The sequence below is a fragment of the Rhizobium sp. NPDC092011 genome (assembly GCF_044756305.1).
Classification (GTDB): domain Bacteria; phylum Pseudomonadota; class Alphaproteobacteria; order Rhizobiales; family Rhizobiaceae; genus Rhizobium.
In genome coordinates this window covers 1-57,671 of sequence record NZ_JBIVSO010000022.1, presented here as the reverse complement: position 1 = coordinate 57,671, position 57,671 = coordinate 1, and the positions used below count along the sequence as shown (strand labels likewise).

The following is a 57,671-nucleotide window of genomic DNA, read 5'->3' as shown; positions in this document are numbered from 1 at the left end:
CGCCTACCGCGCGCTGACAGCCACGCTTGAGAAGGCCGAGGCGGCTTACGACACAGCCATGAAGGAGACGGGCGCAACGAAGGCGCGTCAGGACGAGGTAGCGCGCATTCTTCGTGCGTATCCTTTGGCTTCCGACTATCGTAAAGCAGAACAGGAGCTGACTGCATTCCGCGATCTGCCGTCGCCGCCCAGTGCCTGGGAGGCTGCGCTTCCAAATTTGATTGTCGAGGACACAAGGCTTCAGACGGAGCTAGCCGGCATTCAACAGCGTGAACACAAGGCCCGCGGAGAGCGCGAAGGGCTTGCGGTCGACGATCGGCTGGCCGAGATTGGCGATAGCTTAGAGCAGCTCTCGGATTCGGCGGCACGTTATGCTACCGCGCTGGAGGACCTGCCAAAAAGAAAGAATGCCCTGGTCGAAGCCGGACGCAAGGTCAACCTGATCCTGGCCACCCTGGGAAAGTCGGACGTCCAGGACCCCAAGTCCCTGGTCATTCCAGCGTCCACCCTTGGAGCGCTACGCGATCTGATAAGCGACAGGTCTGGTATCGAGGTGGCACGACAATCGGCCGGAAAGGAATATGACGCTGCCCGGCAAGCGCTTGAGAGTGAGCAGCGTGCCAACCAGGCCCTCCAAAGCAGTGGGGTCCCGATTGATGGGATCGTGGTCGCCCGGATTCAATCGGCGTTGAGCCGCCTGCGTGATGGCAACCTCGTTGCAGAACTGCGTCTTGCTGAGCGAGGGTTTCCAGTCAGGCGCCAAACCTTCGATGATGCAATTGGCCAACTTCATCCTTGGACCGGTGACGGCGATGCGCTCCGACGCGCACTACTACCGGCCGCAGATCGTGTTGAAACTTGGAAATCTTCGTTCAGCGTCCTCGATAAGCGTCGATCCATGATCATAGATCGAAAAAGGGAGCTCGAGACGCGGCAGGCGGAGGGCGCAGTAAGGCTTGCTGCGCTTCGAGGGGCGGCAAGCGTTCTTGACGACGAGGAAGCCCGAACTGCATTGCTGGAACGAGACGAGGCTTGGCAGCAGCATCTGACGACCCTGGATCGAGAAACAGCAGAGCGCTTTGAGGACCAGATGCGTAAAACTGATGCTGTCGCTTCTGCGCGCCTCGATGGAGCAAAACAACTCGAGGAACTGCGCTCGTTGACGTCTGAGATCGCCATAAATCACGTCAATATCGGCCGACAGCAGGAATTGCTTTACGAGACCGACCTAGAGCTAGCGAACCTTCGCAGTGAAATCAGAGCGGAAATCTCGCCGGAAAAAATCCAGCTGCGAAACGACGTGCCCACTATTGCTTGGCTGACAACAATCAGCCAGTGGACTGAGAACCGGAGTGCAGCCTTGGCGGCGTGGGACGATCTGCGTCGTGCTACGAGGGAAGTCGAGGAAGCGAAGCTCGCGCTTGCTGTGCAGCTGGAATCACTTGCGGAGGCTCTTCAAAGCATCGGTGTCGAAATCGAAGGGTTGGGGATAGATGCCCTGCAGCAAGCGGCTGACAATGCGCTCGGCGATCATGCTGCGCATCAGGTCAAACGAGCGGAAGCGGACAAACGGATTCGTGACCTTGAAGCACGAGCAGATCAGAGGAAGGCGGCGCTCAATGACGCCGTTGCCAAGTTCGAGGAGTGGCATCGCGAGTGGACATCCACTCTGAGGAGCACTTGGTTTGCCGATCAGCATGGTAGCGTTGGAGCCCTCCGGGAGTTACTGGGCGCAATCGCCGGCCTTCCCGAAGCTTTGCGCGAGCAGGACGATCTTCAACATCGTATCAATTCGATGGAGGCCGATCGGAAGTTCTTCGTCGATATGGTCGCGCGACTTTTCAACGCTCTTGGAGAAAACTTCGAGGGAAGCAATCCCCTCGCGGCGGCGAAGGATCTCAAGCGGCGACACGAGTCGGCGCAGCAGATCCTAACCAAGCGTAAAGCGCTGGACGAGGCGCTTTCTGAGCTCGTTATAGAGGGCGAGAAGCTGGCTAACGAGATCGCGATCCATTCGGCGCGAAAAAGGGAAATGACAGAGTTCTTCCGCGCCGAAACCCTGGAAGACGTCAGGAAAGCACTCGATCATTGTCGGAAGCGGGACGATCTGGCTGAGCGACAAAGTGTAATCGAGAGACAGATCATCCGTGACATGCAATCCCAATCTCTTCAGGACGCTCTTAGCAGCCTCGCACACATTGATATCTTAGAACTTCAGCGAGAACAGGCTGAGCTCGTGTCACGGCTTGAGCGCCTCGATGGACACACGAAGGATCTGTTCGCGAACAGGGCGCGTGCACAGGATAGTCTGACAGCCATCGGCGGTGACGACTCCGTTGCCCGTTTGGAGGCAAAGCGACGCACGTTGCTCCTTGAAACCGAGGATTTGGCCCGTCGCTATCTTCGTCTTAGGAGTGGCAGCCTCGTTGCTGAGCATGGTATCCGCGCTTATAGAGACAAGCACCGTAGCTCAATGATGAACCGGGCATCTGAAGCCTTCCGCCTGATAACGCGTGGGGAATATCGCGGTCTCGCCACGAGGCCGGACAAGGACCGCGAAGCTCTGATTGGCCTGCCGAGGCAGGGCGGCTCGAAGCTTGCGATCGAAATGTCCAAGGGAACACAATTTCAGCTGTACTTGGCCCTACGCTTGGCCGGTTACGAGGAGTTCGCGATGGCGCGGCCCTCCGTGCCCTTCGTCGCCGATGATATCATGGAGACATTCGATGAGCCGAGATCAGAGGAAGTGTTTCGTTTATTTGGCCAGATGGCGGAAGTGGGTCAGGTTATTTATCTAACGCACCACAAGCATCTTTGCGAAATTGCTTCAGAGGCAGTCCCGGCCGTGAAGATCCACAAAATCCCATGAGCGACGAGACACGCCAAAATGTGGCGCTCGTCCAGAGTACGAGCCCCACAAATCTTCGATGCGACACGTTGAAGTTGTCCATCGACTCGGTCATCCTCAACGAACTTTTGGGGGAGAAGAATGCGATCAAAACTGCTTAAAATCACCGTCAAGAACGTGGGTTGCATTGGGCCTGAATCAGTCAGCGTTAAACTTGATGATGTGCTCTGTTTGGTTGGCCCGAACAACTCCGGGAAAACGACTATTCTTCGTGCCTACGAGTTGGCTGTAAGTCCGGGGCAATTTAATCCAGCGAACGATAGATGCAGTTGGGCACCGGCTGACGATCCGTCAGAAATCCAACTCGAGGTTCATATTCCCCAAGGCATGGGGAACGTCGATGAAAAGTGGAAAATCGTTGACGGCGAGAAACGAATTGTCCGCAGCCGATGGATGTGGCCGATCGGGGGGAAAGCTGTCCGTCAGACTTGGGACCCACAAATTGACGACTGGGCAGATGAGGGTAAGGCCGGCGGGGCTGATAATGTTTTCACTTCACGCCTTCCTAAACCGATGCGTATCAAATCGTTAGACGACGCGCTTTCGACAGAAGATATTCTGCTTACGCTTGCCCTGAATCCATTGGTCAAAGAGCTCAAGGCACTAGAGACAGACGCGGAGTCGCAGATCTCGAAAGACAAAGCGGCGCTTGCAGCTACTGTGAATGGCTTGGCCGAGCCGCACAAAGAGCGGTTGAGCGCGATCTCTGAGCAGATCAAGACCGGCTTCCAAGGAGTTTTCCCTGGGTTAAGCGTCAGTCTTCACGTTGAGATGACGAGCCCAGAGCTAAAGATCGACGCCCTATTGAAACAGGGGTCAGGCATCCGCGTCGATGAACCTTCAGGCCAATCGCGTGTCTCTCAACAGGGCACGGGCGCGCGCCGTGCTCTCTTCTGGTCAATGCTTCAAGTTCACAATGAGATCAGCCGACAGACCGAGCGGCGTGAAGCCCTGCTGAAGACTCTTAACACGAGTCTCATAAAAGAAAAAAAGAAGGATCCCGACAGCGAAGCGACCAAACTGGTCATTCAACAAATTGCAGCCCTCAATGAGGGTGGGGCCATTCCTGAGGATGCCGAGGATCCTGCCTTGCCGGGATACATCCTTCTAATGGATGAACCTGAAAACGCCCTGCATCCTATGGCCGCAAGGGCGGCGCAGGCTCACCTCTACGCTCTCGGCCAGCATCCAGACTGGCAGGTCTTGATCACCACCCACTCGCCCTATTTTATCAATCCGCTTGTCGACCACACGACGATCGCTAGACTACAGCGCTCAAGCGATGGCAAATCTCTTTCGCCCCGGCTTTACGTGGCAGATGATGTCGAATTTTCCGACGTGGAAAGGGACAACCTTCAAGCCCTCCAGCTCACCGACGTGGGCTTCTCTGAGATCTTTTTCGGGAGTTATCCCATATTAGTCGAGGGCGATACCGAACACGCCGCTTTCATTTCCGCAATCGTCAAGGCTCAGCACGAACTCGCAGGGAAGGTTAGCATTATCCGCGCACGTGGAAAGGCAATACTGGTGCCACTCATCAAAATGCTGCGGCATTTCAAGGCTAATTTTGGAATTGTGCATGATGTAGATTGGCCACGTCGATCGGATGGGGCGAGCAACGCGATGTGGGCGATAAATACGTCCATCCGCAACGAGATCACTTTGTGCCGACAGCAAGGGCACGTCGTATATCATCGGTGGAGCGTGCCCGATTTCGAACGCTACCTGGGTGGCGAGGAGCTTGGGAAAGATAAGCCCTATGCGGCGTTCCGTCGTGTCAATGGTGATGACGATCTGAAGGATAAGGTCAGATTGCTTATAGGGAGCCTGTATGAGGGTGAAGCATATGACCCGGCTGACCATGATGCCGGTGGGGACTTCCTAACGCAAGTCGAGGCTCAACTTGTTGCTTGGGCCAAGCTAAATGATCAAGAAGGAAATCCGAGACTTAATCCGGCAGCTGCAGCCTGAACGCGTTCAGCCCGGAGCTAATGCGTCGTTAGGCCTCCGCATTCTGCGCAAACGCACCACGCTGATGATAGTCTTTGCCCTAGATGAGACCCCATGCCCGAAACCTCCCCCTGCCCGTCATCTCCCGCAAGCCCAGTTCCAAAACAATCCGCCGCGCCGCCTGCGGCGTCACCTCGAGCGCCTTCGCCACCATGCCGGCCGACACCAATGGTTTTGCCATGACGAGCTCGACCAGCTCCGGCAGTTTCGAAGACGTTCGCCGCCCTTCCAGTTTTCGGTCCATCATCGTTTTCGCCAGCGCCAGCCGGTCGTGTTCTTTCAGCCCGAGCTCGGCGGCCGCCAAAAATCCGTGGGCAATGGCGAGCATCCGGATCTCCCGATCACGATGCCGGCGTCGATCGACGGGAATGGTTTTGAGGCCGAGGTTAATCGCCGCGAGATGCGCGCCAGACGTGACACCGGCTTGGCGCAGGATCGCGGCGGCCAGTAGTCGGCCGAGCCAAGGCGCATGCTGCAGCACGGAGAGCTCGTTCCAGGCGTCGAGGGCAACGATCGCCTGCAGCGCAGCCGGTAAAGTCTCGAGCTGGCGCAGCACCGCGCGCCACTCTTCAAGCCGCACGTCTTCGTCCCAGTCGAGATCATAGACGAGAGGGTCTCGTTCGCCGGTATCAGTGCGCCTGGGTCGGTAAGCCTGTTGGATCGCCGCCTCCGACCGGGCGAGCACCGCATCGATAGCGGCGTAGTCGACGCCCGGAAGATTGTCGGCTGCGTCGTCATCGTCCCCCTCCCCTTCTGGATCGTTTGTGACCATACGCCTGGTGGCACCGGCTGCCTGCGGATCATCCGTTCCGGCCGCCATGATCTCCGCGGTCTTTCGTAGCGCCCGAACGCCATCGGGCGACAGTGCCCAATCCGGCGACTGCGCAGCGACGCGCCGACGGGTTCGCAGCACGTCGCGGGCGATTGTCAGCTCATGGGTGGGCGTGCGAATATCGCGGGTGGCGTCATGGAGGACGAGGTCTTCCAGGTGGACGAGTTCGCCGTCGATCCACAGCGAGGCGCAGGCATCGGTGAAATGGGATCGTTCGAGGAAGCCCGCGCCGACGGTTGAGCGGGCAATGCGCTCGTCAAGACGGGCGAGCGCGATGCCGGCGTCGAAAGCCGGTCGCATCAGGGGTGTCATGCTGATTTTCGCGAGATCGTAAGCCATTGAATTTATGGTAAATGATTTGTTATAGGAACTCTATCTGAAAGTTAGTATTCGTCACATGGTATGATTGCTGGTAGAGGTTATAACCATCGATAATCATCGTTTATCGATGGTTGTTGATTTCAACCCGCAAATCAGAAATGTCAGTCGTTGAGGATCGGCGGAAAAGCCGCAAATGCAGGCTTTTTCCCGCCTTTTCGTTTTGGATCGGTGGAATTTTCCGCTTCATTGAGTGGAAAAGGCGCGCCGAACCGTTCGGCCGAGCGCCCCTCCCCCAAGCACATCTCGCCAAAGTCTGCCCACTACGACAGCGCAGCGCTCGACCCCTCGCAAAACAGCCAGTTTTGGGGCACTTCGGCCGTGGAGGGTCGCTGACGGGCGTGCCGTGGCCTAGATGGGTCGTTGCCTATCTCGGATCGGAAAACGCGTTGTGTGGCCTCCTATTTTGGTCATAAAACACGCTTGCAAACCCTCATTTTCTCATACATTCATTATCTGTACAAACGCCGCCAGAAACGAGCCATATCTGATGCCACAGGTTGCAACCGTCAGCTCCCCCTCCCCGCAGCAACGGTTGATCGGATACGCGCGGGTTTCGACCGACGATCAGCTCAACGACGCCCAGGTCGACGAGCTACGCGCCGCCGGCTGCCATCGCATTCATCAGGAGCACGGATCCGGCCTATCCCGCGCAAGACCGGTGCTCACCAAGTTGCTGAAGGATCTCACTACTGGCGACGTGCTGGTCGTCGTTCGTCTCGATCGCTTGGCACGATCGGTCAGCCATCTGCTGCAAGTAATCGAAGACCTCGAGAAACGGGGCGTGCATTTCCGCTCGCTGCGCGATCCGATCGACACGTCGACACCGCAGGGCATGTTTTCCCTGCAGGTGCTCGGCGCCGTCGCCCAGCTTGAGCGCGCGCTGATCGCCGAGCGGACCAAGGCTGGCATCAAGGCTGCGAAAGCCAGGGGCAAGCTTCCCGGAAATCCCGGTCTGCGCGAGCGCCGACCGGAAGCGATCAAGGCGGTGTCGCAAGCACGCGAGAAACTTTATCTCGACGAACTGATTTCGTCGGCACAGACGTGGCTCCCGACGGTGCGGCAGCTCCGGCCGCAGCACAGTTGGGACAATGTCGTGCGGGTTCTCAACCGCCGCGGCCATGACTGGACGGTGGAACGGCTCCGGCGCGCCGTTCATCGAATGGTCCGCGAAAAGCTTGCCGAAAAGGAACTCCTTGCGCGATCCCCTCGCCGCCCTCCCGAAGATCACTTGATGAAGCTCGTCGCCGCGATCGCCATCGCCGATCCCGATCTGACACTGCGGGAGATTGCCGCGCAACTGGATCAAATGGGAGAGCGTCCGGCCCGTGGTGGCCGGAAATGGCAGCCGTCGTCCGTCAGGGCGTTATTGGACGAGGCCCATCGCTTCGGGCTCGTCCGCAATTGACCCCTCGCCGGGAGCAGAATAAGACCTGTTAGAAAGATGCGCCACTAATCTCGATCTTTCGTTCCAATGAGGGTGGCAACACGACGGATTGGCTCCGGGGCTTACTAGTCTATGCTTCAATTCCGAAACGGTGCTCGTCCTTGGCGGCGTTAAACACCTCCCGTGCAGCGTCAGCGTTCATTATGGCAATGCCAATCCCAACGATCAGATCCGGCAAGGCTGACGACCACAGGGAGGCGGTTATCAGCCCTGCCAAGATGATCGCGATGTTGGCGATCGCATCGTTTCGAGCCGACAAAAAGGCTGCCTTGGTGAGACTGCCGCCATGGCTGCGGTACGGTGCCAGCAGGAACGCGCAGAGAAGGTTGATTATCAGCGCGCCGGCGCCCGTCAAAGTCAGGGATAGGGGATCGGGCGGCACCAGAGAATGAAACTTGCTCCAGGCGGTCCACAGTGTGGCAAGCCCCGGCACCATCAAAAGGGCGGCCAGTAGCATACCGAGCCTGGCGCGATTTCGAATGCCCCACCCCAGTCCGATCACAATCAGCGTGTTGACCGATGCGTCCTCAAGGAAATCCAAACTGTCAGCGAACAGGGAGACTGACCCTATGGAGAGACCGACGACGAATTCGATCCCGAAGTAGCCGATGTTGAGCGCTGCGACCCATCTGACGATCCTTGCAAGATCAGCGTTGGTGGGTTGGGCCGTCGCGCCATCCTGGGACGCTGATTGTTTCCTCACCGGTTCTCATCCTGGGCGTCGTAAACTTGGCGCGCATAGCCATCCAAGAGCGCTTCACATTCGGCGAGCCGCCGCTCGGCCTCCTCGGCCAAATCCGCACCGTAGAAATCGAGCTTTCTGATTTTTTCCAGCCAAGTCTGGAGTTTCTTCAGATCGGCGTCATTCTCCTCAAGCTCGGCATAGGTAAAATGGCCGTCGGCTGTTTCCTTGGCTATTTCCGCATCGAAGTCGGAGCATTTGCCGAGGAACTCCCGGTATTCTTCGTCACGGTCGGCTTTAAAGCGACCGATAACCTTATCTTGCTGCGACTTGTCCAGCGCGACAGTTTCCAGAATGACAGCTTCACCCTGAATCTCTGCCAGCTCGTTTTCCAAGAGCTTGATGTGGCGTACATGCTCGTCCGTCTTCGGCAGAAGGCAAACGCCGTTCTGAAGATAGACCGCGCCCATACCTTTAAGCCGGCGCCAAAAACTTACCCTGTAACGCGACGGTTCGGAAGGAACCTTATAGGTGAGAAGAAGCCAAGTGAGAGATGTCATCGGAGCCTGCTGTAACGTCTGTTACATCTAGTTGTATCAGCAATTTCACAACCAATGCAACGCTTCATCGAACTGTTATGTCAACAGGATAGGGAAACGCCGCGTCGATCCCGGCGCATGGCCACCATAAGGGACCAACTTTATGCATCGTTTCTTCCGCCCCCTCACTTTATCTCTTTGCTTTGGAACCGCGCTTGCCACGCAACCCATGCCGCTCCTCGCGGCGACGCCGCTCCCCTCCCAGCATGTGCTCATCATCAGCATCGATGGTCTTCATGCGGTTGATCTGGCGCGCTATGTTAAAGAAAATCCAATATCTGCGATGGCCAAGCTCTCGTCGATGGGCACGACCTATACCAACGCATCGACCGCCGTCCCCTCGGATTCGCTAACATCCGTCGTCAGCATGATGACCGGCGGCACACCGCGCACGACCGGCATCTACTATCCTGAATTCTATGCCCGCAATCTTGCACCCGCCGGCTCGGACTGCTCGGCGCTGGGCGCACATGTCATTCTCGACGAGTCCGTCGACGCCGATCCGAACGCTGTCGATGGCGGCGCGTCGAAGAATGGCGGCTCCCCAATCGATGTCGCAAAGCTTCCGCGTGATCCCGCCAAGAAGTGCGCACCTGTTTATCCGCACGACGAGGTGCGTGTGAATACCGTATTCGAAGTGGTAAAGAGCCATGGAATGCGAACGGCGTGGATGGACAAGCACCCGGCCTACGAAGTCATCAATGGACCGTCGGGCACCGGAGTCGACGATCTTTACCTGCCGGAAATCCATGGTATCGAGGTGACGCTTCCCGCCATTATGGCGTATGACGACACAAAGACCGAAGCCCTGAAGAACGAAATTCGTGGCTTCGACCACACCGGCAAAAACAAGGTCGGCGTTCCCGCCTTGTTCGGTCTCAATATCCAGGCCCTTAACATCGCACAGAAACTGCCGGAGGGCGGATATCTCGACAGCAACGCAACGCCGGGTCCGCTCATTGCCGAGGCCCTCAAGCACACCGATGCATCCCTGCAGACTGTTCTCGACACGTTGAAGAGCGAGAACCTCACGGATACGACGACTATTATTCTCACTGCAAAGCACGGGCAGATGCCGATCGCTCGCTCGGAATTGAAGACGGTCAGTACGTCGCTGCTCAAGGGACTGATTGGCGACAAGATGGGCGCCAACATTCAGGACGACGTGATGTTGGTCTGGCTGAAGGATCAGAGCGAGACGGAGTCCGTTGCGAAGTTGATGCGGGCCCATCCGGAACTGGGCGTCGGGCAAATCCTTTACGGTGACGCATTGGCCTCGGTGGTCGGCGACGCGCGCACCGATCCCACTGCTCCCGACATCATCGGCTTGGTGAACCACGGAACCGTCTATGCCGGAAAGAGCATGACGACCCGCGGCGCGGATCACGGCGGCTTTTCCGTCGAGGATACGAACGTGGCGCTGCTCGTGGCTCAGCCGCATGCCCAGGCTCGCACGATATCATCGCCGGCAAGCTTGGTGCAGTTGGCTCCATCCGCATTGAAATTGCTCGGAATAGACCCGAACGAACTTCAGGCGGTGAAGGCGGAATCAACACAGATCCTGCCAAGTTTGTAACGAATATTGAAACGAGGGGGAGGCCAACTCCCCCTCGTGATCGCTTGAATGCGTCGGTTAATCCCTTCCGAAATCTGCAGACGGGCTGAAAGCCTTGTTGCTTCGGCCTAGTTCGCCTTTGAGTGCCCGGTTCATAAGACGACCAATCTTTCTGTCCCGTGGACGTTCGGTCATGTTGGGAACCGTCTTCCACTCGTCGCTTGCCATGATCTGCTTGGCCAAACGGTGGTATTCGACGTCCGGCCGGAGCCTGAGTTTTGGAACGATGCCTGTCCTTTTCCCGGACTGAGGCGCTTCGACGGATCGCAGTGGCCAACCCCGTTGAAAGGTGGCAAGCTCCTGCTCAAGGAACGGCGGCGGCGGTCCGAACCAACGCCTAGCCTGTGCCAGATCAAGCAGCTGCGCTGCGGCTACGAATGTGGCGATGCGCCATGGTAGCGACAGGCTGGCGAGCGGGTTGCGGCGTGCCGTGAAAGCAGGAAGGCGTCCAAAAGGAAGCTTCAGGTCAAGCCAGGCGATGAACGGTTTGCCATTCGCCTGCGATGGCGACCACAAGATTTCGATTGCAGCTTTTATCTCACCCAGTGCGCGCCCCTCCCTTCCCTCGACAGCCGCGCCTAACGCGGCCGTCAGCATGAGAAGGAAATCCAGCGTGGCCGCCCCTTCAACTTTCTTTTGTCCGCCCGATACCGCAATCAAGCAGTGACCGCAGATGAGCCTTGCCCCTTCCTCGCTACATTCGAAGCGGAATCGGCCCCGCGCGAAACAGCAGCCACACCAATCTTGCAGCATCCGACGATGCTTGCGGCAAGCCGCGGCTTCGATGTGGGACCATTCTCGACGAAAATAATGGTCCCGGCCCGCCGACACATCCTCATCAAGGCAATCGGGGCAGATCCCGCGCTCCCGGCGGTCGGCAACATACCAGTCGATCGACCTCACCGATCGGCTCAGCATCATTGCTTCGACTTCTGCGATCTTTAATCTGGTTGTACGCACCCACGATTTGAGAACCACTAGATCCGGGCGAAAATCCTCCAATTCGAAACTGCCGGATAACGGCGGCCGATCCTCATATCCTAGCCAGCGCTCGATTTCGGCCGGCGTGCATCCGTAGCGACAAGCCACTCTACCCTGCCAGGATGAGATCAACTCGTCCGCATAAGGCCGGGGTGCGATCGCCAGGAGCGGGATTTGCCTCACCGCGACGATCGCCGCTGCAGAGTATGCTCCGACCGTCGAACCATGGCGATGAGCGGCAACACAAGGCCTTCGCGGTTGAAGCTGTCGGCGGTGATGCATTCACTGCCGTTGTGAATGGCATCGGCCGCAACGGTCTCCATCAGCCGGAATATGCGCACCGTCACACCATCGGTGAGCTCAAGAACACGCCGACGGACCGCCGGCGACGTCACTGCCGATGGCCGCCGTAGCGGAAAGATGGACGCCAAGCTCGAAAGAAGCTGGGTCAGACACTGATCGTTCGACCAGCGCTCCAGGTGAAATGCTTCAAACCGCTCGGCAAGCTGCGGGTCCGTTAGAAGCGCCTGTCGGGCAAGATCGGTGCCCGCGCAGATCAAAGGCGCCTTGAGGTCATTGGCAAGGAACCGGATCACATTGAGAAAAATCCGCTGTTGGCGAAACGTGCCTGTCAACATTGCGTGGATCTCGTCGATCACAAGCATTCTGACGCCCATCCTGCGCATCAGGCTGCGGCAGATCGTTTTGAGACGGAATGCCGCGTCGCTGCTCGGCCCGGGCGCACCGAGCGCATTCAAGAGCTCGCCATAGACATCCCGCTCCAATGGTTCCGCGGGCATCTGCATCGCCACGACCGGCATGAAGGTTTCGCCGGTTCCCCTGTCGAACGTCACGGGGTGATCACGTAGAAACTTGCGGATGATTTTTGTTTTACCCATGCCGGTGTCACCGTACAGGAGCAGGCAGGGCATGCGGTCTCGCGGGGGATAGGAAAGCAGATCCTCGAGCCGCATCAATGCCGAATTTGCCTGCGCTGTCTCGAGCCAACGATCCGCCCGGATCCACGCTATACGCTCAATATCGCTCAAGTCGGCATAGCTCCGGTAAGCCGGGAGAAGATGGGGATAGTCGCTCATGACCATTCCTCCACCGCCAATGGCGACACATCAATGCAGACATCGTCTTCATCATCCGGTTTCGGAAGATCGGTAGTCCGATCTCGAGCTGCCAACGCGCGCTCTTTCCGCTCGGCGTGGCGGCGCATGGCCCGGGTCTGCTGAACGGCACTCTCCATAAGTCGCCGTTGCTCGGCGATGGTTTCAAAAATCAGATGCTCGTCGACAGCGCGGACTCCCCGCGCCCGCAACGCGGCACGCGCCAGGCGATGTTCCCCAAGCGTAATCGGCGGGCGGTCCAAAGCCGCAAAACGCACTGGCCAGATCGAACCGTCTGCCTGCTCGACATAAACCAGAGAGAGATCGCGCGGATCGTACTTCACCCGAACCTGGCGTGATGATCGGCCGGCCAAAGGGCTGAGAACGTCATCCCAATAGCGAATTCCAAAGAGATGCAGGCCATCCCTGCGGATGCAACGTTCCTCGTAGGGGAGAAAATCGCGCAGAAACCGTTCTGGATCATGCGGCAGGCGCAACGGCCGGGAACGGGCCGCAACCGCGTCGTCCCAGGCTGTCCGCGGTGGAAGCAGCAATGCGCGATGAACTTCGGCATGGTAGCGGCCGACGATCTGCAGGGCCATCCATCTCTCCAATTCGTCCAGTGTCATCGCCGCATGCCTCTGCGGATCGTACGAGCCTCGCTTGGCAATGTTGCTCGAAGTGGACCCCGGTAGCAGGTGCACCGCACCCATCATGGTCCCGATCAACCGTTCGATATGCCCGCCGTAATGTGGGCGTGCAACAGGCCGGTACATCAGGTCGATCCCATGCTCAGGGGCTCCCCTGACAAGGGCCTTGCCATGGAATTCTGCTCCATTGTCGAGGTGAATGACGTCGGGCAATCCAAAAACCGGCCACTCGGCATCAATGCCCTTCGCCTGCAGCCAAGGTTCTTTCGGCATCACCAGATTCTGGATCGCCAAGGCTACGGATGTCGATGAGGGTCTTTCCAGACTGAGATAGAAGCCGGCCACCATGCGGCTGGCAATATCGATCGCCAGCGTAAGCCAGGGGCGCTGCAGCGGCTTGCGGCTGACCGCATCGACGATGAACAAATCCACCAGCGTGTGATCGATCTGAACAATCTGAAGGGCGTAGTCGGCGCTATATTCTTGCACGACAACGCCGAACTTTTCGGTTGCGGCCTTCGCTCCTTCCCTCCATCGCATAAGAATCTTGGGATCGATGCGGTCGACCCGAGCCCGGACGGCCGTCCACGATGGGGCGAGAACTCCGCGTTCATGGCAAACTTGCCGTACCCGATCGTGAAGAGCGGTGATCGTCGGCCGCTCACGTTTGCGGTAGGTGTCGCGAATTGCCGCTTGAATGATCTCCTCGACTTCCGGCGGCAACAACACTCTGCCCTTGGCGGGACCCGGTAGAGCGTCCAGCAATGAGCTCGTGACCGGCGATGCACGATATTGGTTCAGCAGCTTATAGAATCGGGTTTGGCCCAACTCCAGCTCGCGGCAGGTCCTACCGACATGCGCCGCCGAAAGGCGGGGCAACAGAGCCAAGGGGCGAATAATCTTCTCGCGTGACACCGCCCTCAGCCAAACCGCCTCGTCGACGGCCAACTTGTCTGGTTTCCGGCCCATCGGTGCTCACCCTTACATCGAGCTGCAAATCAGGCTAAAATTTCACCGAACCTACCCAAGTTCACTCAATTAGAATGAGCGATTATTGTTACGCGACAAAGACATGCAGTCCGCCTAATTAAAAAGATGGACAAGAAAAAACAGGGTCAGTGGACGGCTGCATCGCCGCACAGCAACCTGTTCGGAGCCCCCTTTGTCGTCGTCCACATCGAAATCCGCCGTCGAACGCCGATCAGAAGAACTCGACACGATCGCCGCGGTTCTGCCGCTGGAGCGGCGCGACGAGCTAGCAGAGCTGCTGACTGACAAAGACGTCGAGACGCTGCGGCATCTCGTCAATCAGGGCATGGGCGACAATACGCTGCGGGCTCTCACCTCCGATCTCGCCTATCTCGAAGCCTGGGGCCTGGCGGCGACCGGCCGGTCGCTGCCCTGGCCGGCACCCGAAGCGCTGCTGCTCAAATTCGTCGCACACCATCTCTGGGATCCGGAAAAGCGCGCGAACGACCCCGATCATGGCATGCCTGACGACGTCGATGAAAAGCTTCGGCGCCAAGGCTTTCTGAAATCCATCGGCCCGCATGCGCCAGATACGGTACGCCGCCGTCTGGCCAGCTGGTCGACCCTCACGAAATGGCGTGGCCTCGAGGGCGCCTTCGCCTCCCCTCCCCTCAAATCCGCCATCCGGCTCGCCGTGCGGGCCGTGCCCCGAAAGAGAACCCGGAAGAGTGCCAAGGCCGTCACCGGCGATATTCTCGCAAAGTTGCTGGCGACCTGCTCGAGCGACAGCCTTCGCGACGTCCGCGATCGAGCGATCCTGATGGTCGCCTTCGCCTCCGGTGGCCGCCGGCGTAGCGAGATTGCGGGTCTGCGTGTGGAGCAGTTGACGGTCGAACCGCCGATCGAGGTGGACGACGGCCCTCCCCTCCCCTCTCTCGCCATTCATCTTGGCCGCACCAAGACGACATCAGGCGAGCAGGACGAAGTCGTCTATCTCACCGGCCCGCCGGTGGAAGCATTGAATGCCTGGCTGGCGGCCGCAAAGATCGACAAGGGCAGCGTATTCCGGGGGATCGGACGCTGGGGCACGGTTTCGAGGCGGGCGCTCGACCCGCAGTCGGTCAATGCGATCCTGAAGCAGCGCGCGGAGATGGCGGGGCTCAATGTGGGGGAGTTTTCGGCGCATGGGTTACGATCGGGATATCTGACTGAGGCCGCCAATCGCGGCATCCCCCTTCCCGAGGCGATGGAACAATCACGGCATCGCTCTGTTCAACAAGCCTTGAGTTATTACAATAACGCCACTCGGCGCAGCGGTCGTGCAGCTCGACTTCTCTGATCGCTGTAGTAAGTCCGCGCATTGCGGCCTTCCGCATAAGATCGCATTATGCCAGGGATCGGAGCGCGGGAGTTCCTCCTATTTCGTTGTTGTGGGTTACGTTGGAGTAGACTGCGGCTCTATGCTCGGAGCCTTAACCAGTTCTAAGCCGGCTAGAAGATGTGCGATCTCCCACGGCTTCCGTCCCTTCTTGGCCAGCGCCGTCACGCGCTTTTGCAGTCGGTATCCGGCGTCGCGTTTCTCCTCACCCTCTAGCGACGGATGCAAGAATGAAAGCAACCAACGAACAAAATCCATCTGGCGCGGCAGCTTAACGTATTGGGAGCCGTAGGCCACCGACCAATCAGCAAGGTGGATTCTTTTGCTTGAGACGGGCTTGGCCGGAACGAGATGTCTCTTGCTGGGTCGCTCCAGGAGGCCTACGGCTTGAAGAATCTCTGTCTGACCTGCCGTATCAGCTAGAGCCTTGAGGCGCTTTTTGATTGCAGCTCGCGTATTTCCACCTGGCGTTTCGAACCGAGCCGCTAGCTCATTGACCCCTTCCCTAACTAGTTTGCCATCATGCATGAATTCAAAAATCCGACGCCGATCTTCCTTTGTCGTCAGCTTTTTGATCACTTCCTCGCGCGGCAGTTTTTCAATCGGCCAGATCCGCTTCAGCCGGTGCGTGACAGTTGATTTCGGCAACTCGCTAATTTTTATGAACTGGTCGATGGTCACCATTCGCCCCTCTTCCGTCGGATGAGGCAGCAAGCTACCCTTGCGGATCTTCGGCTGCTTGGTTTTAAGCAGATCGCGATAGTCTTTGGACCTGACTGTGGCCAAGAGCCGACCCTCGGCAGCAGCCTTGCGGCTGCGTTCCGTCGTCCTGCCGTCCTCATGAGGTTCGAGATCAAAAGCCTCGGCAACCGTCCATCCGTTGTCGATCCGAGAGTATGCCCGAGCCTGGAACTTGGCAGGGTCAATATTGGCAGCGGTTGCAAGTGCATACGCGGCCTCAGCAATCGACTTGAATGACATGAGCGCACCGTCTACAAAAAGTTCGACCGGTTTCGTGTTTCCGAGCCCGCCCGCACTGCTTCCACCGGGCATGAGATTGTAACCATTCGGGGCCATCGTACCCACCTTCTCAATCCAGAGAGCCTCGTGCTCGAGCATCTCCGCTTGGCTCTGGTGAACGCCGAGTTCCCGGATCGAGAACCTGCCACTATTCCCCGCGCCGCCGCGCAGCTCCTCTCGGATCGCGTGCCCCAAAGAATAGAGCGATATACTCCGCTTCGCCCTGCTCGCTTCGCGCAAGTGTGCGGAGAGCCTCCTTTCAAGAGATCGGATGGTCACCCCAACGTAACTCTTGATGATTTCGCCTTGCGCGGTGCGATGGTCGATACAGTAGGTCCGAAATTGTCTCTTTCCGTCGTCCATCATCGCTTTCCATGCTTCACCGAAGCCACCCTAGCGCTTCAAGCTCAGTATTTAGTCACCGAAATAGATACATTACGCTCGATTATTTGCCGTCCGACGTCGCAATAGTTCATGGCAAACCTCGCGTCGTCACCGCACCAAAGAGACATTTTTTAAGTGACTGCGAGGACGACGGAATGAAGTTGCAGCCAAGTTATGGGCGCGTCCTGTCGTCTACAAACTGGACTGCGGGGGTTAAACCCCGAGAATTTCAAATACGGAACCCCTTCAAGAACCCGGGGCTGAAGGTGTCCTCATTGTCGAGCAAGACAGTGCTGGTTGACAAAACAGCGGTGAATCCAAACGTTTCGCGGATGCCAGCGAAACATATGAACGCGGAGGGGTCGTCTTGTGCCCCCGCCGCCCAGAAGCGGAATTGATCAGCAACGTGCCACTTCCCCTGATGCAGACTATAGAGCCCACCCAACTTCTCAAGGAACCCATCCAATGTAGGATCCGAATCGAGGTCGTAATTGGTCAGCCAATTCGTTTGAATTTTCGCGTCGAGCGGAGCCGGCGCCCCTCGGTAGTTTCGATACAACGCTAGACTAAAGCGCGCAGCAAAAGCGGAAAAAATTCGATCAACCCTGGGATCTCGATCCATAGCCACAAGATATCGTTTTCGACCTTCTTGCAGGATCGGAACGCCCGGCTTGAAAATCTTTCTCGCTAGCTCGGGGTATCGCTCCGTGAAGGAACGCGTGTGCTTAATCAGTTCTTCACGGCGAGTGTCATCAGCATCAGTAGGATTTAACCGGCTGAACATAGCAATGAATTGATCGATCTCGCGAGTGCCTTCGTGACATTCTGTGCACGCTCCAAATTCCAGTCCGGCGGGCCGGTGAGACGCGTCGAAAAGACTGGTAGGGGGGCAGTGATCGCGGGAAGTCGTGGGCGCGCTCCCTCCGCAGTACGTGCAGCGTGGATGGCGCGCTACCAGCAACGCGGTGCGAGTTTTCTTTTCGCCCATTTTCCATGACCCCTTCTATGCCGTTCGACTAGTTACTTAAACACTTCCCAAATTGGTCGCCTGAGAACAAACGATGTGATCGCGGTACAACGCGGCGTCAAACGCAGCGCTATCATGCTGTAATTGCGACACAAATTTGCAATTTGTACCGCTGACAATCTGGTCACCCGCACCATTCCAAGAGTAGTTGCCCGTCCGAGCTTAACCTCAGGCCGATTGTAGCCGTTCTGGGCCATTTGCCTTTAGAAGCGCCATCAGCATCGGACCTAGCGAGAACTCGCCCCTCATGCAGCGCCGCGTGAGGTCGCGGAGATACCCCCCCGGCGAAGCGATGAGTCCGCCGCGCTCCAAGATGCAAGCCATAGCCACCGCCGCATTTTCGGGTCCCATCGCCTCGCATGCTTCCTGGTAGGCTGACGGGCTCACTCCGAGCATGGTGCGGACAACCACCCCCGCCGCCATCAGCTCGCGCCAATGCGAAATCGTCCCCCCAATTGAATAGTCAGAAATCTGCGGGCATGCCCTCAAAACCATTCCCAACGGGAAAGCCTTTATCGGCTCGGCACTACGTTTCAGCTTATCCACTGTCGTTTCGACCTGCTCTTTTTCGGAGCAAGGTTCAAGTTCATTTAAGGATTCGGTATTTGAATTCTGTATGTGCTGGCGGTTTTCGCTATCATTGGTGTCGCATTTTTGAGGATTTAACTGGATTTCCAGTAAGTTGACCGTTTCCTCATTGAGAAGGTTGAGTTCGTCGAGGCACTCCTCCAAAGCCGCAGGTGTCTTGGCGAATTTTATGCGCGCGATAGCCCCGATAAGGGCGTCTTCAACTGCCTGCCAGTTCCCTGGTGCACCCTCCTCTACAGCAGCTGTGATGAGCTTGCGTACGTTGCGCCGCGCGATCGTAATGCGCTCCTTCGTAATGCGAAGACGCTGGCTCTCTTCCGCGACTTGGTGCGCCATTAGTGCGAGCTCCTCAGCGCGCGCGAGGAGCGGCGCGAGGCTAAAGCCGTACGCTGTTTCGATCTCACCATCATGCCCTTTACGGGCGTAGCGTTTGCCGTTTGGGCTATCGTTACGATGAATCAGCCCTGCATCAACCAGGAGCGCAAGATTTTCTCGCAAAGTCGTTCCTGCGATTCCGTTGGAGCGAATGGCTAGCTGAGCGTTCGACGGAAACACGACAAGATTGCGGTCTTCGCTGAGTTCTTGTTCTGGATAGAAGCTCAGCAGCGCGTTAAGGACGGCGAGCGCTCGATCGCGCAGGCCGAGCAGGGCTCTCGCCTCGCAGATGTTACGGTAGACCTTCCACTTATCGACAGTCTTCCCTGCCCTGATATTTGCCGTTGCGAGTTGACCTTTTACCAAGGCAAGCGTCATCGGCCGTCGCCCGAACGGCGTCGTCACATTTCCTGTTTGCATTTTCCTCTCACCTTTCGACAGGCAAAGGAAATCCGCTCACCAAACCGGCGCCAAAGACTCTTGACTGCGATTCATGGAAATGCGATTCTCAGGTTGCTTAGACATGAGGAAGGCTTCCACGACGGCGACGTTTGGGGGCCTTTTTCTTTTGCCGCTATTTTCCCTCTGCTTGAGTGGATTTCAGAAACTCTTGATGCAAGCGATCAAGGTTCTCGGCGATGAACCGCCCAAACCTGCCGGCATCGTTCGCTTTAAGAGCGATGGAATAGCTCTTCCCGCTTCCTTTGAATTCCGCGCGGACACTTGAGTCCTCGGCACGCCATTCACTAGCGCGACTTGGTCGTTTTGCAGGTTTCGAGGCCTTTTTAACTTCGGCCAGCAACCGCTCGAACCGGGCATCGGAATCGACCAAGGAAAATGCCGGGTCACCAATTAATGCTCGCGCAACATCGAGCGTTGAAGGCTTCTCGATTAATTGGGCAAACTCGGTCCATCGATTGCGGCCGACAGACTTTGCTGCTCCAACCGCGTTTGCGATATCCGCTGGAACACGACTCGCCACCGACAGCATTCGCGTCAACATCGGCGCGTCGACCGAGAGAGCCACCTGAATCACCGACTTCTCGTGCGACAGCTCAAGTAGATTTTGCGCGAACATCGAACGCTCAATGAAGGAGAGGTTTTCACGGGCTGAGTTTTCCTGCCCCTGAGCAATAATATGATCCGCGTCAGACAAAGCTTTTACGACAGCGCGGACCGAGCGGCCGAGCTCCTTCGCCGCGCGCGCTCGGCGATGTCCGAAGACGATCTGGTAGCGGCCATTGGCTGTCGGGTGAGGGCGCACCATAATCGGTGTGTCCTGGCCGCGCTCCCGGATTCCCTCAACAAGCTCGCCATAAGCGAGATCGTCTGCTCCGATCCGATCGGAGACGAAGGAAGAGTCCAAGAGTTCAGGATCGAGATCGATGATCGTCTCGCCGGTAATCTGCTGTTCAGCCTGCGCGACTTTCTCGCGGAGTTCGCTCAACGAGTTAATCATCGATCGCGACGCCCCATGCGTCGCGTAGCCAGGCGTTGCGCGCCGTTCGGTGCCCAAACTTGCCGGCGACGTTATGTTTGCGAAAACATCTTTACGTGCCATTGGATAGCGCCTCAGTTTTGATCAAACCGCTGTTTTCGCTCCGAGAAGTCACAGTTTGTACCGCTGACAATTTACTAAGCATGGCGTCTCCCCCATGCCTTCTGCAGGAGCTCGATGACTTCGTTGTTTACGGCATCCATCGATTCCCGCGCACGGTCGTATGTGGACGCTGTGAATTGCGCGCGCTCGACTTCATACAGGCTCTGCTTCGTCAACCCCGCGTCCGAAACAGCGGTCGACTTGACCATGTGGTTTTTCATCATCTGCTGCGCGAACATCGACTGCATGAAGCCAACCATCTGCTGTTGCGGGATATCGGTGGGCTCGTAGCGGGTCACGAGATAACGGAACCAATCGAGCGACACGTCGACGCCCACGCTCTCGACACTCTTGAGGATCTCGCCAAGCATCAACAGGAACTGGGACATCGACATGATGTCGAGCATCTGGGGATGTACGGTAATGAGGACCGATGTTGCTGCCGTAAGTGCTGTTAGCGTTAGATAGCCGAGCTGGGGAGGGCAGTCGACCACGACGACATCATATTGGTCATCGACTTCGGCCAAAGCATCGCCGATGCGAGTGTAGAAGAGTTTGCCAGCGGTCGAATCCTTGCGCTGCATCGCTATCGGAGTGTCATACTCGTATTCTTGCAGTTCGAGGTTGGCTGGCACCACATCCAGATTTGGAAAGTTTGTGGGCTGGATGATGTGTTTGATCGACTTGCGCTGATCATCGTAACGCAGTGCCTCGTATAAAGACTTCTTCTCGTCCAACTCCGGCTGGATGCCGTAGAGCGCCGTCAGGGAGGCTTGGGGGTCGAGATCAACCGCAAGCACTCGATAGCCCTTTAGGGCAAGGAACTGCGCAAGGTGAGCGGAAGTCGTGGTCTTTCCCGAGCCGCCCTTGAAGTTGACGACCGCGATGACCTGTAGTTTTTCATGGGCCTGACGATGTGGAACACGATCGAGAAGTTGGCGAAGCTCGTTGACTTGGGCGGCGGTGTAGTAGCGACGGCCGGTCGAAGTGGTAGTCGGCTCCACGCCTTTTCCCTGGAGGTGGAGTTTCTTTAAATAACTCTGCGAGACGCCGACAAAATCGGCGACTTCCGCCAGCGAAAATTGGCGAAGAGTCTTTTGCGCGTTCGGCGGGAATTTCTCCTGCCTCAGCATGTCGAGCTTCGAGGATATATCCCCGCCCTGTGCGAGAATGGTATCCGCGAAACTCGTCACTTTCTCCAAAGTGGCCATTTTCACGTTCATTGAGCTATCTGCCTTTAGTCACGATAATTTTCAGGATTTGATCCAATTATCGTGACAATTGCCCGATTCCCGAACCGTGGCAAGGAAAATAAGGTTAACAAGGGGTTAACAAGATTGCCGCTACAAGCGCACCTCTGCCGAATCTGCGAAGTGTTACCGACAGTTAGGCAGAATTAGCCCACGAGGTAAACACGGGGAAAACTGCAGATCTGCAGAAAATCCGATCGGTTTTGCTCAGCCTAAGTTAGTCCGACTCACCAGAATCACCCTCTGCAGATCTGCAGATGGCCAATCGTGGTTCGAGGTGATCTTCATCCCGCCTGACGAAGTTCATGCGGAGATAAGGATGCAGGTTCTCACCATCTCGCCCGACCGATATGTCGAGCATCAAAGTCTTCTAAACCAGATGTACCGTCTGCGCGCCGACGTATTTGGCGGCCGGCTAGAGTGGGACGTCACCATCACTAACGGTTGCGAGCGCGATCAGTACGACGACCTGAGCCCGACCTACATCCTCGCCGTCGCCGGCGGCAATAAGGTGGTGGGAAGCGCACGCCTTCTTCCCGCGGTTGGCCTGACCATGCTGGAGCGAACATTTCCGCAGCTCCTGGCGGGTGGGTCGCTGAATGCCACCAGTGAGATGATCGAGAGTTCCCGCTTCTGCGTCGATACGACCTTGCACGCGGAAAGGGGAGGGCGCCAGCTCCACCTTGCAACACTCACCATGTTCGCTGGGATCATCGAATGGTCGATAGCGAATGGCTACGACAAGATCGTTACGGCCACCGACCTGCGCTTCGAGCGTATCCTGAAGCGGGCAGCATGGCCGATGGCGAGGTTGGGTGAACCGGTGGCAATCGGTAATACGGTAGCCATTGCCGGGACACTGCCAGCGAACCAAGAGAGCCTCGAAGAAGTTCGCCCGCCGAACTACAGATCCCCTTTCTTCGGCACGGATATTTACTCGCAAAGAAGTGCAGCGTGACCCAGCTTCGCTCCCACCCGCGCCTGGTCCGCAAGCTCCAGGACGCGCTTGGCGACCAGCTCTGCGTCGCTCTCGACGACGCGACTGTCGTTGAGATCATGCTCAACCCCGATGGCCGACTGTTCATAGAACGCCTCGGTCATGGTGTGGCCGAAGCCGGGATGATGACGCCAGCGGCCGCGGAAGTCGTCATCGGCAGTGTCGCCCACGCGCTGCAGTCGGAAGCAGACGGCGAGCGTCCAATCATCTCCGGCGAACTGCCGATCGGTGGCCATCGCTTTGAAGGACTGCTTCCGCCCGTCGTGTCTGGTCCCGCCTTCACGATCCGTCGCCGTGCCTCGCGTCTCATTCCGCTCCACGGCTATGTAACCTCTAAGGTGATGACGGAAGCTCAGGCGTCGGCCATCCGCAGTGCAATCGACGCACGCATGAACATCGTCATTTCAGGGGGGACTGGCTCCGGCAAGACTACGCTCGCCAACGCGATTATCGCCGAAATCGTCTCAGCGGCGCCAGATGATCGCATGGTGATCCTCGAGGATACCGCTGAGATCCAGTGCGCGGCCGAAAACGCAGTTTCCTTGCATACCAGCGATACGGTCGACATGGCGCGGCTGCTCAAAAGCACCATGCGACTGCGGCCTGATCGTATCATCGTCGGGGAGGTCCGCGACGGTGCAGCGCTCACCCTCCTGAAAGCCTGGAACACCGGCCATCCGGGCGGCGTGACGACGATCCACTCCAACACGGCAATGTCGGCGCTGCGCCGGCTTGAACAACTGACCGCCGAGGCCAGCCAGCAGCCAATGCAGGAGGTGATCGGCGAGGCGGTCGATCTCGTCGTTTCCATCGAGCGGACGGGCAAGGGGAGGCGGGTGCGCGAGGTGATCCACATCGAGGGATACCGAAACAACCACTACCAGACCGAACATTATGCCCAGATCGACGAGGACAGCCATGTCGCGTAAGACCTATTCCATTCTCGCAGCGATCACGTTTGCTGTCATCTCCTTCAGCCTCTCGGAGCCCGTGCTGGCGTCCTCAGGCGGAGGCGGTCTCCCATGGGAATCGCCATTGCAGCAGATCCAGCAGTCGATCACGGGACCCGTCGCCGGTTTCATAGCGCTTGCCGCGGTGGCAATCGCCGGCGCGATGCTGATCTTCGGCGGCGAACTCAACGATTTTGCCCGTCGCCTTTGCTATGTTGCCCTGGTCGGCGGCGTTCTGCTCGGCGCCACCCAGATCGTTGCCCTGTTCGGTGCGACCGGTGCATCGATCGGCGAGCACCATGCTGGGGCAGGTGCTGCTCCCGCTGTCCCTGCGCCTGAGACGACGCCGTCAGCAGTAGGGGAGGGGGCTCGTGGCTGACGCCGGCTCCAACCTCATGCGGTCGCGGGTGCATCGGGCGCTGTCCCGTCCCAACCTGTTGATGGGCGCTGATCGCGAGCTTGTGCTCGTGACGGCGCTCGCTGCCGTCATCCTGATCTTCGTGGTTCTGACCTGGTATGCCGCGCTGTTCGGTATTGCGGTGTGGCTCGTTGCTGTCGCGGCCCTCCGGATGATGGCAAAGGCCGATCCGCTGATGAGACGGATTTATATCCGGCATATCTCCTACAAGACCTTCTACCGCGCGACATCCTCGCCTTGGCGCCGGTATTGAGGGAGCGCAGCATGGCCGCCCTTAAATTCTTCCGCCATTCCGGACCGTCCTTTGCCGATCTCGTTCCCTATGCCGGGCTCGTCGACAACGGCGTCATTCTCCTGAAGGACGGCTCGCTGATGGCCGGCTGGTATTTTGCCGGGCCTGACAGCGAAAGTTCGACAGACGCCGAGCGCAACGAGGTGTCGCGGCAGATCAATGCCATCCTGTCGCGCCTGGGTTCGGGATGGATGATCCAGGTCGAAGCTGTCAGGGTGCCGACCGGGGATTATCCAACGGTGGAGGCTAGTCATTTCCCCGATCCGATCACGCGCGCCATCGATGCCGAACGGCGGGCGCATTTCCAGAGGGAGAGGGGACATTATGAGAGCCGTCACGCCCTGATCCTGACCTGGCGTCCGCCCGAGCCAAGGCGGGCTGGACTGACGCGATATGTATATTCCGACGTTGGCAGCCGATCCGCAACCTATGCCGACAAGGCGCTTGAAGCCTTCCTGACGTCGATCCGCGAGGTCGAGCAATATCTCGGGAACGTCGTGTCGATCCGACGGATGATGACACGCGAAACGCCGGAGCGCGGTGGTCATCGTATCGCACGCTACGACGAGCTCTTCCAGTTCATCCGCTTCTGCATCACCGGAGAAAATCATCCGGTGCGTCTACCAGAGATCCCAATGTATCTCGACTGGCTGGTGACGGCGCATTTGCAGCACGGTCTGACACCACTTGTCGAGAACCGGTTTCTCGGCGTGGTGGCGATCGATGGCCTCCCGGCGGAAAGCTGGCCGGGGATACTGAATAGCCTTGACGTGATGCCGCTCACCTATCGCTGGTCGTCCCGGTTCGTCTTCCTCGACGCCGAGGAAGCGAGGGCCAGGCTCGAACGTACCCGCAAGAAGTGGCAACAGAAGGTGCGGCCATTCTTCGACCAGTTGTTTCAGACGCAGTCACGGTCGCTCGACCAGGACGCCATGCTGATGGTGGCAGAGACCGAGGACGCGATCGCCGAAGCCTCGTCACAGCTCGTGGCCTATGGCTACTATACGCCGGTCATTGTCCTCTTCGACGAGGGCCAGCAAAGCCTGCAAGAGAAGTGTGAGGCAGTCCGTCGCTTGATCCAGGCCGAAGGTTTTGGTGCACGGATCGAGACGATTAACGCGACCGATGCGTTTCTCGGCAGCCTGCCGGGCGTCTCCTACGCCAATATCCGCGAACCGCTGATCAACACCCGCAACCTCGCCGACCTCATTCCGCTCAATTCGATCTGGTCGGGAAGCCCCGTGGCGCCATGCCCATTCTATCCGGCCGGATCGCCTCCGCTGATGCAGGTCGCCAGCGGGTCGACGCCCTTCCGGCTGAATCTGCATGTCGACGACGTTGGCCACACGCTGATCTTCGGTCCGACCGGCTCGGGTAAATCAGCGCTGCTCTCATTGATCGCAGCCCAGTTCCGACGCTACGCCGGTTCGCAGATCTTCGCCTTCGATAAGGGCGGCTCGATGCTGCCGCTGACGCTGGGGGTCGGCGGCGACCATTATCAGATCGGCGGCGACATCGGCCCGTCGGCCAATGGCGAGGGGAGAGCACTCTCTTTCTGCCCGCTGGCCGACCTCTCCTCTGACGCCGACCGCGCCTGGGCGTCTGAGTGGATCGAAACACTTGTCGCCCTGCAGGGCATGGCGATCACACCGGACTACCGCAACGCGATTTCCCGACAGATCGGGCTGATGGCCGAGTCCCGCAGTCGCTCCCTCTCCGACTTTGTCTCCGGCGTCCAGATGCGTGAGATCAAGGACGCCCTGCATCACTACACCGTCGATGGTCCGATGGGGCACCTTCTTGATGCAGAGGAAGACGGTCTGGCGCTCAGTGCCTTCCAATGCTTCGAGATCGAGGAACTGATGAACATGGGCGAGCGCAATCTTGTACCCGTGCTCACCTATCTCTTCCGACGCATCGAAAAGCGCCTCACCGGCGAACCCAGTCTCATCATTCTTGACGAAGCCTGGCTGATGCTCGGCCATCCGGTGTTCCGCGATAAGATCCGCGAATGGCTGAAGGTACTGCGCAAGGCCAATTGCGCCGTGGTGCTCGCCACCCAATCGATCTCTGATGCGGAGCGCTCCGGCATCATCGACGTGCTGAAGGAATCCTGCCCGACCAAGATCTGCCTGCCGAACGGCGCTGCGCGAGAGCCGGGAACGCGTGAGTTCTATGAGCGCATCGGCTTCAACGAACGGCAAATCGATATCGTCGCGACCGCTATTCCCAAGCGGGATTATTACGTCGTCTCGCCAGGAGGCCGCCGCCTCTTCGACATGGCCCTGGGCCCCGTCGCGCTCTCCTTTGTCGGGGCATCCGGAAGGGAAGACCTCAAGCGCATTCGCGCCCTGCATCTTCAACATGGGGCCGCATGGCCTCTCCAATGGCTCCAGCAAAGGGGGATCGCCCATGCCGACACGCTCTTCCCAACCGAATAGGATTTGGCACACCGCGCTCGGTGTGGCCCTCACGCTCTCGTCCGCTCTCCCCTTTCCTGCTTGGGCCGGTGGCGTCACGGGACAGGCGACCGAATGGACGCAGCTGGCGAACAATACAGAACTGATCAGCTTGGTCGGTAAGTCCGCCGAGCAGGTGAACAACCAGATCACCCAGATCTCGCAGTTGGCCGAGCAGATCCAGAACCAGCTTAACATCTACAAGAACATGCTGCAGAACACGGCGCAGCTGCCGGAGCATGTCTGGGGACAGGTCGAAAACGACTTGAAAAACCTCCAGAACGTCGTCAACCAGGGGCAGGGCGTCGCATTCTCCATGGGCAATGTCGACGATGTGCTCAAGCAGCGCTTCCAGAGCTTCGCCGACATGAAGAGCAATCTGCCTGATGGTGCGAGCTTTTCGACGACCTATCAGAACTGGTCGGACACCAATCGTGACACGATCGCGGGCACGCTGAAGGCTGCCAATCTGACGGCCGAACAATTCTCCAGTGAGGAGAGCACGATGTCGCAGCTCAGGTCGATGTCGGAAACGGCCGACGGCCAGATGAAGGCGCTACAGGTCGGCCACGAGATCGCAGCACAGCAGGTCGCCCAGATGCAGAAACTGCGGGGTCTCGTCTCCCAGCAGATGACGATGATGGGGACCTGGTTCCAGTCAGAACAGGCGCAAAAGGATCTGGCGCAAGCGCGGCGTGAACAATTCTTCAGCGGGACCGAGCGTGGCATCCGCGGCGGCCAGACGATGGAGCCCCGCTGGTGAGCCTGCCCCTAATCGTCATTATCGCCTTCATGGCGGTCGTTTCGGCGGCCGGTGCAAGCGCCATCACCTGGGTCGTCGTTCAGACGCCGGCCGCGCGAGTCCCAGCTTCCGGCACGGCCGGAGCAAGTTCTTCCTCCGATGAAGAACAGCGCCGACATCGCGAAGAGTTCTTTGGTGGGAACTCCGACCGTGACATCCGCGGCGGGCAGAAGATGAAACCGCGATGGTAACCGTTCCCTCTCCTCGCACGCTTGAGCGGATGTTCATCGCGGCGGCAATCGTAATGGTCGCGACCACGCCCGCTCTGGCTCAACAAGGACAAGTCCTCACCACACTCGAAAATTCCGTCGTCACCGCCGCTAAAGGCTGGGAGACGACGGTCATGAACGCCGCCCGCTCGCTGTTCTGGATCCTCGCCGGCATCGAGGTCGGGATTGCCGCTGTATGGCTGGCAATCAACGCCGCCTCGCTCGACAGCTGGTTCGCTGAACTCGTCAAGCGCATCATGTTCATCGGCCTGTTCGCCTTCATCCTCGACAGGGGGCCGGAGTTCGCCAAGGCTGTGGTCGACAGCCTCTACCAGATCGGCGCAGGCGGCGGCTCGGCGTCTCCGGCCAACATCTTTGACGCCGGCATTCGCGTCGCGACCAAGATGTCGGAACAGGCGAAGTTTGGGCTGTTCGAGGATAACTCCCTGGCGATCGCTGCCGTCTTCGCCATGGTTGTGGTCGTCGTGTCGTTCTCGCTGGTGGCAGCGATCTTCGTGGCGGTCATGGTCGAGATGTATGTTGGTCTGCTTGCCGGCATGATCATGCTCGGGCTCGGTGGTTCTTCCCATACAAAGGATTTCGCGATCAAATACCTGGTCTACGCCTTTTCCGTCGGCATGAAGCTGATGGCGCTTGTCATGATCGCCAAGATCGGCTCGGACATCCTGCTCGGTCTGGCGGAGGCGCCAACTGCGACATCGGAACAGTTCATCACGACGCTGGCGATCGCCGGCATCTCAGTCGCTGTCTTCGTCATCGCCATGTATGTGCCGCCCGTCCTGCAGGGTGTCGTCCAGGGCGCATCGGTCGGCGGCGGCATGGAAGCGATCCGCCATGGCGGACAGGCCGCGTCCTTTGCAGCGGGCGCCGGCTTTTTGGCAACGGCAGCAGCGAGCAGGGGGTTTCAGGCGGCGACGACGGCACGGGCAGGGGGAGCATCCCTCGGCAGCGCCGCGCTGCGCGGCATGCAGGCCGGGATTGGCGGGGCGGCTGGCGCCGTCGGCTCGGCAGCAAAGGAAAAGGCGATTGGCTCGCCCGGGGCCTATGCCGGGTCGATGCTCGGCCTTGCCAACGCCAAGCTCGATCAATCATCCGGCCGGCCGGGTTCACCGCCTCCACCACCGCCGATCAACGACAGCAAATGACGGGACGCTGACAGAATGGCCGGACAGAATATCCCAGATAATCCCTACATCGCCGCGCGCAACGAGTGGAACGAGCGTTATGGCTCGTACGTCAAAGCGGCCGCCGCCTGGCGCGTGGTCGGCATTGCCGGAATGACTATGGCCGTGCTCGGTTTTGGTTACGCGCTCTACCAGAGCACGCAGGTCAAGCTGATCCCTTACATCATCGAAGTCGACAAGCTCGGCACGGCTATCGACGCCGGCTTCCCGCAGCAGATCGAATATGCCGATCCACGGGTGGTACGCGCGACACTCGGCAGCTTCGTGTCGAACTTCCGATCCGTCACGCCGGATGCGGTCGTGCAGAAGCAATATATAGACCGGACCTACGGGCTGCTGCGCACCTCCGATCCCGCCACTGAAAAGATCAATGCCTGGTTCCGTTCGAATTCGCCGTTCGAAAAGGCGAAGACCGCAACGGTGGCGATCGAGGTCAACAACATCGTCGCACTATCGAACCAAAGCTACCAGATCGACTGGACAGAGTTCGAGCGGGATCGCCGAGGCAAGGAGACCGCCACGCGCCGCTTCCGTGGGATCGCCACCGTGACACTGACGCCGCCGCAGGACGAGGGCGTCATCCGCCTCAATCCCATCGGTCTCTATCTCCGCGACTTCGACTGGACTGCACAGCTTTGAAAGGCATGGCTCCCAACATGAACACACGACACTTCAGAATGCGAGCCGCCCTGACTGCGAGCGCAGCCGTGCTGATGAGTATCTCGATGATGGCTTTCCCTACCCCCCAGGCACGTGCCGCCGATGGCGTCACGGCCAACGAGGCGAAAGGCATGGGGATTTCGACACAGTGGCGCGGAAGTCGCGGGCTCGTGACGAAAGGCGCCGATGGGAAGGTGATCTTCCTTTATGGCGAGGTGCAGCCGTCCGTCGTCTGCTCGCCTCTGCAGGTCTGCGACATCGAGCTTCAGGGCAGCGAGGTGGTTCGTGACGTGCTCGTTGGCGACACGGTACGCTGGAAGGTGGAGCCGGCTACCTCGGGTGCCGCCGGTGGGCAGGCGATCCATCTGATCGTCAAGCCGTCGGAGCCGGGTCTCGTCACGTCAATGGTGGTGACGACGTCGCGGCGGACCTATCATATCCAGCTCAAGTCTCATCCAACACAGTATATGGCGCGTGTCGGCTTTGAATATCCAGAGGATGTCTCGGCCAAACTTGCCGACGTCAACGCCCGGCTGGAAGCCAGCACCGTTCCAGGCGCCGGCGTTCCGGCCGAGCAATTGAGTTTTGCCTATTCCGTCTCGGGTAGCGCCGGCTGGCGGCCGACGCGAGTGTATTCGGATGGGCAAAAGACCTACATCCAGTTTCCGCGATCGATCTCCGGGCAGGATGCGCCAGTTCTGTTCGTCGTCTCCGGTGGCCAGAACCGCATAGTCAACTATCGCATGAAAAACGACATGATGGTGGTCGACTACAATATCGATCGTGCTGTCCTCGTCTCAGGCGTCGGCTGGAAACAGCAGAAGGTGACGATCAGCAGGGGAGGGCGGTGATGCTAGGCCTCCTTCGCCATACCCGTGATCGTTTCGGCCCAATCCGGTGCCTCGCCACAACCGGTGCCCTCTCCATCCTCCTTTCCGGATGCCAGTCGACCGACACCGACGGTCTCTCCACCAGCGCGGCGCAGCCGGAGGTTTCCGGACCGGCGGCCGGTGCGATCGCTGGCGACATGGTCAGCCGTCTTGCCGAACAGATCGGACAGGGAAAAGCGACCGTTGTGCTCAAGCAGGACGGCTCGCCGTTCGGACAGGCGCTTGAAGCGGCATTGAAAGGATGGGGTTATGCCGTTGTCACCGACCAGAAGACGGATGGCGGAGCTGCCTTCATTCCGCTCGCCTATGTCATCATACCCTATGACGGCCAGGTGCTCGCAAGGTTCTCGACCAGCAGTGTCGAACTCGGCCGGGCCTATACCGTGACGACATCGGGTGCGACACCGGCGAGCGCAGTGTCGCTGATGCGGCGAGGGTGACGGAGGAAGTCATGGTGCAATCCCTCAAACTCGGTGGTGCGCAAAACAGTCAGGCCACGGCCGGTGTCAAGCGGGTGAACCGCCTGCCGGTTATCGTCGTGATCGTGCTTCTGGTCGCCTTTCTCGGCATCATCTTCTTTGGGCTCGCCTCGCGCGGGCTTTACTTCGGCAATGATAGCGGCCCGGATACCAGTACAGGCACTCCGGCCTCGACCTATGCCGACCAGATCAAGCGGGGCGTCACCGACGGCATCATCGGCGAGCCACAGCAGCAGGAGACGTTCCAGCCGACCCCGGTCGAGACAAAAAAGGCCGGAGAGAAGGTTGTCGACACCTTTACGCCCCATCCCGAGCAGGGGCAGCCGCGGCGGGGACCGGAATTGGAGCCGGAAGAGGTGTGGCGGGCGCGTCTCGCCCGTGAGCAACAGGAACAGGTCCTTCGCGAGCAGCAGCGTCAGCGGATGGCCCGGATACAGGCGCGAAACTCCGCCTACGATGCGCCGCTTGCCATCGATCGCGGCAAACTCACTGCACAGTCGGAAAACGATGAGAGCGCCGCGGCCGCAATGACGACGACAGCCGCCGCGAACGGAAACGCGTCCGATCTTTACGCTGCGGCCTTGCGCGCGGGCCTGGGCGCACAGAACGTCGATCCGAATGGACAGAGCTCCAAGGAAGATTTTTTCAATGCCGACCTCAAGGACCTCGGCTATTTGCCGAACCGCGTCGTGCCTCAGCAGTCCCTGTACGAACTGAAACGAGGCTCGGTTATTCCGGCAACACTGATCACGGGTATCAACTCCGATTTGCCGGGGCGGATTACCGCACAGGTCAGCCAGAATGTCTATGACAGCGCAACAGGCCATCGCCTGCTGATACCGCAGGGCACGAAACTGTTCGGTCGCTATGACAGCAAGGTTTCGTTCGGCCAGAGCCGCGTGCTTGTGGTCTGGTCCGATATCATCTTTCCGAACGGCTCGACATTGCAGATCGGCGGCATGGCCGGCACGGATGCAGAAGGTTATGGCGGGTTCAATGACAAAGTAAACAACCACTATCTCAAAACCTTCGGCTCGGCGGTCATGATTGCGCTGATCGGGACGGGCATCGACATGGCGGTGCCCCAGAGCTCAACGCTCGCGACACAGGATACGGCATCCGATGCGGCAAGGCGCAATTTTGCCGAGACTTTTGGGCGAGTAGCCGATCGGACAATCCAACGAAATATGGACGTGCAGCCGACGTTGCAGATCCGGCCCGGCTACAAATTCAATGTTCTTGTTGATCAGGATATTGTTTTTCCGGGCCAATATCGTTGAAGAGCGCGGATCAGTCTCAACTAACTCATTCTGCGGGGCCACTTGTGAACGGCAACGGCCGCTCCCTCAATCTCCTGCTTTCGCGGCAGCATCGACTTGTTTTTTCTTAGGGGCGGTGGGTTCTGATCCCTTCAAGGCGTGGTGGTCGCATCATGTTCGCGGCCTTCATGGAACGAGACGCAGGTGTCCCGCATCCGGACGCTCCGCGTCTCAGAATGCCTTGTGCGTTACGGCAGGGCGACCAAGACCTCAATCTCGACAAGCCATTCAGGCATGGCAAGCGCTTCGACGCCGATCCAGGTACTTACACAAACGGGCCATTTATCGCCGAATATGTCAGCGCCCGCCTCGAAGATCGCCGGAACGAGGTCTGGAGTATGCCGGACCACGTAGATCTTCATCTGCAGGACGTTTTTAGGCTCCGCCTTCATGGCCGTGAGCGCTTCGACGACATTCCCGAAGCATTGCCTCGCCCGAGCCGCGTGATTGTCGCCACCAACGAGTTGACCTGACCTGTCGATCGCGACCTGGCCCGAGATGGCGGCAAGACGCGCGCCGGGCGGGGTGATGGCAATTTGTGCAATCAAGTGCGAGAAGGCATCGGTCAGGGAGGAAGGGTTCAGAGTTTCCATCGATCCTCTCCCTTATTCCTGATCGACGGCGGCGACATATCCATCGGGCCTGACCAGAAGCGCCCGAACGCCGCGTAGGGCCGCATGGTTGGAAGGATCTGCCGACAAGGATTTGACGCTGCTGCATCGCAACCATGCCGGGCCGGCAACCAATGCGCCTAGTTTGAACGAAATGTGAAGCCAACGTCCTTCGACCAGCAGGCTGTAGAGCAACATCGGTCTGCCGTCTCTACCGACAAGTTCGATATCGGGAACGCGTACCCCTGCCACCAACTGCCCGGCAGTAAGGGCCGCCTTCGCATCAGCGCCATAGGCGACGTCAAAGCCGGAAACCTCACCGGCAAGACGATGATTGACCGCCGGGATTTTCACGAGCTCGTTCAGCGTCTCGCGCAAGGCAAGGGTCGCCGGATCGAACCGGGTGACGAGCCCGACCTGCGCCAGGATATTGGTGTAGAGGATTTGTCCTATCGGACGACGTTCCTCATCATAGGTGTCAAGCAGTTTGTCAGGCGCCTCGCCCTTCACGACCGCGGCCAGTTTCCAGCCGAGGTTCAAGGCGTCCTGCAGTCCGACATTCATGCCCTGTCTGTCAACCGGCGCGGAATTCTGGGTCAGACGCACTTTCGGTGATGTTTGATCATGATGGTCCGACAAGGCGTGCTTGAAGGAGATCGATTTTCGCCCGGCCGTACATCTGCCGCTTCGCCATTTTCAGTTTGTTGATCTGGCCTTCAACCTGACCGCTTGACCATGGCTGTTCGATTGCATTGCGAATGGCATCACCGTGACCGTCCATTCTGGCCGATCGAAATTCAAATCGGAACGAGCCCCGGTAGGTGCCGAGGCGACCATATTGCGCAGCGTAAAAATGGCCATACCACGATCTCTAGCGGCTTATTTGTGCAGAAAGGACACCCTTCTTCCAACGAGGGCGAGGCAAACCGACGCAGGTCACCGACGCAATATGCCGTCCGATACGGGTTTGCGCCACGGTGGCGATATTTGAGGGATCACCGTCCTATGAGCCTCACGCATCCTCTCCTATCCAGTGGCCATGAAACTGAATAGGAGACCTCAATTGAAAGTGGTTGCGTTATCCGGCTCCGGGAAACGGATGCCAGTCGTCACGGTATCAGGGGTATATAGTGAGGCGGGATCGTTGCCTCGGGAGCATGCTGATCTCGTTGCTGCAATTGTCTCAAAGCATGGTTCCCAGTCTAGGGTTTCTGGCGGCCCTGGCGATGCATACTCTGTCCGAAGGAGCGATTGATGACGTTCTTCGGATTGGAGGCGGAGATGCTTGCCCGAATACAATTTGGATTTACCATCTCCTTTCATTTCATTTTCCCAGCATTTTCTATCGGAACAGCGAGCTTTCTTGCGGTTCTCAACGCGCTTTGGCTCTGGAAGAAAGACCCAGCCTACCTGAAGCTCTTCGAATATTGGAAAACCATCTTTGCCGTCACCTTCGCCATGGGCGTCGTTTCGGGCATCGTAATGAGTTATCAATTCGGGACGAACTGGTCGGTTCTTTCCCAAAGAGCTGGCTCGATCATCGGTCCCTTGATGGGCTACGAGGTTCTAACAGCGTTTTTCCTAGAAGCGGGGTTCCTCGGCATCGCCTTATTCGGGCGAGCGCGCGTCGGAGATGGGGCTCACATGTTTGCCGTGGCCATGGTCGCGTTGGGAACCCTGATCTCTGCGACCTGGATCACCTCGGCGAATAGCTGGATGCATACGCCCGCTGGTTTCAGCATCAACGCCAGCGGCATCTTCGTGCCCGAGAGTTGGTGGCAGATCATCTTCAACCCGTCATTTCCCTACCGCATGGCGCATACCGTTGTGGCGGCCTTCCTTACAACGGCTTTCGCCGTCGGGGCCGTGGGCGCCTGGCATCTCTTGAAGCAAAATGACAATCGGCAGGTCCGCATCATGTTCTCGATGGCGATGTGGATGGCCGCGTTGGGAACGCCGCTACAGATCCTGCTTGGGGATCTCCACGGTCTCAACACACTCGAGCATCAGCCGGCCAAGATTGCAGCGATGGAGGGGCATTTCGAAACGCACAAGGACGGTGCCCCGCTGATCCTGTTCGGAATACCGAATGACGGCGCAGAGCGAACGGAATATGCGGTTGAAATTCCAAAGCTCGGTTCGCTTATTTTGAAGCACGATCCCAATGCGGAGATAAAGGGATTGAAGGAATGGCCGCGTGATCAGCGGCCGCCCGCGCTGATGCCCTTCATTACATTTCGGATAATGGTCGGTCTCGGCTTCTTGATGCTCGGGCTTGGCCTATGGTCACTGTGGGCGCGCTGCAAAGGATATCTATACAGGTCGCGGTTGTTGCATCGTTTCGCGGTACTGATGGGTCCGTCCGGATTTATCGCGGTCCTTGCTGGCTGGTACACGACCGAGGTCGGCCGTCAGCCGTGGACGGTCTATGGCCAGCTCAGAACATCTGACAGTCTGTCGCCGGTTTCAGCGCCGGCCGTCGGAACCTCCCTCGTCATCTTCATTATCGTTTATTTCATCGTCTTCGGTGCCGGCGTCTTTTATCTCCTGAGGCTGATGCGGCGACCGCCGTTTGAGATCGACGATCACGAACTCGACACCGCGCCAATCAGAACGGCTGGGATGATGGCCGGACTGGCGCTCGATGATGGCCCAGGAGCAACTCATGACCATTGATCTTTCATTCGTCTGGGCCGCGATCATCGCTTTTGCAGTTCTCTCCTATATTATTCTCGATGGCTTCGATCTGGGAGTCGGCATCATATTTCCCGCTTTCCCGAAGCGACATCAGCGCGATCTGATGACGAACACCATCGCTCCGGTATGGGACGGCAATGAGACCTGGCTCGTGATGGGCGGTGGGGGGCTGATGGCCGTTTTCCCGCCCGTATATTCCATCGTGCTTCCCGCGCTGTACCTCCCGATCATCATCATGTTGATCAGTCTAATCTTTCGCGGTGTCGCTTTCGAATTTCGCTGGCGAACAAGCCCCGGCTCCCATCTCTGGGACATAGCGTTTTGGTTGGGCTCGTCGCTCGCGGCGATCATGCAAGGCATCACGCTTGGCACGTTGATCCAGGGCATCAAGGTTGAAGACCACGCGTATGCCGGCGGGCCCTGGGATTGGCTAACCCCTTTTTCGGTCCTATGCGGGCTTGCCCTGCTTGTAGGTTACGCGCTGCTTGGAGCGACTTGGCTGAACCTGAAGACGTCAGGTGACGTGCAGGCACGCTGCCAATCGTTGGCGAAGCCCCTGACAATCCTGCTGCTTGCGCTGATCGGCGCCGTGTCGATCTGGACCCCGTTTATCAATGAGATCTACTTCCAGCGATGGTTCCAATGGCCCACCGCCTTCTTCTCCTCGTTCGTGCCGCTGTTGTTGGCGATTTGCGCCTATCTTGTGCTGATGGGGCTTCAACAGGGCAGGGATCTTCAGCCCTTTCTAGCGACGCTCGGCGTGTTCGTTCTGAGCTACATAGGCTTGGGGATCAGCTTTTATCCCTACATCATTCCGGGTGCGCTCACGATACGGGAGGCGGCAGCCCCGCTCACCTCCCTGCAATTCCTCCTGGCGGGAACAGCCGTCCTCATGCCAACCATCCTGAGCTACACCGGATATGCCTACTGGGTGTTTCGCGGCAAGGTCCGACCGGAAGACGGCTATCATTGAGCGCAAGTGCAACGGTCGCAGGCTTGGCCGGCGACCGTTGCTGGAAGAGTGGTCGAGCCTGATGGCGCATTTTGAGGGAATTATGACTTTTACTGAACCGCGGCACTTATGGAATAATCCTGATCACCAATTCGGTTTGCGAGTGCAAAAAGAGACCGGCATGGCCACGAAGATCTGCGAGGGAATGACACGTTCGACGCGTTTCGACTGGCCAGCCCGACGCGATCGGACGTCATCCGGGATCGACAGCAGGGAGCTTGGCACGGGCGGGTTGGGTGATCTTGCCTTTGAAAGCAGATCAAGATGAGCAAGTTTTTGTCTCGTGCCGGTTACTTCGTCGGGCTTTGGCTGGCTGGCGTCGCATCCGTGACGATCGTCGGCCTGATAATCCGCGCCATGCTGCATTGAGCCTTAGATGGACGGGCCTGACAACAAGAGTTCACTGATGACCATGGTTTCTGGCGATCCCTTTTTCGACACCGAATGGCTTCAGGGGGAGGTCAAGCCTTCTTCTTTTTTGGGGCCTTCTGCTTGGACTCGCCAACGCCCGGACCGCTCAAAAAGCCGAGTTCAGCAAGCGGGTCGAGAATGCCTTCGGGAGGCATCTGCGTGCCACCTTTTAGCCGGCGATCCGTAAATTCCTTTGCGGCTCCGTCCAGGAATGCGTTGACCCTGGCGTCTACAAGGGATTCGATGTCCTCCGGCACGGGCAACTGGTAGACGTATTTCCGGACGCCAAGATAAAAGAAGCTCGAATGGAACGACCATAAAATCTCGCTGTCGAGTTGTCTGTTGGCTTCGTCGGTATTGGTCACGCCGATGGAATGATAAAATTCGTTCAAGATGATCGGAAAGGTTCGCTCCTGAAGCATGGAAATATAGCGTCTGTTGATGGACTGGTCGTTCAGCGCACCTAGGAGAAATATCCTGATCCATTGTCTATGGAGGATGCTGTCGCAATAATCGATCAAGTATGATTTGAGCCTTTCTCGAAACGGAATGGCGCGATTTTGCAGCTCTACCTGCCATTCACCCTTCCATCGCGTCAGGAATACTTCATTGAAGACGCGCTCGATAAGCTCGTTTTTTGTCTTGAAATAACGATACAGCAAGGGCTGCGTTACCCCAATGTGCTTGGCAATCTCTCGCGTGCTGGCTTGGAAGCCGTTCTCGGAGAAATAGTCGATTGCCTTTTCCACGATCTGCTTTTCGCGGCTGGCATAGGACAGGTATGTCTTCGTTGGGCCCTTAGGCGGCATGGGGATCTTCGTCCTTAACTGCAAGCTTTTTGTCATCGATCGGGCGGACTGCGGCAATCATTTGGCTCTACAAATGCCCGCTTTCCGTCCCCGGCATTCCTTTCGAGACTTGTGCGCCCCGTTGAATAATGGGTGTGGTCACATTTTTGTCGAATCTGAATTCACGCGAATAGCCTTCCATAGCCTCTTCGAGGAGTTACCCGATCCGTCCGGCAATATGCAACTTTTAGGCCAGAAAAAGCTTGGCCTTGCTCCTCCGAGCGATTGAGCCCCCATTGCGCAGTCCGCTACGATTTGACGGACGACGATCGTCCCGCTTCGCCTATACCTGCCAGTTTTACGCGCAAGGCTCCATCGCGTCGGTTATCTGCTGGCCAGCAGGAGAGCGGTTGGTCAACCGCCCTCTCGTGTGGAGCCGCTGGACCCGCGCCGTCTGGGGCCCAAAGCTAGCGGTCTCGTCGAGATCAAATCGGAAGGGCGGCATTGCCGCTATCCTTGAACTCTACGGTCACAAATTGCAGCGGGGTCGCACCGATATTCTCAAGGTCGTGCCAGGATATTTCTCCGGCCGCGAACTGCAAATGTTTGGTGTCCCCCGGCTCGTAGCTCACTTCGACAACGCGCCCGTCAGCATAGCGCGACCGGGCTTTCCCATGCGTCAACGATGTCCAGAAATAGTTGAGCACGTGGCAGTGGAATCCGAACCGCTCACCAGGTGGCACGTCGAGATGCCAGACGCGGACATCGTCCGTCTCTGAGACGAGTTTCGTACCGACGCGACCGTTGTCCCTGTTGCGTTCAAGCTCCCGGACCAGGTCTGGAGACCAGCCATCACGCGCTATCAAATTTGAAATGTCCATCGCAGCTTCCCTTCCTCTGTCGCCTGCAGAATGATGCAAGTTTTAATCGATCGATAAATTTAGTCAATCGGTCGAGCGAGGTCAATTTTCTTCAGATCGCAATGAGCAGTGAGTCTTAATAAAAACAGCATATTTCCCAATAATATCGTTATTATTACAAGAGAATTCCAGACAAAAATGGAAAATAGAAACTATAAATAAAACTTAACGTTATAAAAATGCCGATAAAATGGTTGTTTATGTTCGATAAATTTCAAATATACGTCGCTTGATCGCTAATTTATGGAATTTGCCTCGCAGATTTATTCAATAATACAAATGAAATCGTTGTTGATTGCGATCTTTCAGATACGCACCCAATGGTTGGTGTCGGGCAGAAATGCAAAAATCTCGATAAATCCGCTTGACAAAATCTTCACTTATCCAGAAATTGTGGTCGATCGATAAAAATATTGGAGGAGATATCCATGGGTCGAGTTACCGGCAAAGTCGCCATCGTTACCGGAGGAGCTTTGGGAATGGGGCGCGCGCACGCTGAAGCGCTTGCCAGAGAGGGGGCAAGTATTGCGATTGCCGATTTCAACGCTGAAGCGGGTGCAGCGACCGTCAAGGAATTGGAGCAGCGTGGTACCAAAGCACATTTCATTGCGCTCGATGTCTCATCTGAAGACAGCTGGTCCAAGGCCGTCGATGCGGTTTCCAGCCAGTTTGGCAAGATTGACATCCTTGTCAACAACGCCGGCATCTATCTTTCCGGAACGACGGAATCGACGAGCCTCGAGGTCTGGGAAAAGACCTTCGCAGTCAACGTTCGAGGCGTCTTCCTCGGATCGAAATTCGTCATTCCGCATATGCGCCGGGCCGGTGGCGGATCGATCATCAACGTCTGCTCGAACTGGGGCCTTGTCGCTTTTCCTGATGCTGCGGCCTACGTCGCGTCGAAGGGCGCCGTGCGCTTGCTGACCAAGGCAACGGCATCGGAGGTCGCCAAGGACAATATCCGGGTCAATTCCGTGCACCCGAGCCTCACGGCAACCGCCATGACCGCCGACATCATTGCAAACGATCCCGAGACGACCCGCAAACTGGTGGGCCCCTCGCTGCTCGGGCGTCCGGCGCGTGCCGAAGAGATCGCCAACGCGGTTCTGTTCCTTGCCTCGGACGAGGCGTCGTTCATGACCGGCAGCGAGATGGTTGTCGATGGCGGATATACCGCAGTCTAAACCGACAAAGCTGCACTCGAGCCTGCGCTCGAGAGCCCGAAAGAAGTGCCGTTGCCTTGGTCTCGGAGGGGCTCGCGGCAACGGGCTTGGGGTGACGCAAGCAGATCGCGGCACGGCCGCTCAGGATTGCCCGCCTCACATCGTTCATTCAACGGGAGGATAAAAATGACTGATTTCAACGATAATTCCAATGTGCCCGCGTTCGTCTCGCTGCCCGATTTTGGCAGAAGAGCATTTCTCGGCGCCACGGCGGCGATCGGTGCGGCGGCAATGACCGGTCTCTCCATCACGCCGGCGCGGGCTGCGGGAAAGGATCCCAAGGACTATCATTTCGGCGTCGCCATTCCTTATAGCGGGCAGGAATCCTACGAGCACATCATTGCCGGTTACAAGAGCGCGATGGACGCTCTTGGTGGCTCGCTGACGATCGTCGATTCCAATTGGGACATGAAAAAGCAAGCCGACCAGATTGCTACGCTCGTCTCTTCCGCCGTTGACGCCCTGATCGTGCTTCCTATCGATCCGAGCGGCATCTCGAATGCCGTGCAGGCTGCTGTCGCCAAAGGCGTGCCGACCTTCTGCACCGACGGTTATGTCCTCGGAACCAACGCTGTTTCGACGTCGCTGCACAATCACTTCGGCATGGGCGAAGTCTCGGCCCGCAAGCTCGCTGAAAAGCTCGGCGGTAAGGGTAAGATCGGCATTCTGACACTCCCGCAAAACGAAAGCTGGGCCATGCGCAGCATGGGAATGCGCTTCGCGCTGCGCCAGTACCCGGACATCGAGGTCGTCGTCGAATGGCCGTTCGACACGACCTTGAAAGTCACTCCGCGCGATGCCGTCGACAACATGCTGACGGCCCATCCCGACCTGAACGGTATCTGGGCCGCCTGGGATCAAGCCGCAATCGAGGCGACGCTTGCTGTGATGGCCGCTCAGCGCAACGACATGTTCGTGACCGGCATTGATGGCGGAAAGCAGGCCTTCGAGTACATCCAGTCCGGCACGCCATTCTTCTTCACGGTCGCGCAGAGCTTCTATCAGGAAGCCTACCAGAGCATCTACTTCGCCCACGAGTTCCTCGCAGGCCGCCAGTCACCTCGCCTAATCGTCAACAAGGCCTATGGCGTCACGCAGGAAAGCCTTGCCAATCGCGAAGGCGGCGATGTCGAGAACTGGGATCAGTTTGGCACCGCCGACAAGCTCGGCTGGGCAATGGTGGCTTAAAGCAAAGCCACGAGAAGACGCAATTTAGGCCAAGACACGGCTTTCGTTCACGGCGCCCGCAGATGAGGCGGGCGCCGCCCGCTTCATCACGTCAATGACGCGGGCACCCAGGATTTGCGGATAACACAATGAGTAATTTGCTGGAAATGACGGGTATCACGAAGCGTTTCGGCTCGGTACTCGCTCTTGACAATATCGACTTCGACCTTCGGGCGGGCGAGACGCACGCGCTTCTTGGCATCAACGGTGCCGGAAAATCGACCCTCGTGAAAATCATATCCGGCGTCTATTCGTCCGACGACGGAAAAATCCTGATGGACGGCGTCGAGGTTGTCATACGCGAACCAACCGACGCGATGGAATCGGGTATCGCAACCGTACAGCAGCATCCAGAATTGATCGGAAGTCTGTCTGGTATCGAGAACATTTTCCTTGGTCAGGAGGGCGCCGGCAAAGGTCTGCTGCGTCGCGTTGACCGGGAGCTGATCAGAATGAAAACCCAAGCACTCCTGGCCCGATTTCCGATCGAGATCGACCTGTCGATCAAAGTCGAAAACATGTCGAGCGTGGAGCGAGAGATCGTTGCGATCCTTCATGCCCTTCGCCAGGACAATATCAAGGTTCTCATCCTCGATGAGCCGACCTCCACGTTGACGCTGCCGGAAGCGCGCAAGCTGTTTGAGGTGATGGAAACCCTCAAGCGCTCCGGCATCGGGATCATCTACATCACGCACCGGCTGGAGGAAGTGATTGCGATCGCCGATCGCTTCACTGTCTTCCGCGACGGGCGCAAGATCGTCACCGGCGCCAAGGACGGATCGGTCACCGAGGAATCACTGTCAAAGCTGATGCTCCAGAAAGAGCTCGGCGCTCTTTATCCTGCCAAGCGCCCGAAGGCGGACGCTGACGGTGACATCCTGCTTCAGACCCGCAGCCTCGGTGTGGAAGGCGCGCTCGAAGACATCAATATCGAGCTCCGCCGTGGCGAGATCGTGGGAGGCTTCGGCCTGGTCGGTTCCGGCATCGAAGTTCTCGCCTCTGCATTGTTTGGAGATCGACAGCTCGACCACGGGCAAATTCTCGTGCAGGGCGCAGTCCAGACATTGCAGACCCCCAAGGATGCGCTGAGGCGGGGGATCTTTCTCGTTCCCGGTGATCGAAAGACGCAAGGGCTGACGCTGACAAAGAACGTGACCTTCAATGCGACCTTGGCCCATCTCGGCAGGGCTTCCTCGCGATGGGGCGGATGGCTGAGGCGTCGGCAGAACGCTGATACGGTTGCTGGCCTCCTGGAGCGGCTCGAACTGCGACCACCGCATTTGTGGCGCAATGCGACAGAGTTTTCCGGGGGGAACCAACAGAAGATCGTGTTGGCCAAGGGGCTCTTTCGACAAGCGGACGTTTACATCTTCCTCGAGCCGACCGTCGGCGTGGATCTTGGCGCGCGCTCGAAACTCTACGACGTGATGCGCAGCTTGTCCGAGCACGCCGCGATCCTGGTTCTTTCCTCTGACTTTGATGAAGTCTGCGGCGTCGCCGATCGCATTTTCTGTCTTTACCGTGGGAGAATGTCCATTCCTCCCAGTTTTGATTTGGCCAGGGACGAGGTTCTCGACGGCGGTCTGGTCGGGAGGCGTCAATGAGTATGAAAGAGTTACGCGGGCGCGCCATCATGTTTTTAGCGCTCACCATTGTCATCGTCACCGTCTTCTGGACGATGACGCCGAGCTACATTTCCCAACGCAATGTCTTGGCAATTCTCAGACAAATGTCTGTCAACGGCATTGCCTCGATCGGCCTGACCTTCGTCATCGTGCTCAGAAGGTTCGATCTGTCCCTCGCCGGGGTTGCGTCTTTCGCCGCCATGACACTCGGGGCCATTTTGGCGGCAACCAACAATCTGTTCCTGGCCTTGATGGGGTCGATCTGCGTCGGCAGCCTTTGTGGTTTGTTGTCCGGAATTCTCATAACCCGCTTTAAACTGCCCGACGTCGTCACGACGATCGGAGTGGGATCGATCGCCACAGGCATGGCGTTCATCTACGGGGCTTCGATCTTTTCGAGCCATTTCTTCTCATCCGGCATCCTGCGGATCAACGACAGCATGCTTTGGATTGCGCCCCTCCCAGTCGTCATCCTGGCGATAACGGCGGCGGTTGCCTATTACCTGTTGCACATGTCGCGCTACGGCCAGAGCTTCTACGCCGTCGGCGAAAGCCCCGTCACGGCGCGGCTATCGGGGGTAACGATTGGCACCTATATCGCAGCCGGCTTTGCCATCTGCGGCGCTGCTGTCGGAGCTGCAATCATCCTCAACGTCGCGGCCGTTGGCGCAGCTTCCGTCAATGCGGGAAGTCGCGTTCTCCTGCCGGCCTATACCGCAGTCTATCTCGGAGCCGCATTGTTTGGCGGCGCCACTATTCCGGCAACCCTTGCCGGGGCGTTTCTCATGGCCCTGCTTTTGAACGGTTTCAGCATCCTGTCGATGCCGTATTTCTACAGCGATGCCATCGTGAGCTTCATCCTGATCATGGCGATCGCCGTGTTCAGACCGGAAATCCTGAACCTAATCCACGAGAGGTTGCGGCCGCGTGCCCGCGACAAGTCGCTGCCCGAAAGGTGATCTCATGACAAACGAGCTTGTCTCTTCACCCCCGATCTCGAAAGGGTCGAATGCAAAACGACCCGATGTGTATCTTACGATCGGCCTGCCAACGACGTTGCTGGCCCTTGTCGTCCTGTTCAGCATTGCAACGCCCACCTTTTCCCATTTGGACAATCTGACGAGCATGATCCGCTCCGCGAGCGTCTCGGCCCTGATGTTCATGGGGCTGACCTGGGTCTTTGCCATCGGCGAAATCGACGTCAGCTTCGTTTCGGTCGCATCGCTCTGCAACATGCTCGTCGCAGGTCTGGTATCGGACAATTACTCCTGGGGCTTTGCTTGTGCGGCGGCGCTTGTAGCGGGAGCTGCCGTGGGGATCATCAACGGCGTCCTCGTCGCGTATCTTCGATTGCCGTCTCTTGTGACGACAGTCGCGACAGGCGGCATTGCAACCGCTCTTGCTGCGGCTGTCGGACACGGATCGTCGATTTCCATCGTAGTGCCGGACGTCCTGCGTTCGATGGAGACTGCGCAGATCGGCCCGATCCCGCTCTTGGCTATCCTCTGTGCTGTTGTCTATCTCTGCGCATGGTACGTGCAGGAAAGACTTCGCGTTGGGCACTACATCTATGCAACGGCCGAGAACCGGCAGGCCGTCGTCGAAGCGGGCGTTCCCGTAAGAGTGATCGTTCTAAGCGCGTTTGTGCTTTCGGCGCTCTGCGGTGTCCTGGGCGGATTGTTGCTGACGATCGAATTGTCGTCGGGTCAGCCCTCGGTCGCCAGCACGCTCTTCCTGGACGGGTTAACTGCGGTCCTGCTCGGCGGAACCATGCTCCGGCTCGGTCGGCCGAATGTTCTCGGGACGCTCTTCAGCGTGCTCGTTCTGACAGTGCTGATCCGCGGCGGGGCCCTGCTCGGTTGGACGGATGCGATTTTCCAGACGATCAAAGGACTGCTGCTGCTCGTCGGGATCTTCTTGATCACCTACTGCACGGACGAACAGCGCCACGCTCGAAAATAGCGTCAGGACCCTTGTCCTTTGACGCAGACCACTGTGTCGGATCCGGCGAAGGGTCTGTGTCGCGGAGCCGATTGAATATTTCTTACCGAGCAAACTGCGCAGGCGGCCATTCGCCCAGCCGCGCGAAACCAGGAGACCTATGACATGACACAAGCTGGCAACAAAGTTGCTCTCGTCACGGGAGCAGCGCGCGGGATCGGCCGTGCACTCGCTGTGGGCTTTTCGGAAGCCGGATACGATGTTGCGATCAGCGATCTGAAAAGCCAGATCGACGGCCTGAAGGAAACCCAGGCAGCGATCGAGCGCAACGGGCGCGCCGCCTATCTGCAGACGATGGATGTCTCGGACAAGAAGGATGTGCAGTCGGCTGTGGAGCGTGTGCTATCGGAAGCCAAGCATATTGACGTCTTAATCAACAATGCCGGCATCTTGCGGCCATCCACGCTCGACGTTCTGAGCGAAGAGGATTTCGACGCGACGATGAACATCAACGTCAAAGGCCTTCTTTTCTGCTGCCAGGCCGTACTTCCGTCGATGCAGGCGCGGCGGGCCGGATCGATCATCAATATTGCGTCGATCGCGGGGCGGGGAGGCATCCCGACCCAAGGCCATTACGCTGCATCGAAGGCATCGGTCATCACGCTTACGCGGGTCCTATCACAGGAAGTCGGCACCTTCGGCATTCGCGTCAACGCGATCTGCCCGGGTGTGATCGTCACCGAGATGGGACGAAAAGTGTTGGGCACCGAAGAACAACAGCGTCACTGGATGAGCCTTGCTGCCCTCCGCCGTCTCGGCGACCCTCAGGACCTCGTCGGGCCGGCGCTGTTCCTCTCTTCTGAACAGTCTGCCTATATCACCGGCCAGGCCCTGAATGTCTGCGGCGGTACCAGCTTCGATTGAAGCCTCATCGACATCGAAACTCGTTCCAAGGATTACAAATCGTGAGTGCCGAACACAAGATCACGGCGAGCTGGAAGCAAGCCCCTCATCCGTCTAAACCGAATACATATTCCCGAAACCTGATGGTCGATTTCGGACACAATATTGTGGTCGGCGCATCAGCCTCTCCTGACTATCTCGGAGACGCCTCTCTGCCGGATCCCGAGCAGTTGTTCCTCTCGTCACTTTCGAGCTGCCACATGCTTTCATTCCTTGCCATCGCCGAGATGCGGGGATGCAAGGTCGTCTCCTATTACGACGAGGCGTCGGCCTATCTTGAGAAGGACCAGGGAGCGTTGGCACGGGTCAAGCGCGTCGTGCTCAGACCACGCGTCGAATTCGATCCCTCCGGCAAAATTCCCGATCGCGACGCCCTGGAGAAGATGCACGACAAGGCTCATGACATCTGCTTCATCGCGCGCTCGGTCACCACAGGGGTTTCCGTCGAACCCGACCGATCTGAATAAACGGGCCTTCGAAACCAGTTACCTATGCAATCTCTCCAGGGAGGACATCATGATTGCCGCAATCCAATTAAGCCGAAGCGAATTGCTCGATGCATACGAGAGAATGTTTGCGATCAGGACATTCGAAGAAACCATGCGTCGCGAATTTGCGGCCGGCAGCATTCCGGGCACCGTTCATCTTTATTGCGGTGAGGAGGCGTCGGCGGCAGGGATCTGCATGCTCCTGCAGGATGGCGACAAGATCTCTTCGACGCACCGGGGCCACGGACATTCTGTCGCCAAGGGATGTGACATTGAAGGGATGGTGAAGGAAATCATGGGCCGCCGCGACGGACTTTGCGGCGGCAAGGGCGGATCGCTTCATATTGCGGATCTTTCCAAGGGCATGCTCGGGGCAAACGGGATTGTCGGCGCCGGCGGCCCGATCGCGTGCGGCGCCGCACTCACGGCGAAGCTTCGCGGCGCGAACGATGTTTCCGTTGTTTTCTACGGTGACGGCGCCTCCAATCAGGGCGCGATTCTCGAATCCTACAATCTCGCCAAACTCTGGAATCTTCCCGTCCTCTTCGTCATCGAAGACAACGGCTATGCCGAGGCAACGCCTTCCCACTGGTCTGTGTCCGGGTCTCAGGTGCGTCGCGCCAATGCCTTCGATATTCCAGCCACGGAGATCGACGGCAATGATTTCTTCCAGGTCTACGATACCGCGGCCGGCATGATCGAGCGCGCCCGCGAGGGCGGTGGTCCGTCGCTCCTGCATATAAAGTTCACGCGCTACTACGGGCATTTCGAAGGTGATGCGCAGACCTACCGTGGCAAGGACGAGATCGCCGAAGCGCGCAAGCGCGATCCTCTTGACGTTTTTCGCAACCGTGTTCTCGACGCCGCCCTTCTCGGGCGCGGTGATCTCGATGCCGTCGAAACCAAGGTGAAAGACCTGCTTGAACAGGCCGTGATCGCAGCCAAAAACGCTCCGCTTCCAGAGGAAGCCGATCTTCTTACCCACGTCTACGTCGAATACTGAGCCCAAAAAGCGGAGGAGCAAATACATGCCCAGGAAGAGCTACAGACAAGCAATCAATGAGGCGATGCGCCAGGAAATGGAGCGCGATCCGTCCGTGATCCTCATGGGCGAGGACGTCTCGGGGGGTACTGCGACGGACGGTGAGCAGGACGCATGGGGCGGCCCATTCGGTGTCACCAAGGGGCTTTACACCCAGTTTGGTCCCAACCGGGTTCTCGACACCCACTTGGCGGAAATGTCCTTCATCGGCGCGGCCGTCGGCGCAGCGGCGACAGGCATGCGACCAATCGCCGAGCTGATGTATATCGACTTTATCGGCGTCTGCCTTGATCAGCTGATGAACCAGGCCGCGAAATTTCGCTATATGTTTGGCGGCAAGGCCACGACACCGCTTGTCATCCGGACCAGTTATGGTGTGAGCGGCAATGGAGCGGCCCAGCATTCCCAGGCGCTTTATCCCATCATGACCCATATTCCAGGTCTCAAGGTGGTCCTTCCGTCCAGCCCCTATGAGGCCAAGGGTCTTCTCATCCAGGCCATTCGCGACAATGACCCGGTCATCTTCTTTGAAAACCGGGCCCTCTACGATACGCAGGGCGAAGTCCCGGACGAGCCCTATGCGATACCGTTCGGACAGGCGAATGTCCTGCGGGAGGGAGATGACGTTACGATCGTGGCATTCGGCCGGATGGTGTCATTCGCGCTGTCTGCGGCAGAAGCGGCGCAGAAGCTCGGCATTTCGTGCACGGTCGTCGATCCTCGAACGACATCGCCTCTGGACGTTGAAACGATCCTTGAAACGGTCGGTGAAACCGGCCGCCTCGTGGTCGTCGATGAAGCAACGCCGCGCTGCTCGATGGCGACCGACATCGTCTCCCTCGTCTCGACCAATATTTTTGGACAACTGAAGTCCGCGCCGCAGGTCGTGACGGCTCCGCATTCCCCGGTGCCGTTCTCCCCGGTGCTTGAGTCTTTATACCTGCCATCGGTCGAGAAGATCACCGGCGCGATATTGGCCGCGGTCGGAAGAAGCCCCCTCGTTAACGCAGCCTGAGGGCGCCGAGGTCTTCCGGGGCCTCATTTTGCCTGCCGCTGCCGCTATCAATGGAAAAAAGTCATGACTGAGATTACAGCAATTACGATGCCCAAATGGGGCTTGACGATGGAAGAGGGTACCGTCGCCAAGTGGGCGGTCAACCCAGGCGATACGGTCTCCAAAGACCAGGAAATCGTCGATATCGAGACCACAAAAATCGCCAATGCCTATGAAAGTCCTGTGAATGGCATCCTTCGACGGGTCGTCGTGCAAGAGGGTGAGGTGGTCCCAGTCGGTGCGTTGATCGCGGTGGTCGCGCCGCAGGAGATCAGTGATGCCCAGATTGACGGATTTATCGCCGAATACCAGCAGGATGTGGTGCAAACGACAGCCAGTCCCGTGACGCAATCCATCACTCTTGCGGGCGGACTTGTCACTTATCTCAAGGTCGGGCCCGACGAGGGAGAGCCCGTGGTACTGGTGCATGGCTTCGGTGCGGACCACAAGGGCTGGCTGCTCAATCAGGCTGCCATCGCGGAGCGTCACCCGACCTACGCGCTCGATCTTCCAGGCCATGGCGCATCGTACAAGCAGGCTGACGACTTTACCGCGCAAGGTCTTGCCGGCGTTCTGCGGGCGTTTCTCGTTGAAATGAGCCTGACCGAGGTTCATCTCGTCGGACATTCCCTGGGTGCCGCCGTCGCAGCGATCGCTGCCTCGGATGCGGGCGACATCGTGAAAACGCTTACCCTCATCTCCCCGGCTGGCCTGGGGACTGAAATCAACGGTTCGTTCTTCGACGGGTTTATCGGGGAGACGCGTGCCAAAAAACTGCGGCCTTATGTCGAAATGCTGGTTGCCGAACCGAGCCTGGTGACAACCGAGATGGTCGAAGACATCCTGAAATCAAAGCGTCTCGACGGCGCGCAAGCCGCTTTGACCGAAGTGCGTGAGGCAAACTTTCCCGGATCGGAGCAGAAGGTATCGATCGGTGCTGCAATCGCGGATCTGAACATCCCGATCCAGATCATTCTCGGCGCAGAAGACAAGGTCATCCCAGGGGAGAAAACCAAGGAACAGCGCGGGGTCAAGATCGTCGAAATAGCAGGAGCCGGCCACATCCCGCATCTGGAAAAATCGGGCGATGTAAACCAACGAATTCAGATGCTTATTGGTGGTTGACCGCTTGAATATCATGGCCGGCGAACTGATATCTTAGTCGCCCGCTCGAGCTACGCTGAAAGGACATTTCCGGCGGGCTCGAGCGCAGGGGACGGTAGGCATTTCCAGCCGTCTCCGTGCCGGCGCTCATCGTGGCTGAGGCGCTTTGTCGCCAGGCGGGAGATTGCGACGAGGAATGAGAAATTGGGACGCCGCGATCGGCGGCAGAAAGTTGTTACGGCTATGACGACCATTTTGGATACGACCAAACACCAGGCTCTCCGTTTGCGGCATCCCGAAAAAGCCCATCGCCCGGATACGGAAGTGCTGCGTAAGCCGGAATGGATCCGCGTCAAAGCCCCGAATTCGAAAGGTTACGCCGAGACACGCTCGATCGTGAAGGAGCACAAGCTCGTCACCGTCTGCGAAGAGGCGGGTTGCCCGAATATCGGCGAGTGCTGGGACAAGAAGCACGCCACCTTCATGATCATGGGTGAGATCTGTACGCGCGCCTGTGCCTTCTGCAATGTCACGACCGGCAAGCCGAATGCGCTCGACATGGCCGAGCCTGAGAATGTTGCCAAGGCCGTCAAGCAGATGGGCCTGAGCCACGTCGTCATCACGTCGGTCGATCGTGACGATCTGGCGGATGGTGGCGCCGAGCATTTCGAAAAGGTGATCTGGGCCATCCGCGCGGCTTCGCCATTGACGACGATCGAGATCCTGACGCCGGACTTCCTGAAGAAGCCAGGGGCACTTGAACGCGTCGTTGCTGCCAAGCCAGACGTCTTCAACCACAATATGGAAACCGTTGCCGGCAACTACCTGACGGTTCGCCCCGGAGCGCGTTACTTCCACTCGATCCGCCTGCTGCAGCGGGTGAAGGAACTTGATCCGACGATGTTCACCAAGTCGGGCATCATGGTCGGCCTCGGCGAGGAGCGCAACGAGGTCCTGCAGCTGATGGACGACCTGCGTACCGCGGACGTGGACTTCCTGACGATCGGCCAGTATCTGCAGCCGACCCGCAAGCACCACAAGGTCGAAAGCTTTGTCACGCCGGAAGAGTTCAAGTCCTACGAAACGGTTGCCTATACCAAGGGCTTCCTGATGGTGGCGTCCAGCCCGCTGACACGTTCCTCGCATCATGCAGGCGACGACTTCGGTCGCCTGAAGATCGCCCGCGAGAAGAAGCTGCTTGCATAGTGCGGTCGTCTCCGCTTGCCGCTCCACCAACGCATCAGAGCATTCGTTGAATGCGGCTTCCCGGGGACCAATTCGAAAACGCCGTCAGATAAGGTCTGACGGCGTTCATGACATTCACCGGGTCCAGTTCGTCGTTGATAGAATGGCGCCAAGCCTGTTTACGGCGGATCGAGCAAACCGTCTGAGGCCGGTGCAGTCGAGACGCTGGCCTGGTTCCTGGCGCTTATAGATCAACGGGTAACCGATTGTGATTGCAGGCAAAGACTGACCGATGCGGTGGCTTCCGAATCCTTTCCGATGATCGGCCCGTAATGACCTCTAGCCTCTACCGGCCACGACCGAGGGGACGAGACCGAGTTTTTCTCCGACACGCTTCGCCGTTTCGATACGGGCGGCGGTGAGCGCGGCGATAGCGTCGCGTTGTCTCTCCAGAATATGGCGCGGTGCCCGTTCAGGCGCGCCGCTATCGAAGGGCGGCTCGGGTTGATATTGCATGTAGAGCTGAATCTGTTTGGCGACATCGTCCCCACGCGCCATTGCGGCGAGGCGCAGCGCACCATCGATGCCTGAGGTCACTCCGGCCGCGAATACCCAATTGCCGTCGATGACGACGCGCTCGCTAACTGGAATGGCGCCCAAAAGCGGAAGCACCTCCATGGATGCCCAGTGGGTGGTCGCCCGGCGTCCCTTCAAAAGGCCGGCAGCGCCAGCCAAGAGCGCACCGGTGCAAACGGAAAACACAAAGGCAGCTTCAGCTGCCTGTCGGCGAATGAAATCCAGGACTTCTTCGTCTTCCATCAAATTCTGCTGCCCCGGGCCGCCGGGGATATGCAGGATGTCGAGCTTTGGCATGTCACGCAGCGTGGTGGTGGGATAGAGCGGCAGCCCGTGGAAATCCTTCACCACTTCCATGTTTTTTGCTCCGATATGGACGGTAGCGTTCGGAATAGCGGAAAGGACTTCATAGGGACCGGTCAGGTCGATCTGATCAAGGCGGTCGAATATCAGCGAGCCTATATGCAGGTGCTGATCCGGTGCAAACCTCATATGTTTCTTCCTTTGCGCGTTTGTTGCCAACAGGGGTTCGTCCCGCCGTGCCGGCCGACGATGTTGGCAACTGGCTTAAATTGTAACGTGTTTGCCGATTGGGAAAGGGAAAGCGTGTCATCTGGACGGCGCTCGGCAATCGGCCGAGTTGGACAATGCGCAGAGATCGGCTCTGTTGCCGGCTATCCCATGGCCAACGGCAGCCTGCCAAACTGGATAGCATTGTCGATCAGCCGATTCGCGAAACCCCATTCATTGTCGTACCAGGCATAGACGGTAGCGTGCTCGCCACCGCCGATGACTTTGGTGAGTGTCGTATCAAAAATCGCCGAGGCGGAGTTATGGATGAAGTCGCTGGAGACCAGGGGCAGATCACTGATGGTCAGCAGTCCCTTCAGCGGCCCTTCGCCGGCGGCAGACCGTATCAACGCGTTGATCTCGTCGGCGGAAGTCGGACGCCCGCAGGTAAAGCTTACGACCAACAGGCAGACGTCGATGGTCGGAACGCGGATCGAAAATCCATCCAGTCGACCTTCCAGCTCTGGCAGGACAAGGCCGATTGCCGACGCTGCGCCTGTCTTGGTCGGGATAATGGATGCCATGGCAGAGCGGGCGCGGCGCGGATCGGGATGATAGACGTCCGTTAAAACCTGATCGTTGGTGACGGCATGTACCGTCGTCATGTTGCCCGCGATGATACCGATAGCGTCGTTCAGGGGCTTTGCGATTGTTGCCAAGCAGTTGGTCGTGCAGGATCCAATCGCAATGATACGATGGGTGTCCTTCAGGGCGTTGTCATTCACACCATAAACGATGGTTGCATCGATATCGCTGCCTGCCGGCGCGGAGATAATCACACGCTTTGCGCCTGCGGTGAGATGAGCCGACGCGGCCGCACGGTTTGCGAATATTCCGGTGCATTCGAGAACGAGATCAACATCGAGCACCCCCCACGGCAGCTTTGCCGGATCCCGTTCCGCTAGAACCTTGATAGGATCGCCGTTGACCACAAGCACTCCGTCGGCAACCGAGATCTCAGCCGGAAACTTGCCATGGGTCGTGTCGAATGCTGTCAAATGCGCGTTGATCTCTGCGCTCGCAAGATCGTTGATGGCGACAATTTCGATCGCCTCACGCTTATTGCTTTCGTAGAGCGCCCGAAGCGCATTTCTCCCAATGCGGCCATAGCCGTTGATCGCAACTCTCAGAACCATCATATGCCTCGTTTTTGACCGCGGCAGATTACGGTTGGGGGACCGTTCGACAAATGACAATTTTCCCTCATTTTCGGTTAGGCACGCCAACACCACCAGCTGTTTCCAGCTGTTGAGCTCGCTCAACCTCCTGACGATTGGGCAATCATCTACCGTAGACCGTCTGTGTGGCCCCTTTGGTTTTCAGATCTTGAAACCGCTGATGGCAAGCCGATGTCTGGTGATGGCGGATCAGGAGGTGACCCCGAAGATGAGAGGAAAAAAGCCGGCACCAAAGTGCCGGCCTCGGTGCGGGCTAGGATTTCTCGTGCCCTGCGAGCGCTTCCATGTCCGCTTCGCTCAGCCTGTCGCTCGCCGCATTGCGTTGGTGCCAATAAGGATAGGGGAGAGGGCTTTTGCTGACGTTGTCGAGAAGTTGACGCTCGTCTGTAGATAGTCCCAGTTGGGCTGCCCCCAAATTATCCTGGAACTGCGCTTCCGTTCGACCCCCGATGACGATCGAGGTAACCGACTTTCGGCCGATCAGCCAGGACAATGCGACTTGCGCCGGCGAGACCCCCTTATTTTCGGCAATCGAGACTAGGGTTTCGACAATGTTCCAGAGACGGTTCTCATCGCGGATCGGCGGTTCCGTCCAACCGGCGAACTGGCGACTATCTTCGGGTGCTGCCTGGTTGCGGCGATGCTTGCCGGATAGCAGCCCGCCTGCGAGCGGGCTCCAGACAAGGACGCCAAGGCCCTGATCGACCGCGACCGGCAGCAACTCATGCTCGGCGTCGCGCGATTCCAGGCTATAGTGGATCTGCTGGCAGACGAACCGCTGGCGCATGTCGCGTTCGCTGACCCCAAGTGCCTTGACGATATGCCAGCCCGAGAAATTTGAGCAGCCAACGTATCGGACCTTGCCCTGCCGGACGAGCGTATCGAGGGCTTCCATGGTTTCTTCGAGGGGAGTATGGCCGTCCCAATGATGCAACTGATAGAGATCGATGACATCCGTCTTCAGGCGGCGCAGGCTGGCCTCACAGGCTTCGATAAGGTGATAGCGGGAGTTGCCGGCATTGTTCACACCGTTGCCCATCGGGTAGCGCGCCTTCGTTGCGATGAGGACGCTGTCTTTTTGCTTGCCCCGCAGAATTTCACCGACGATTTCTTCGGACCGGCCATCGGAATAGGCATCGGCCGTGTCGAGCAGATTGACGCCCTTATCGATGCAGAGATCGACGAGCCGTCTGGCTTCGGAAACGTCAAGAGCCCCGGTTTTCTGCGCCCAGCCAGCGCCGCCAAAGGTCATGGTCCCCATTGTGATCGTCGAAATTTTCAGACCTGAGCGGCCTAGCTGCCGGTATTCCATTCGTCTCCTCCTTGATAAACTGATGTTTGGTTGATTGATCGCCTGCAACGACGGGGCGTGCAGGTTGAACGGGATGAGGAAGGCGCAATGCCTTGATCGACGCCGCTTGCGGCGTGGCCCATGGTGATCCGCTCACGCACGGGGAGGGTCCCTACGCGCTGGGCAGAACCGCTCGATTGGCGCAAAAATGTGCGTAGGGCGCCTCGAAGAATTCAATGATCGTGCCCCAGGGATCCATGCAGTAGACGAGACGCCTGTTCTGTTCGGGGTAGAGCTGCCATTTCTTCGACAATACCTTGCCCCCGTTTTGCGTGATCAGTTCGGCTGTTACGTCAATGTCTGCAGTGGTCAGACAGATGTGAAAAATCCCGGATCGCGAAAAGTCGAAGGTGTTTTCAGGGGCGTAAGTCTTCGGCTCCATGAATTGGAACATTTCAATTCCCACACCGCAGGCCGTCGTTAGATGGGCGATCCTGACTTTGCCGAAAGCGTCACCAAAAATATCCTTGACGATGGCGCCGAGGTGACTTCCGTCGTCACTTGCCTCAGCCGGCTCGGCGAGGACGAAACAGCCAAGGACGTCTCGGTACCAGGACACGGCAGCGTCCACGTTGGGGAAGTTGATGCCGACATGGTTCATCGTGAAAAGCTGCTCTGTCATTTGGGTAAATCCCGATCGTGGTCAGATCGTTGCGTCAATTCGGAGTTGGAATCGCGAAGGGGTAGATGATCCCTGCGAAATGGGCGGGACTGCCTGTGCGATCGCGAAAACATCTGCCGTGCGCCATCACTTGCCTGATCGTCCCTGCGCCATCCGTCACTCGGTAGACGGCGCTATAGGGCTGACCGTCGGCGACGGCCCTCAACCAAAGTTTGACGACGTCGTCGCGATCGGCCTGGTGAACACGGGCAAGGTAGTCGACAGGGGAGAGGCCGAGCAGCGCCGCCTTCGGATTAAGTCCGAAGAGGGCTGCAACAGCCGTGTCCGCATAGAGCGCATTCTCGGCAAGCGACCAGGTGAATATGCCAGCTTCTGCATCCTCCTCCATTCGAGCCCTCCTCCAGCTCAAAAATACCGTCTAAACGCGGTGCACAGTGCAGCGTCTTGAAGCGGCGCATCGGCCGCGCCCGGATGAACCGGGTTTATGGCCGATCAACTGCCCATATGCCGTCTCCCGAACGGCAAGGGCGAGCGTAGCGCTATTTCCCGGAGACAACGGCTAGATCCGGCTCCAACCTGAAACGCCCTGCCCGCCTCAGCTGTCCTCCGCTTTTGCGCCTCCCAGGACCTCCTCCAAATCGACCGTGCCATGCAAAACTGATCGAATGATAAAAATTTGTCAATGGTTCATCGCGAAATCTGGGCAATCATCGACTTTTGAAGGATTTGGTCGGCGGAGAGGGTTTGAAATCTTGAGGTGGCTACGATCGCTGAAAAAGATGGGCGCAAGGTCCGCAGCTTTTTCGGAAGTATCAGGTTTTGAAGTGTGAATTTGCCCGGAAAATCCACAGGCATATAGGAAAAATTATCAATCGATCAAAAAAGCTTGACGCAAGCCGCGAATTGCAGGACGTTCTGCGCCGATCAGATTGTGATGCATCTCATCGGAGGAGGTTGAGGTGACCCGAGTTGGAAATTTTTCTGTCAGCGCTTTCGTCGTCGACGACCGGCCCCATCCCGGGGGTGGCGCGCTGAAACTGGGTCGGCAATTCTCTTTCCCGCCGTGCTTTCGATTTCCCAGATCGATGGTGCGATCAAACATGTGCCTTCGGCGCCGTAGTCGCTTGTGACGCCTTTTGTCCACGGCCGCCTTCGCAATCCCCCAGCATTTAAGGAGACAATCATCATGAAAACAGTTTTGGTCGCGGGCGCCGTTGGTGTCATCGGACGCGCTGTCCTTGCACATTTCGAACAGCAAAAAGATGTCAGGATCATTGGTCTGTCCAGACGCCGTCCCGAATTCGAGACCCGCGCCGAACACATCTCGGTCGATCTTCTGGACGAGGCCGACACGGTGTCGAAGCTTGCTGAGGCAAGCGGAACGACGCATATCGTCTATGCGGCCTACAAGGAGCTTCCGACACGTCACGAGCTCGTCGCCCCCAATCTTGCCATGCTGCGCAATGTCGTGAAGGCCGTGGAGCAGACGTCTCCATCGCTGAAGCATGTGACGCTGATGCAGGGGGGGAAAGCCTATGGGTGTCACCTTGGACCGTTCCCGACGCCGGCACGGGAAGACGACCCCAGACATATCTCGCCGAATTTCTACTATGACCAGGAAGACTTCCTTCGGGAACATTCGGCGGGAAAGGATTGGTCATGGTCCGCCCTTAGACCCGAAGCGGTCTGCGGAATGGCGGTCGGCAATCCGATGAACCTGCTGATGGTGATCGCCGTCTACGCGACGATATGCCGGGCACTCAAGCTTCCGCTAACGTTCCCTGGCACCGATACCTCGTACAATACGCTTTACCAGGTGACCGACGCCCGGATCCTGGCGCAGGCGACAGACTGGGCCGGATCTGCAGATGCTGCACGCGGCGAAGTCTACAACATCACCAACGGTGATTATTTCCGCTGGGTGCGGCTGTGGCCACGCATCGCCGAATTCTTCAAGTTGCCGGTCGGCGCGCCCCTTCCGTTCTCGATGCAAGAGATGATGGCAGACAAAAGAGCAATCTGGGACGGTCTTGTCCGCGACCATGGTCTTGCGCCCTACGGATACGACGAAATCGCAAACTGGAACTTCGGCGATCTCGTCCTGAAAACCCCCTACGACAATATCACCAGCACGATCAAGGCGCGCAAACACGGGTTTTCGGACTGTATCGACACGGAAGACATGTTCAAGGAGCACTTTACGAGCCTTATCGAAAAGCGGGTTATTCCAGCACCCGTCTGACCGAGCTGCGAGGGCATTTTCAGCCTCTCGGGTTGAGATTTCGGTCAGGCCGCCTGCCTCCCAAGCAAGCAGGACGCAGCCTCGCCACGACTGGCGAGGCTGCGTGAGGACGGCGGCTAGTGGGGCGAGCCCGTCCCATCTCGCCTGATGGCCTTACTCGATCGCAACTATAACCGTTTAACCGCAGCGGCGCTCAACCGGCCGTTTTTATTGAAGGGGCAGCCGACATGAAACTTGGTGCGCTGAAAGAAGTTTCCGAAAACGAGTCTCGCGTATCTCTTTCGCCGGAGAGTGCATTGCATCTTGTCAAGCTTGGTCATGATTGTCTGATCGAGGCGGGAGCGGGTGAGGGG

The 57,671-nt window shown here is 58.1% G+C and carries 52 protein-coding genes (1 of these 52 running past the window's edge); 32 read left to right on the top strand and 20 right to left on the bottom strand.

The features are described from left to right. Both ACIQJ2_RS35580 and ACIQJ2_RS35575 read left to right on the top strand, forming a co-directional pair. Nucleotides 1–2,869 carry the 3' portion of an AAA family ATPase gene (locus ACIQJ2_RS35580; RefSeq protein ID WP_400676705.1) on the top strand. The gene continues 617 nt to the left of window position 1, outside the view, so the window shows 2,869 of its 3,486 coding nt (coding positions 618–3,486); its start codon lies beyond the left edge, outside the window; the stop codon is at nt 2,867–2,869. A 120-nt stretch (nt 2,870–2,989) separates the two neighbouring features. Continuing rightward, nucleotides 2,990–4,879, top strand: a complete 1,890-nt coding sequence (locus ACIQJ2_RS35575; protein ID WP_400676707.1) for an ATP-dependent nuclease — start codon at nt 2,990–2,992, stop codon at nt 4,877–4,879. A 79-nt stretch (nt 4,880–4,958) separates the two neighbouring features. Here the strand turns inward: ACIQJ2_RS35575 and ACIQJ2_RS35570 are convergent, their stop codons facing one another. Further along, nucleotides 4,959–6,089: an RHE_PE00001 family protein gene (locus tag ACIQJ2_RS35570; protein ID WP_400676709.1), complete on the bottom strand. Its 1,131-nt coding sequence runs from the start codon at nt 6,087–6,089 to the stop codon at nt 4,959–4,961. 529 nt (nt 6,090–6,618) lie between these two features. Here ACIQJ2_RS35570 and ACIQJ2_RS35565 point away from each other — a divergent pair. Then, entirely contained in the window at nt 6,619–7,536 is a 918-nt protein-coding gene (locus tag ACIQJ2_RS35565) for a recombinase family protein (RefSeq protein WP_400676711.1), read from the top strand. A gap of 109 nt (nt 7,537–7,645) precedes the next feature. On the opposite strand, the gene ACIQJ2_RS35560 is transcribed toward ACIQJ2_RS35565, so the two are convergent. Continuing rightward, entirely contained in the window at nt 7,646–8,278 is a 633-nt protein-coding gene (locus tag ACIQJ2_RS35560) for a cation transporter (protein ID WP_400676713.1), read from the bottom strand. Beyond that, nucleotides 8,275–8,817, bottom strand: coding sequence for a Chromate resistance protein ChrB (locus ACIQJ2_RS35555; protein ID WP_400676715.1), 543 nt, complete (start codon nt 8,815–8,817; stop codon nt 8,275–8,277). Before ACIQJ2_RS35555 ends, ACIQJ2_RS35560 begins: the two co-directional genes overlap by 4 nt. A gap of 142 nt (nt 8,818–8,959) precedes the next feature. Between ACIQJ2_RS35555 and ACIQJ2_RS35550 the strand changes: the two genes are divergently transcribed. After that, entirely contained in the window at nt 8,960–10,432 is a 1,473-nt protein-coding gene (locus ACIQJ2_RS35550; protein WP_400746730.1) for an alkaline phosphatase family protein, read from the top strand. A 57-nt stretch (nt 10,433–10,489) separates the two neighbouring features. On the opposite strand, the gene ACIQJ2_RS35545 is transcribed toward ACIQJ2_RS35550, so the two are convergent. Genes ACIQJ2_RS35545 through ACIQJ2_RS35535 form a run of 3 tightly spaced genes read right to left on the bottom strand, consistent with a single transcriptional unit; the run spans nt 10,490 to nt 14,186 of the window. Beyond that, on the bottom strand, nt 10,490–11,734 hold the full coding sequence (locus ACIQJ2_RS35545) for a TniQ family protein (RefSeq protein ID WP_400676719.1): 1,245 nt from the start codon (nt 11,732–11,734) through the stop codon (nt 10,490–10,492). Beyond that, nucleotides 11,632–12,549, bottom strand: a complete 918-nt coding sequence (locus ACIQJ2_RS35540) for a TniB family NTP-binding protein (RefSeq protein ID WP_400676721.1) — start codon at nt 12,547–12,549, stop codon at nt 11,632–11,634. Before ACIQJ2_RS35540 ends, ACIQJ2_RS35545 begins: the two co-directional genes overlap by 103 nt. After that, on the bottom strand, nt 12,546–14,186 hold the full coding sequence (locus ACIQJ2_RS35535) for a Mu transposase C-terminal domain-containing protein (RefSeq protein WP_400676723.1): 1,641 nt from the start codon (nt 14,184–14,186) through the stop codon (nt 12,546–12,548). The genes ACIQJ2_RS35540 and ACIQJ2_RS35535 overlap by 4 nt, the downstream gene beginning before the upstream one ends. Before the next feature lie 193 nt (nt 14,187–14,379). Here ACIQJ2_RS35535 and ACIQJ2_RS35530 point away from each other — a divergent pair, with 193 nt between their 5' ends. Beyond that, the gene (locus tag ACIQJ2_RS35530; protein WP_400676725.1) at nt 14,380–15,525 is read left to right on the top strand and encodes a site-specific integrase; all 1,146 of its coding nucleotides are present in this window, start codon (nt 14,380–14,382) and stop codon (nt 15,523–15,525) included. Nucleotides 15,526–15,621: 96 nt separating this feature from the next. On the opposite strand, the gene ACIQJ2_RS35525 is transcribed toward ACIQJ2_RS35530, so the two are convergent. The 5 genes from ACIQJ2_RS35525 to repA all read right to left on the bottom strand — a co-directional run bounded on the left by ACIQJ2_RS35525 (nt 15,622) and on the right by repA (nt 21,781). Continuing rightward, entirely contained in the window at nt 15,622–16,947 is a 1,326-nt protein-coding gene (locus tag ACIQJ2_RS35525) for a hypothetical protein (protein ID WP_400676727.1), read from the bottom strand. A 250-nt stretch (nt 16,948–17,197) separates the two neighbouring features. Beyond that, the gene (locus ACIQJ2_RS35520) at nt 17,198–17,956 is read right to left on the bottom strand and encodes a hypothetical protein (RefSeq protein ID WP_400676729.1); all 759 of its coding nucleotides are present in this window, start codon (nt 17,954–17,956) and stop codon (nt 17,198–17,200) included. A gap of 207 nt (nt 17,957–18,163) precedes the next feature. Beyond that, the gene (gene repC / locus ACIQJ2_RS35515; RefSeq protein ID WP_400676731.1) at nt 18,164–19,378 is read right to left on the bottom strand and encodes a plasmid replication protein RepC; all 1,215 of its coding nucleotides are present in this window, start codon (nt 19,376–19,378) and stop codon (nt 18,164–18,166) included. 154 nt (nt 19,379–19,532) lie between these two features. Beyond that, nucleotides 19,533–20,519, bottom strand: coding sequence for a plasmid partitioning protein RepB (gene repB / locus ACIQJ2_RS35510; protein WP_400676733.1), 987 nt, complete (start codon nt 20,517–20,519; stop codon nt 19,533–19,535). Nucleotides 20,520–20,593: 74 nt separating this feature from the next. After that, nucleotides 20,594–21,781, bottom strand: a complete 1,188-nt coding sequence (gene repA / locus ACIQJ2_RS35505) for a plasmid partitioning protein RepA (RefSeq protein ID WP_400676735.1) — start codon at nt 21,779–21,781, stop codon at nt 20,594–20,596. 346 nt (nt 21,782–22,127) lie between these two features. Here repA and traI point away from each other — a divergent pair, with 346 nt between their 5' ends. From traI to trbI, 12 genes are read left to right on the top strand one after another with little or no spacing between them, the layout of a single operon-like run. Then, nucleotides 22,128–22,766, top strand: coding sequence for an acyl-homoserine-lactone synthase TraI (traI, locus tag ACIQJ2_RS35500; RefSeq protein WP_113380185.1), 639 nt, complete (start codon nt 22,128–22,130; stop codon nt 22,764–22,766). After that, nucleotides 22,763–23,734 carry a P-type conjugative transfer ATPase TrbB gene (trbB, locus tag ACIQJ2_RS35495; protein ID WP_400676737.1) on the top strand — a complete coding sequence of 324 codons (972 nt, stop codon included), beginning with the start codon at nt 22,763–22,765 and terminating at the stop codon, nt 23,732–23,734. The genes traI and trbB overlap by 4 nt, the downstream gene beginning before the upstream one ends. Beyond that, the gene (gene trbC, locus ACIQJ2_RS35490; RefSeq protein ID WP_400676738.1) at nt 23,724–24,134 is read left to right on the top strand and encodes a conjugal transfer pilin TrbC; all 411 of its coding nucleotides are present in this window, start codon (nt 23,724–23,726) and stop codon (nt 24,132–24,134) included. The genes trbB and trbC overlap by 11 nt, the downstream gene beginning before the upstream one ends. Then, entirely contained in the window at nt 24,127–24,426 is a 300-nt protein-coding gene (locus ACIQJ2_RS35485; protein ID WP_400676740.1) for a conjugal transfer protein TrbD, read from the top strand. The genes trbC and ACIQJ2_RS35485 overlap by 8 nt, the downstream gene beginning before the upstream one ends. 11 nt (nt 24,427–24,437) lie before the next feature. Continuing rightward, nucleotides 24,438–26,906 carry a conjugal transfer protein TrbE gene (locus tag ACIQJ2_RS35480; RefSeq protein ID WP_400676742.1) on the top strand — a complete coding sequence of 823 codons (2,469 nt, stop codon included), beginning with the start codon at nt 24,438–24,440 and terminating at the stop codon, nt 26,904–26,906. After that, complete coding sequence (trbJ, locus tag ACIQJ2_RS35475) at nt 26,878–27,687, top strand: P-type conjugative transfer protein TrbJ (protein WP_400676744.1); 810 nt, start codon at nt 26,878–26,880, stop codon at nt 27,685–27,687. The genes ACIQJ2_RS35480 and trbJ overlap by 29 nt, the downstream gene beginning before the upstream one ends. After that, nucleotides 27,684–27,917, top strand: coding sequence for an entry exclusion protein TrbK (gene trbK / locus ACIQJ2_RS35470; RefSeq protein ID WP_400676746.1), 234 nt, complete (start codon nt 27,684–27,686; stop codon nt 27,915–27,917). The genes trbJ and trbK overlap by 4 nt, the downstream gene beginning before the upstream one ends. Next, the gene (trbL, locus tag ACIQJ2_RS35465) at nt 27,911–29,101 is read left to right on the top strand and encodes a P-type conjugative transfer protein TrbL (protein ID WP_400676748.1); all 1,191 of its coding nucleotides are present in this window, start codon (nt 27,911–27,913) and stop codon (nt 29,099–29,101) included. The genes trbK and trbL overlap by 7 nt, the downstream gene beginning before the upstream one ends. 15 nt (nt 29,102–29,116) lie before the next feature. Beyond that, nucleotides 29,117–29,779 (top strand): conjugal transfer protein TrbF, encoded by a 663-nt coding sequence (locus ACIQJ2_RS35460; protein ID WP_400676750.1) that lies wholly within the window; start codon nt 29,117–29,119, stop codon nt 29,777–29,779. Between the two features lie 17 nt (nt 29,780–29,796). Beyond that, nucleotides 29,797–30,651, top strand: a complete 855-nt coding sequence (gene trbG, locus ACIQJ2_RS35455) for a P-type conjugative transfer protein TrbG (RefSeq protein WP_400676752.1) — start codon at nt 29,797–29,799, stop codon at nt 30,649–30,651. Continuing rightward, a complete protein-coding gene (gene trbH / locus ACIQJ2_RS35450; RefSeq protein ID WP_113380176.1) occupies nt 30,651–31,130 on the top strand; it encodes a conjugal transfer protein TrbH in 480 nt (159 codons plus the stop codon). The genes trbG and trbH overlap by 1 nt, the downstream gene beginning before the upstream one ends. An 11-nt stretch (nt 31,131–31,141) precedes the next feature. After that, complete coding sequence (gene trbI, locus ACIQJ2_RS35445) at nt 31,142–32,449, top strand: IncP-type conjugal transfer protein TrbI (protein ID WP_400676754.1); 1,308 nt, start codon at nt 31,142–31,144, stop codon at nt 32,447–32,449. A 227-nt stretch (nt 32,450–32,676) separates the two neighbouring features. Here the strand turns inward: trbI and ACIQJ2_RS35440 are convergent, their stop codons facing one another. Then, nucleotides 32,677–33,081, bottom strand: a complete 405-nt coding sequence (locus ACIQJ2_RS35440) for a RidA family protein (RefSeq protein ID WP_400676756.1) — start codon at nt 33,079–33,081, stop codon at nt 32,677–32,679. 12 nt (nt 33,082–33,093) lie between these two features. Continuing rightward, nucleotides 33,094–33,705 carry an FAD-dependent monooxygenase gene (locus ACIQJ2_RS35435; protein WP_400676758.1) on the bottom strand — a complete coding sequence of 204 codons (612 nt, stop codon included), beginning with the start codon at nt 33,703–33,705 and terminating at the stop codon, nt 33,094–33,096. Nucleotides 33,706–34,353: 648 nt separating this feature from the next. Here ACIQJ2_RS35435 and ACIQJ2_RS35430 point away from each other — a divergent pair. Then, nucleotides 34,354–35,775, top strand: a complete 1,422-nt coding sequence (locus ACIQJ2_RS35430; protein ID WP_113380172.1) for a cytochrome ubiquinol oxidase subunit I — start codon at nt 34,354–34,356, stop codon at nt 35,773–35,775. Further along, nucleotides 35,765–36,769: a cytochrome d ubiquinol oxidase subunit II gene (cydB, locus tag ACIQJ2_RS35425; RefSeq protein WP_400676761.1), complete on the top strand. Its 1,005-nt coding sequence runs from the start codon at nt 35,765–35,767 to the stop codon at nt 36,767–36,769. The genes ACIQJ2_RS35430 and cydB overlap by 11 nt, the downstream gene beginning before the upstream one ends. Nucleotides 36,770–37,269: 500 nt before the next feature. On the opposite strand, the gene ACIQJ2_RS35420 is transcribed toward cydB, so the two are convergent. Together ACIQJ2_RS35420 and ACIQJ2_RS35415 are read right to left on the bottom strand one after the other, a co-directional pair. Continuing rightward, on the bottom strand, nt 37,270–38,028 hold the full coding sequence (locus ACIQJ2_RS35420) for a TetR/AcrR family transcriptional regulator (protein WP_400676763.1): 759 nt from the start codon (nt 38,026–38,028) through the stop codon (nt 37,270–37,272). A 464-nt stretch (nt 38,029–38,492) separates the two neighbouring features. Beyond that, nucleotides 38,493–38,888, bottom strand: coding sequence for a hypothetical protein (locus tag ACIQJ2_RS35415; RefSeq protein WP_400676765.1), 396 nt, complete (start codon nt 38,886–38,888; stop codon nt 38,493–38,495). Nucleotides 38,889–39,355: 467 nt separating this feature from the next. Between ACIQJ2_RS35415 and ACIQJ2_RS35410 the strand changes: the two genes are divergently transcribed. The 11 genes from ACIQJ2_RS35410 (at nt 39,356) to lipA (ending at nt 50,800) form a co-directional block, all read left to right on the top strand. Beyond that, nucleotides 39,356–40,111 carry a glucose 1-dehydrogenase gene (locus ACIQJ2_RS35410; protein ID WP_113380168.1) on the top strand — a complete coding sequence of 252 codons (756 nt, stop codon included), beginning with the start codon at nt 39,356–39,358 and terminating at the stop codon, nt 40,109–40,111. A gap of 165 nt (nt 40,112–40,276) precedes the next feature. Then, nucleotides 40,277–41,338, top strand: coding sequence for a sugar ABC transporter substrate-binding protein (locus ACIQJ2_RS35405; RefSeq protein ID WP_400676767.1), 1,062 nt, complete (start codon nt 40,277–40,279; stop codon nt 41,336–41,338). 128 nt (nt 41,339–41,466) lie between these two features. Further along, nucleotides 41,467–42,981, top strand: a complete 1,515-nt coding sequence (locus tag ACIQJ2_RS35400) for a sugar ABC transporter ATP-binding protein (RefSeq protein ID WP_400676769.1) — start codon at nt 41,467–41,469, stop codon at nt 42,979–42,981. Next, on the top strand, nt 42,978–43,961 hold the full coding sequence (locus ACIQJ2_RS35395; RefSeq protein ID WP_400676771.1) for an ABC transporter permease: 984 nt from the start codon (nt 42,978–42,980) through the stop codon (nt 43,959–43,961). The genes ACIQJ2_RS35400 and ACIQJ2_RS35395 overlap by 4 nt, the downstream gene beginning before the upstream one ends. A gap of 4 nt (nt 43,962–43,965) precedes the next feature. Beyond that, on the top strand, nt 43,966–44,964 hold the full coding sequence (locus tag ACIQJ2_RS35390) for an ABC transporter permease (RefSeq protein ID WP_113503370.1): 999 nt from the start codon (nt 43,966–43,968) through the stop codon (nt 44,962–44,964). Between the two features lie 144 nt (nt 44,965–45,108). Further along, the gene (locus tag ACIQJ2_RS35385; protein WP_113380163.1) at nt 45,109–45,867 is read left to right on the top strand and encodes an SDR family NAD(P)-dependent oxidoreductase; all 759 of its coding nucleotides are present in this window, start codon (nt 45,109–45,111) and stop codon (nt 45,865–45,867) included. Between the two features lie 41 nt (nt 45,868–45,908). After that, nucleotides 45,909–46,373 carry an OsmC family protein gene (locus ACIQJ2_RS35380; protein ID WP_400676774.1) on the top strand — a complete coding sequence of 155 codons (465 nt, stop codon included), beginning with the start codon at nt 45,909–45,911 and terminating at the stop codon, nt 46,371–46,373. A gap of 49 nt (nt 46,374–46,422) precedes the next feature. Further along, nucleotides 46,423–47,397 carry a thiamine pyrophosphate-dependent dehydrogenase E1 component subunit alpha gene (locus tag ACIQJ2_RS35375; protein ID WP_400676776.1) on the top strand — a complete coding sequence of 325 codons (975 nt, stop codon included), beginning with the start codon at nt 46,423–46,425 and terminating at the stop codon, nt 47,395–47,397. A gap of 25 nt (nt 47,398–47,422) precedes the next feature. Beyond that, nucleotides 47,423–48,451 (top strand): alpha-ketoacid dehydrogenase subunit beta, encoded by a 1,029-nt coding sequence (locus ACIQJ2_RS35370; protein WP_400676778.1) that lies wholly within the window; start codon nt 47,423–47,425, stop codon nt 48,449–48,451. A 63-nt stretch (nt 48,452–48,514) separates the two neighbouring features. Next, nucleotides 48,515–49,615: an acetoin dehydrogenase dihydrolipoyllysine-residue acetyltransferase subunit gene (locus tag ACIQJ2_RS35365; RefSeq protein ID WP_400676780.1), complete on the top strand. Its 1,101-nt coding sequence runs from the start codon at nt 48,515–48,517 to the stop codon at nt 49,613–49,615. A 222-nt stretch (nt 49,616–49,837) separates the two neighbouring features. Beyond that, complete coding sequence (lipA, locus tag ACIQJ2_RS35360) at nt 49,838–50,800, top strand: lipoyl synthase (protein ID WP_400676782.1); 963 nt, start codon at nt 49,838–49,840, stop codon at nt 50,798–50,800. Between the two features lie 318 nt (nt 50,801–51,118). Here lipA and ACIQJ2_RS35355 read toward each other — a convergent pair whose 3' ends face one another. The 5 genes from ACIQJ2_RS35355 to ACIQJ2_RS35335 all read right to left on the bottom strand — a co-directional run bounded on the left by ACIQJ2_RS35355 (nt 51,119) and on the right by ACIQJ2_RS35335 (nt 55,464). Continuing rightward, nucleotides 51,119–51,847 carry a DJ-1/PfpI family protein gene (locus tag ACIQJ2_RS35355; RefSeq protein WP_113380159.1) on the bottom strand — a complete coding sequence of 243 codons (729 nt, stop codon included), beginning with the start codon at nt 51,845–51,847 and terminating at the stop codon, nt 51,119–51,121. 182 nt (nt 51,848–52,029) lie between these two features. After that, on the bottom strand, nt 52,030–53,061 hold the full coding sequence (gene gap / locus ACIQJ2_RS35350; protein WP_400676793.1) for a type I glyceraldehyde-3-phosphate dehydrogenase: 1,032 nt from the start codon (nt 53,059–53,061) through the stop codon (nt 52,030–52,032). Nucleotides 53,062–53,356: 295 nt separating this feature from the next. Continuing rightward, entirely contained in the window at nt 53,357–54,415 is a 1,059-nt protein-coding gene (locus ACIQJ2_RS35345; RefSeq protein WP_400676783.1) for an aldo/keto reductase, read from the bottom strand. Nucleotides 54,416–54,566: 151 nt separating this feature from the next. Then, nucleotides 54,567–55,076 (bottom strand): VOC family protein, encoded by a 510-nt coding sequence (locus ACIQJ2_RS35340; RefSeq protein WP_400676785.1) that lies wholly within the window; start codon nt 55,074–55,076, stop codon nt 54,567–54,569. A gap of 34 nt (nt 55,077–55,110) precedes the next feature. Next, on the bottom strand, nt 55,111–55,464 hold the full coding sequence (locus ACIQJ2_RS35335; RefSeq protein WP_400676787.1) for a PAS domain-containing protein: 354 nt from the start codon (nt 55,462–55,464) through the stop codon (nt 55,111–55,113). Nucleotides 55,465–56,262: 798 nt separating this feature from the next. Here ACIQJ2_RS35335 and ACIQJ2_RS35330 point away from each other — a divergent pair. Next, nucleotides 56,263–57,318 carry an SDR family oxidoreductase gene (locus ACIQJ2_RS35330; RefSeq protein ID WP_113380155.1) on the top strand — a complete coding sequence of 352 codons (1,056 nt, stop codon included), beginning with the start codon at nt 56,263–56,265 and terminating at the stop codon, nt 57,316–57,318. A gap of 227 nt (nt 57,319–57,545) precedes the next feature. Next, nucleotides 57,546–57,671, top strand: a 126-nt coding sequence (locus tag ACIQJ2_RS35325; protein ID WP_400676795.1) for a hypothetical protein, incomplete at its 3' end; no start/stop codon positions are given.

Bases quoted from the DNA above. Each gene is read 5' to 3' on its own strand.
- ACIQJ2_RS35575 (WP_400676707.1), top strand. From the start codon at position 2,990: ATGCGATCAAAACTGCTTAAAATCACCGTCAAGAACGTGGGTTGCATT.
- ACIQJ2_RS35570 (WP_400676709.1), bottom strand. From the start codon at position 6,089: ATGGCTTACGATCTCGCGAAAATCAGCATGACACCCCTGATGCGACCG.
- ACIQJ2_RS35565 (WP_400676711.1), top strand. From the start codon at position 6,619: ATGCCACAGGTTGCAACCGTCAGCTCCCCCTCCCCGCAGCAACGGTTG.
- ACIQJ2_RS35555 (WP_400676715.1), bottom strand. From the start codon at position 8,817: ATGACATCTCTCACTTGGCTTCTTCTCACCTATAAGGTTCCTTCCGAA.
- ACIQJ2_RS35550 (WP_400746730.1), top strand. From the start codon at position 8,960: ATGCATCGTTTCTTCCGCCCCCTCACTTTATCTCTTTGCTTTGGAACC.
- ACIQJ2_RS35545 (WP_400676719.1), bottom strand. From the start codon at position 11,734: ATGCATCACCGCCGACAGCTTCAACCGCGAAGGCCTTGTGTTGCCGCT.
- ACIQJ2_RS35540 (WP_400676721.1), bottom strand. From the start codon at position 12,549: ATGAGCGACTATCCCCATCTTCTCCCGGCTTACCGGAGCTATGCCGAC.
- ACIQJ2_RS35535 (WP_400676723.1), bottom strand. From the start codon at position 14,186: ATGGGCCGGAAACCAGACAAGTTGGCCGTCGACGAGGCGGTTTGGCTG.
- ACIQJ2_RS35525 (WP_400676727.1), bottom strand. From the start codon at position 16,947: ATGGACGACGGAAAGAGACAATTTCGGACCTACTGTATCGACCATCGC.
- ACIQJ2_RS35520 (WP_400676729.1), bottom strand. From the start codon at position 17,956: ATGGGCGAAAAGAAAACTCGCACCGCGTTGCTGGTAGCGCGCCATCCA.
- repC (WP_400676731.1), bottom strand. From the start codon at position 19,378: ATGCAAACAGGAAATGTGACGACGCCGTTCGGGCGACGGCCGATGACG.
- repB (WP_400676733.1), bottom strand. From the start codon at position 20,519: ATGGCACGTAAAGATGTTTTCGCAAACATAACGTCGCCGGCAAGTTTG.
- repA (WP_400676735.1), bottom strand. From the start codon at position 21,781: ATGAACGTGAAAATGGCCACTTTGGAGAAAGTGACGAGTTTCGCGGAT.
- traI (WP_113380185.1), top strand. From the start codon at position 22,128: ATGCAGGTTCTCACCATCTCGCCCGACCGATATGTCGAGCATCAAAGT.
- trbC (WP_400676738.1), top strand. From the start codon at position 23,724: ATGTCGCGTAAGACCTATTCCATTCTCGCAGCGATCACGTTTGCTGTC.
- ACIQJ2_RS35480 (WP_400676742.1), top strand. From the start codon at position 24,438: ATGGCCGCCCTTAAATTCTTCCGCCATTCCGGACCGTCCTTTGCCGAT.
- trbJ (WP_400676744.1), top strand. From the start codon at position 26,878: ATGCCGACACGCTCTTCCCAACCGAATAGGATTTGGCACACCGCGCTC.
- trbL (WP_400676748.1), top strand. From the start codon at position 27,911: ATGGTAACCGTTCCCTCTCCTCGCACGCTTGAGCGGATGTTCATCGCG.
- ACIQJ2_RS35460 (WP_400676750.1), top strand. From the start codon at position 29,117: ATGGCCGGACAGAATATCCCAGATAATCCCTACATCGCCGCGCGCAAC.
- trbG (WP_400676752.1), top strand. From the start codon at position 29,797: ATGAACACACGACACTTCAGAATGCGAGCCGCCCTGACTGCGAGCGCA.
- trbH (WP_113380176.1), top strand. From the start codon at position 30,651: ATGCTAGGCCTCCTTCGCCATACCCGTGATCGTTTCGGCCCAATCCGG.
- trbI (WP_400676754.1), top strand. From the start codon at position 31,142: ATGGTGCAATCCCTCAAACTCGGTGGTGCGCAAAACAGTCAGGCCACG.
- ACIQJ2_RS35440 (WP_400676756.1), bottom strand. From the start codon at position 33,081: ATGGAAACTCTGAACCCTTCCTCCCTGACCGATGCCTTCTCGCACTTG.
- ACIQJ2_RS35430 (WP_113380172.1), top strand. From the start codon at position 34,354: ATGACGTTCTTCGGATTGGAGGCGGAGATGCTTGCCCGAATACAATTT.
- cydB (WP_400676761.1), top strand. From the start codon at position 35,765: ATGACCATTGATCTTTCATTCGTCTGGGCCGCGATCATCGCTTTTGCA.
- ACIQJ2_RS35420 (WP_400676763.1), bottom strand. From the start codon at position 38,028: ATGCCGCCTAAGGGCCCAACGAAGACATACCTGTCCTATGCCAGCCGC.
- ACIQJ2_RS35415 (WP_400676765.1), bottom strand. From the start codon at position 38,888: ATGGACATTTCAAATTTGATAGCGCGTGATGGCTGGTCTCCAGACCTG.
- ACIQJ2_RS35410 (WP_113380168.1), top strand. From the start codon at position 39,356: ATGGGTCGAGTTACCGGCAAAGTCGCCATCGTTACCGGAGGAGCTTTG.
- ACIQJ2_RS35405 (WP_400676767.1), top strand. From the start codon at position 40,277: ATGACTGATTTCAACGATAATTCCAATGTGCCCGCGTTCGTCTCGCTG.
- ACIQJ2_RS35400 (WP_400676769.1), top strand. From the start codon at position 41,467: ATGAGTAATTTGCTGGAAATGACGGGTATCACGAAGCGTTTCGGCTCG.
- ACIQJ2_RS35395 (WP_400676771.1), top strand. From the start codon at position 42,978: ATGAGTATGAAAGAGTTACGCGGGCGCGCCATCATGTTTTTAGCGCTC.
- ACIQJ2_RS35390 (WP_113503370.1), top strand. From the start codon at position 43,966: ATGACAAACGAGCTTGTCTCTTCACCCCCGATCTCGAAAGGGTCGAAT.
- ACIQJ2_RS35385 (WP_113380163.1), top strand. From the start codon at position 45,109: ATGACACAAGCTGGCAACAAAGTTGCTCTCGTCACGGGAGCAGCGCGC.
- ACIQJ2_RS35375 (WP_400676776.1), top strand. From the start codon at position 46,423: ATGATTGCCGCAATCCAATTAAGCCGAAGCGAATTGCTCGATGCATAC.
- ACIQJ2_RS35370 (WP_400676778.1), top strand. From the start codon at position 47,423: ATGCCCAGGAAGAGCTACAGACAAGCAATCAATGAGGCGATGCGCCAG.
- ACIQJ2_RS35365 (WP_400676780.1), top strand. From the start codon at position 48,515: ATGACTGAGATTACAGCAATTACGATGCCCAAATGGGGCTTGACGATG.
- lipA (WP_400676782.1), top strand. From the start codon at position 49,838: ATGACGACCATTTTGGATACGACCAAACACCAGGCTCTCCGTTTGCGG.
- ACIQJ2_RS35355 (WP_113380159.1), bottom strand. From the start codon at position 51,847: ATGAGGTTTGCACCGGATCAGCACCTGCATATAGGCTCGCTGATATTC.
- gap (WP_400676793.1), bottom strand. From the start codon at position 53,061: ATGGTTCTGAGAGTTGCGATCAACGGCTATGGCCGCATTGGGAGAAAT.
- ACIQJ2_RS35345 (WP_400676783.1), bottom strand. From the start codon at position 54,415: ATGGAATACCGGCAGCTAGGCCGCTCAGGTCTGAAAATTTCGACGATC.
- ACIQJ2_RS35340 (WP_400676785.1), bottom strand. From the start codon at position 55,076: ATGACAGAGCAGCTTTTCACGATGAACCATGTCGGCATCAACTTCCCC.
- ACIQJ2_RS35335 (WP_400676787.1), bottom strand. From the start codon at position 55,464: ATGGAGGAGGATGCAGAAGCTGGCATATTCACCTGGTCGCTTGCCGAG.
- ACIQJ2_RS35330 (WP_113380155.1), top strand. From the start codon at position 56,263: ATGAAAACAGTTTTGGTCGCGGGCGCCGTTGGTGTCATCGGACGCGCT.